Genomic DNA, 57,671 nt, shown 5'->3' on the forward strand with positions numbered 1-57,671 from the left:
CCTGGTATACAATTTCTCCAGGAGTTAGGCGATAATTGCCAAAAGTGGTAGGCAAACCTATCATCTGGGTTGCTAACATAATTTCTATAAATTGATAGGTATTTGACATATAAGTTACTACTGCATCAGGTTTTTTGTAACCGCGGTCCAGTAATGCGTTAGCTAACCTCACAGAGCGCTGCCACATTTCGGCATAGGTTTCGCTGAAACCCTCCATACGCAGAGCTATTTTCTCTGGTCTTTTCAGTACATTGCATCTGATAGAACTTATTCCATTATTGATAAGCGTTGTTTTACCTGGGTTCTTGCCAATAAAGTCCATAATAATACCCCCTAACTTTATCTATATGTTTAAAATACTGCATGATTAAATATTATAAAAATGTATAATTAAATATATAAACATAACCAATAAGATATAAATAAATAGAGGTAGGTCCATGGAGTTAAAGCATATTAAATACTTTTGCCTTGTTGCGGAAACTGAGAATGTGACCGCTGCGGCTGAAATTATAGATGTGTCGCAGCCGTACTTGACGAAAAAGATTAAACAGCTTGAAGGGGAACTTGGCGTTGATCTTTTTGATCATGTTGGCAGAAATATCAAGCTTAATCAGTACGGGAAGAGTTACTATAAGCATGCAAAAGCTGTATTAGAGACGCTTGCCAACGCACATGATGAGTTGAATGAATTAAAGGGGACTATGCACACAACATTTTTTCTCTATACTAATGTAAGTCTTTATATGCCAGGTTTGCTGGGTGCTTTTCGCAAACAAAATCCTGATCTCATACTGCTTCAGTCATCTGCTCACAGGGAAAGAATTATTGAAGCGCTGCTTGAGGAAGAGGCAGACTTTGCTATATGTACACCACCAATCGAGCATGAGAACATAGAGACACAGATCCTTTTTAAGGATACCGCTTTTGTGCTACTGCCTTCGGATCATCCTCTCCAGATGAAAGAATCCCTTTTGGTAAGTGATCTTAATAACGAAAACTTCATAATAACACCTGTCGGTTATGGTATGCGCGACAATATGGATCTCGTTTTCGCTAGTAAAGGTGTATACCCGCGCATCGTCATCGAGACCGCTGATTCTTCACTGGCACCATCCTATGTCAATGAAGGTGTAGGTATGGCTATGATACCTGGAAGGGTAGTTTACAATAACCAGCATCTAATCACAGAATGTAAGAAATTGGCCGATACTGATTATTTGGCTGATGTTTGTTTAAATTGGAAGAAAAGCCGCTTTAAAACCAACAACCACCAACGACTCATGGATTTTATGGTTAATTACTATTCCCCTAATGCAAAAGAGACTTAAATCAAAACTCTGTTGTTTAAAACCAGACTAATATGACAATCAACGCAGCAAATGAGACGACTATTATGCAATAGTCCGGAAGGGTTAATTCCATTTCATACAGGTAGGTTCTGCTCCCCCGCTGGTAGCCTCGGGCTTCCATAGCATCCACTAGGTCGTCGCAACGGCGTAAGACATTTATTAACAAAGGCGCTGCCAGGGATTTAATACCCCTTATCCTTTTCCTAATCCGGTAAGGGTTGAAATCATCGCCTCGTGCTTTCCGTGCTTCATTTATATTGTTCATTTCATCGAGCAGCGTCGGGATAAACCTCAAAGCCAGTGAAACCATCATGGCTATATCATGAGAAGAAGAACCAATAATTGGACGCAGCAACCGTTCCACTGCTATGGTAAGTTCGGATGGCTGGGTAGTCATAGTAAGAATCGATGCGGCTGCAACCAGCAATAGGAAACGCCATACCTGCAGAAGGCCAAGATTTAAACCTTGATAAGTGATCTGCAGCGAGCCAATCCCAAACCCTGGTAAAGGATATCCCGGGGTAAATAAGATATACATTATGAACAAGAAGAAAAATACCGGCATGGCTGGTTTAAGCGTTCGCATTAAGATCCCCAGGGGAATATGTGCCAATTGGGAGATGATTACGGTCAAACCTGTAATCAATAACAATCCAGAAATATTTATGCGTAATACAATGATGCTTAATATAATTACCGCAATGATTTTTACTCTTGGATCTCTGCGGTGAACCGGCGATTTCCGGGGAACATATTGCCCCAGGTTATTCATACCCTATCCCCTTCTAAGGCATATTACAATTGATAGAATCCTTCACTGACGCTGATAATGCGGCTATTTTTTCAGCAGCCTCTTTAATTGAAAAGATATTTGTCTCTAACTTTATGCCAGCCTGGTTCAGTTCCCATATCAATTCCGTGATTTTCGGCGGAGCCAGGTTCAAAGATTTCAGCCAATCTACACGGCTTAATATATTACGGGGGCTTCCGTCCGCAACGATTTCACCCTGGTTCATTACGATTACGCGGTCGGCAATAGCTGCTTCTTCCATATTGTGCGTGACATGTATTATACCGATGCCTTGATTCTTCAGTTGCAGCAATAGAGCCAGCACACTCTCTTTCCCTGCCGGGTCCAGAGATGAGGTGGGCTCGTCAACTACAATATAACTTGGATTCATGGACAGAAGCCCTGCCAGGGCCAAAAGCTGTTTTTCGCCACCCGAAAGGCTGTGAGGCGCACGGGTTTCAAAACCGGTTAAACCGACTTTTTCCAGTGCCAGGTCAACCCTTTTCCTGACCTCTGCGGCTGGTAAGCCCAGGTTGCCTGGACCAAAAGCCACATCTTCTTCTACACTCATCCCGATAATCTGGTTATCTGGATTCTGAAAAATCATTCCCACCTGGCGTCTGATTTCCAGCAGGCTTTTCTTACTGCGGGTATTAAGTCCGTTTACCTCCACATCACCCTCCAAAGGCGGCAGCAAGGCATTAAAATGCTTGACAAGTGTGGTTTTGCCGCATCCGTTAGGGCCAATAATTGCTGTATACTCTCCCTCGTTTAAGGTGGTATTGATAGCTTTTAGTACCGGTTCTTGATTCTTTTCATATAAGAATGTCAGGTTTTTAACCCTGATCATCTTGATTCAGCTCCTTGCAGGGTAAAGTATTTTCGTAATATGACAGCAAGCGGAACCGCAGCCAGTAGTTTGAGCAGGTCACCTAATAAGAAAGGAACCACACCCGCCAACAGCGCTTTAGCCAGTGAAAAATGTGCTATTATACAAAGCTGAAGTATTCCCAGCGTGTAAATCACCATATCTCCAACTATCAGAGCCAGGGCTATCCAAACCAGCCCGCCTTTACGCCTGGCTTCAACTATTTTTCCTATCACAAAGGCAGCGGCTATAAAGCCGATCAAATAACCCCCGGTAGGACCAAACAGGGTTCCCAGACCAGCCTGCCCCCCTGCAAAAACGGGCAAACCGATTATTCCCAGCAGTACATAAACGATCTGACTCAGCGCACCAGCATATCCACCCAGTAATACGCCGGCCAGACCGGTAAAAAAGGTTTGCAGCGTAATTGGAACCGGCTGCAGAGGGATCACAATGAAGGCCCCAACAGCCGTCAGGGCACCGAACATAGATGCATAAACCATTTGCCGCAAAGGACTGTACCTTTTAACCATTATTACACCTCTTTCATTTTGGTGAATTATACCAGGGGTTATGGAGACTTAGGCATTTGCAGCCTGACATGACTGATTGTCCCGGATTGCCATACAGCAAACCAGGTGTCCTGCGCAGGAATGACTAAAATCATTATGATAATTGATTAAACTATTGTCAACAAAATTACGTTATAATAGTTGACAATAGTATTTTAGGGGGCTGTCGATGGGGGCAAGACCGTTATCTCGCCTGATATTACGGTATGAATAATGCCGGAGTGGTCGCGGACCATAAGAAATCCGTTTTCGTCAATGCCGATGGCTTGTCCGCTAAGAAAACCGTTTATCGTATCTAACCTCACTTGCTGGCCGAGGACCAACGATAAATTTCTGCACTTTTGCAGAGTGGGCGCAAAATTACCCTCTGTTAATTGGAAATAGTAACCCTCAAATCTTGCCAACAAAGCCTGAAGCGTTTTGACTCTGGAAGCAGGTTGACCGTTTTCAGCCAGGGCTGAAGTGGCATTCATTTTAAAATCACTCGGAAAGTCTCCGGCCTGATTGTTTATATTCAGACCGATTCCGACTACAATAAATTCGATGCTATCCATGTCGGTAACAGCCTCTGCCAGTATTCCGGCCATTTTTTTATTGTTTACCAATATATCGTTGGGCCATTTAATTTTAGGTTGCAACTGCAAGTCTTTTTCCAGCGTTTCCGCTACAGCTGCTGCAGAAACCAGTGTAATCCGTGAAATATCCATTAATGGAAGCTTCGGACGCAAAACTATTGAGACATATATTCCTTGCCTGCCAGGCGAATACCAGTTCCGACCCCTGCGTCCCCGGCCTGCCGTTTGAGTTTCGGCCACCACCACGGTTCCTTCCGGATACCCTTCCGAGGCCAGTTCCCGAGCCAGGTTATTGGTAGAATCAATCTCCTGATAGTAAATGTAGTGTTGACGGCCAAATACCCTGGTTTCCAGACCTGGAAAGACTTCATCGGGCGATAGGAGATCCGGGGATGCGCTTAATCGATATCCCTTTTTGGAGGAAGACTCTATGCCATAACCCTCGGTTTGCAACCGTTTGACCTGTTTCCAAATAGTGGTCCGAGACACGTTAAGGATGTCACTTAAGGCTTCTCCTGATACCCAGGCACCCTCCTTCTCTTTCAGGGCATCTAAAATCTTCGGGCGAAAATCCATCCACAGCACCGTCCCAATTGTTAATCCAATAATTATATTATAGCTGACACTACCGTTAGGTATTTAGGTTCTCTAGTTTTAATCAGATTTAAACCTTCCCAGCGGGTTGAGCTGCGGCAGGGCTGCCACATTAAACCGTAGTAAACGTTAGTTCCGCTTTGAACAAGTCACCGTCGATCTTAACAGCAAATCTGCCGCCGCATATCTGGGTAAAGCTCTGGGCGATGGAGAGTCCTAATCCCGAGCCTTCGGTGGTTCTGGAACTATCCCCTCTCACGAAGCGCTGCAGGATTTCCTCTTCATCGAAATTCATTTCATTTCTGGCCACATTTTTAATACTGGCACAGGCTTGATTGCCTTCCACAGATAAATCTACAAATACCCGAGACCCTGGCAGGGAATATTTCAGAGCATTGGTGATAAGGTTTTCCCAAACCCGGTATAGTTTTTTCCCGTCACTATGGATATAAACCGGTTCGTCAGGGATGCTGAGCCGGAAAGTTAGTCCGGATTCGCATATGCGTTCGTCCATATCAGCCAGGGTTTGTTTTATCAAGCGCGCCAGGTCAAGCTGTTCCATGTCGACGGCGACATTGCCGCTGCTGGCTTTGGATAAGTCAAACAGGTCTTGAATCAGGTTTTTCAGACGTTCTGATTTTTGGTTAAGTATCTTTATATAATCCTGAACGGTTTCAGGCAGGTTGTCTTCTTTCCCCAGCAAATCCACATAACTGATTATGGATGTTAGAGGTGTTTTGAGATCGTGTGATACATTGGTGATGAGTTCGACTTTCATGCGTTCCGATTTCGTTCTCTCGGCAACGGCAGTATTTATGCCTTCCTGCAGCGCGTTGAGGTTCTGAGCAGCGGTATACATATCCGAAACAGCTGATAACTCCAGCCTGTTCTGCATATCACCTGATCTTATAAGTTCAATATGATCGATAAGTTTGCCCAGATCGTTAATGGTGCGGTTATATTGACGCAGGTATCGATAAATCAGGTATATCCCGGTTACTGTAATAAGCACAGCCAGAAGGAGTGCCTCCTTAATACCGTAATGATCGGCGAAAAAGGCCAGATAAACCGCCAGCAAAGCCAGCACAGCTTCTATCGCTGCCAGGGAATAGGCCCGTATCATCATCGACCGCTGCCAGGGATAATTCTTCTCGTATTTTCCATACCATTTAAGCGCAGAGTTCACCATGTTGTGTTTGAAAAAGGCACTGCGGTTAATCATTAAATCAATAATTATAACATAAAACCCCCACAAACATAAGAGGACAAAGGCAATTGTAGCGCCTTTGTCCAGGATTACGTTCAATAAATTGTAATTGATATTATCAGCCAGTATATTGGCTATATCATAATAACCAGCCCTTTGGACTGATATTGAGGTGTTAAACATTAAGAACAGCAATCCAAAAGATATCAATATTTTAAACTCCAGCCACACGTTTCCTGACCAGGAGGCTATTTTGCGGTCAAATTCTTTTTTACTCCGGCGCAGGATAAAAGCTATACCCAGAAATAATAACGCCGATGCAGCTACCGCCATAAAACTCCAACGGATATATTTAATCTGCCGCTGCTCCCAGTAATACATGGAACGCGAATAGGGATTCTTTACAAGCTGATCCTTAACAGCCAGCACTATCATATTTTCTTTATCCTCTGGATTATTGAATGTACTTAATTGGGGCAGAAGAGATTGATATCCGCTGTCGAGACGGTCAATATCGACTACTTTGCCATTATCTATTATCCACAGCCTGCCCTCATAATAGAACCAGCAGTATGTATACCCTTTCGGCAGATTAGGTAGTTTATCAGGTTGGGGATACGGCCCTTTTTCCTGGTTTGCTCTGCTGGTAAAAGAAAAATTGCCGAAAGTCATGGCAGGATTATGGGCAAAAATCCTCACGTTAAGTCCTTCGTCCCCTAATCTGTCTTCCGGTGTATTACTGTAGGTTTCTTCTCGGTTAAAGTCCTGGTTTGAATAGGTAGATATTTGATAAAAAAGTGCGTCAAAATAATGAAAGGTCCTTTCTTTAAAAAAGAAGCTGTTTCTATAATCGCCGTTACAAATGGTTTTTAGTGTCTCTATATTGTAATACCTGGTAATCTCTCGGCAGGAAAACAGAATGATGCCTATAAGATTCAAACCTATAAAAAACACACCCAGGCCGTAAGAGGTCTATATTTTTTCGATTTTGTATCCAATACCCCATACCACCTTCAAGTATTTTGGTTCACGAGGGTTTATTTCAATCTTTTCACGAATACGGCGAATGTGTACCATAACCGTATTTTCCGCTCCATAAGCTGGGGATTCCCACACCCGCTCATAAATCTCTTCGGCCGGGAAAATGCGTCCCAGGTTTCGCATTAAGAGTTCAACGATCCTGGTTTCCGTAGCGGTGAGCTTAACCGGTTCGCCATCCACGGTCAAAATATGACTATCCAAGCTGTAACATAACCCGCCGGACTGGAGAACATTTGCGTTTACCTGTCCATGTACATCCCCTAAATCCAAGTAACGCCGCAGCTGAGATTTTACCCTGGCCAATAACTCCAGGTTGTTAAATGGTTTGGTTACATAATCATCTGCACCAATGGATAGTCCCAGGATTTTGTCCGTATCTTCCGACTTGGCAGATATAATAATAATAGGTATGTTCTTCTCTTCCCGTATCTTAAAGGTGTAGATAAACCATCCAGTTTTGGCATCATTACATCCAAGATGATAAGATGGATACGCTGGCTTTGAATCATATCCAGGGCCTGCAGCCCATCGTAGGCCTGCAAAACCTCATAGCCTTCATTCTGCAGGTTGATGGCAATTGCCTTCACTATTTCCCGGTCGTCATCGACCACCAGTATTCGCTGTTTTTCCATCAATAACACTCCGTTTATATATAAACTACTGCTATTGAATTTACATTAGGTTTAACAACTTAAGAAAAACCGGCTGGAATTCTTAAATATTCCTTACATTTTAACAGTATCAGGATAAGCCCTGCTCTATTTCTTCAATTATATAATTTTGGCAACTAGGGCGGGGAACTTTTTAATGTCTGCGCAGCTTTTCTATTTCATTCAACCAAATTTTATAACTGGCGTCACTGACCATGCGCCAATCGCCTCGGGGGGAAAGGCTGACCGAACCTACCTTGACTCCGTCTGGCATACAAGAACGCTTAAATTGCTGGGTAAAAAAGCGTTTATAAAACACCTCCAGGCTGTCAATAAGCACCTGCCTGTCAATATCCTGAAAGGCGATCTCGGCCAGACAGATAATTTTGGCCGGACTAAATCCATGGCGAAGAAAATAATAGAGAAAGAAATCATGCAGATCATATGAACCTAAAATCTCTTCAGTTATTTGTTTGATGTTTCCCTTCTCATCGAGCGGAAGCAGTTCCGGACTAATCGGAGTATTAAGAATGTCCTCCAGCACTTTTTTAATATGGGGTTCAGCTGATTCGGCAACCCAGGCTACCAGGTATTTAACCAGGGTTTTAGGAACACCTGCATTAACAGCGTACATACTCATATGATCACCATTGTAGGTGCACCATCCCAGGGCTGATTCTGATAAATCTCCGGTTCCTACTACCAGTCCCCCTTCCTGGTTGGCTATGTTCATTAAAATCTGGGTTCTCTCTCTGGACTGAATGTTTTCATAGGTTGAATCGTGTTCAAGGGGGTTATGATTGATGTCCTGCATATGCTGCAGGCAGGCGTTTTGAATAGATATTTCTTTAACTGTTATTCCCATCTCCCGCATGAGGCTATAGAATTGTTATAGGTACGAATAGATGTTCCAAACCCGGGCATAGATACGCCGATAATATTTTCTAAAGGTCGTTTCAGCTGATTATAGGCCTGACAGGATACCAGCAGGGCTAAGGTCGAGTCAAGCCCTCCGGAAATTCCCAATACTGCTTTATTAATGCCCGTTTTTTCCAAGCGCTGGGCCAATCCGGCGGCTTGAATATTAAATATGTCTGAGCATCGTTTACTTCTATTTCGCTTATTAAAAGGTACAAATGGCTGCGGGTCGACTCGGCGGCGAAGACCGTTTACTGTGTTATTTAATTGAAAATACACAACATTATATTTGTGTTCATCTACCCTGCCCATAAATGAATTAAATTTTCTGCGGTCATTCATTAACTTCTCAATGTCAATATCTTCAATCAGCAGGGTACCATCAAAATTCATCCAGTCTTCCTGAAGCAAAATGCCATTTTCAGCGATCATAGCATGTCCGCCAAAAACAACATCAGTGGTAGATTCACCGGGTCCGGCCGAGGCATACAGGTAAGCTGCCATACACCTGGCTGACTGTCCCTTAACCAGGTTCCTGCGGTATTCTGTCTTACCGACACTTTCATTGCTGGCGGACAGGTTCAAAATCATGTTGGCACCGTATTGGGCGTGATAAGAACTGGGAGGGATAGGCGCCCACAGATCTTCACAGATTTCTATTCCTATTACCAGCTCAGAGCCTGCATCTTTAAACAACAGCCATTCGTTAAAGGGTACCGACTGTCCGCAAAGGCTTATTCCCTCAGATATGCGGTTTATTGATGAAGCAAACCATCGTTTTTCGTAAAATTCGTTATAGTTGGGAATAAAGGTTTTGGGAACGACTCCTAAAATCCGGCCATGTGAAAATACGACAGCACAATTGAATAATTGATTGTCTGCCGGTATCGGCATTCCTACTATGATTACCATATCAAGCTCTTTGGTTTCCTGCAGCAAATATGATAGTTCCTTTTCCCCTGCCTGCAGCAGCAATGGCTGATTAAAAAGGTCTCCATTACTGTAACCGGTCATACTCAGTTCAGGGAATAATAGGACTTGAACCTGTTCGGAACTGGCTTTGACGATGAAATTTATTATTTGTTGGCGATTAAACGTCGGATTTGCTATTTCCAGCTTTGGTACGGCTGCTCCTGCCCGGATAAAACCAAGTTCTTTTAAGGACGGCACAAAATATTCTCTCCCTCTCCATTGAAGATATTTATTTTAAACGATGGTGATTCGGTATTCTTTCAACCAGAAATCAATTTGCACCAGGTACGCTAATAATTGAGGCGCATTCATAAGCTGGCCAAACCAGGGTATATCGGTATCCCTCCTAACTGAAAGGGCCAGGTCACGTACTGTTTCTGAATTAATTAAAGGCAATATAGGCGAAGTGGGATCATCAAGTATAGATAAAATCAGCCCCCTGACCGCTGCAATAAAAGAAGGGTTATGTGTTTTAGGGTAAGGGCTTTTTTCCCTCCACAGTACATCTTCAGGAAGTATGCCCTTTAAGGCCAGCCTTAACAGCCCCTTTTCCCGGTTATTATAATTTTTCATCGTCCAGGGCACGTTCCATACATATTCCACCAGCCTGTGATCACAAAAAGGCACACGCAGTTCTAACCCTGCTGCCATACTCATCCGGTCTTTCCGGTCTAACAGAGTAGGCATCCATCGCGTTAAATTCAAATAAAACAATTCCCGCATTTGCGCATCTATGGGTTCATCCTCTGCCAGGCGAGGCGTCTCTTCAATAGCTTCTCGATATCTTTGGGTTACATACTCCTCTGCTTTAATCAAGCGGATCAGATCTTTTGAATATAATTTCGTGCGTATATCCAGGCGTTGAGACCAGGGAAACAAATTCTTTGCAGATGTATTATAAAACCACGGATATCCTCCAAAAACCTCATCCGCACATTCCCCTGAGATACCGACAGTTGCTTGATTTTTAATCCAACGGCTGAATAACCACAGGGATGAATCTATATCTGTCATACCCGGCAAATCGCGGGCAATTACAGCGGGAAAGAGAGATTCGACCAGTTCGGGTGTATCAATTAAATAGGAAGCGTGCCTGGTTCCCAGATATTCTGATACCTTGTTAACCCAGGGGGCGTCAGCATGAGGCTGAAATCTGCCGGCTTTGAAATACTGGTCGTTACCAACATAATCAACGGAAAAGGTTTTTATAGCTTCCTGATTTTCATTTCTATATACCTCTGATGCCACCGCGGTAATAGCGCTGGAATCCAGCCCTCCAGACAACAGTGCACATAACGGTACATCTGATATTAACTGGCGTTTTATTGCATCAAAAACTAATTCTTTAACTGTATCTACGGTCTGTTCAAAACTGTCTTCATGAGTATGACTGTTCAGAGACCAATATTGCCGGGATCTTATTCCTTTTTGGTCAACATGCATATAGTTACCGGGTTTTAATTCATGTATTCCTGAAAAAACTCCATGTCCAGGTGTGCGGGCGGGTCCTAAAGCAAATATTTCCGCCAAGCCTTCCTGGTTGACCCTGGCAGATACCAGCGGATGTGAAAGGATTGCCTTTATCTCGGAAGCAAAGAGGAATGAACCGCCTTTTTGCCAGTAAAATAAAGGCTTAACCCCTAAACGGTCTCTGGCCAAAAACAGCCGTTTTCTATCATCATCCCAGATAGCAAAGGCAAAAATACCGTTCAGCTTATAAACGCATTTTTCCCCCCATTCGATATAGGCTTTGAGAAGCACCTCGGTGTCAGACCAGCCCTCGAAATTATAGCCTTTGCCGGTCAATACCTGCCGGATATCTTCGGTATTATATAATTCGCCGTTATAAACCAGGGTATATTTATAATTACCATTTGCAGAAACCATGGGTTGTTTGCCGCCCTCTGGATCAACCACTACCAGGCGGCGGTGTCCCAGAGCAGCCTGTTCACTGAACCAAAAGCCTTCAGCATCCGGGCCTCGGTGAACAAGCTGATCTGCCATGTTTTTAATTATTTCCATAACATCTTCAGATCGATCCTTAAAACCAACCCAGCCAACAATTCCGCACATTTATTATTGCCCTCCCAATAAAAGGCGCTCTGATAAAGCCTTGCGGCCATTATCAGAGCGCCTTTGCTCAAATCATCACCAGTGTTATTATATGGCGGGAGGGCTTATTTGTTTACAAGTATATTTTTGTTTGGCTTGGGCAGAATTATATCTGCAGTGAACTCATTTCCCCATAGTAATATGCGTCTTCCCCATGCTGGGTAATGTCTAAACCAGTTTCTTCCTCTTCTTCCGATACCCGCAGGGGTGCAAACCAGCTTAAAACTTTAAGTATAATAAATGTAGCCAGGGATGCGAAAGCAATGGTAGCCGCGACCGCGATCAGCTGCACTAATAGCTGGTGGGGATTGCCGTATAATAATCCATCATATCCTGCGGGGTTAATTCCGGCAGATGAGAATACCCCGGTAGCTAGAGCTCCGAATATTCCGCCCACCCCGTGAATGCCAAATGCATCGAGAGAATCGTCATATCCCAGCTTGAATTTCATTTTACTTACCGCAAAATAACATAACGGTCCTACAATAAGTCCCATTAAAAGTGAGCTAACTGGGCTTACAAACCCTGCCGCCGGTGTTATGGCCACCAGACCTGCGACTACACCACTGGCAACCCCCAGAGAAGTTGGTTTGCATGATGTATCCACTCCGCTGCTGCCCAACTTATAGCCCCCGCTGCAGCACAGGTATTGGTTACCAGGAAAGCGTGGCCAGCCAATCCATTAGCTCCCAGAGCGCTGCCGGCATTAAAACCGAACCATCCAAACCATAGAAGACCTGCTCCCAGCATAGTGAAAGGCAGATTATGCGGCGTCATAGGCTCAGTCTTGGCTGCATGCCGTTTACCAAGGATTAAACAGGCGACTAACCCGGAAATACCAGAGCTGATATGAACTACCGTGCCACCGGCAAAATCTAACGCTCCCAGATTGCGCAGCCAGCCGTCTGCACCCCAAACCCAGTGAGCCAGCGGGTCATATACCAGAGTAGTCCATAAAAGCACAAAGGCTACAAAAATCGGAAAACGCAGTCTTTCCGCAAAGGCTCCCGAAATTAAAGCAACCGTTATAATTGCAAACATTAACTGAAACAGAACAAATACGTGATGAGGAATAGTCGCTGCATAAGCAGGGTTAGGATCTCCGGTTATTCCTCTCATCCCCAGCCACTGCAGACCTCCGATAAAGTGATGGATATCAGGTCCAAATCCCAGGGTATAACCAATTATCACCCATTGCGCTGATACCAGGGCCATGGCGGTGAAACACTGCATAATTATGCTCAGTACATTCTTTTTTCGAACCATTCCCCCATAAAAAAGCGCTAATCCGGGTGTCATAATCATCACCAGGGCTGTACAGATAATAATAAAGGCTGTATCCCCGGTATCAATAGCGGGCGCATCCGCTGCTGCGGCTGTAACAGGAAGCCCCAATATTGATACCGTCAACAATATTAGCAACACCATCCATTTGCATTTTATTGTCATTTTATCCCCTCATTTCTATATGGATTTTTGTAAGGAATTCAAGTTATCGCAACATCTAAATGTGTAAAAATCAAAAGAATAAAAAAACGCTTACGTTTAGGGATGTATCCCTTTTAATAAGCGCCATTGCTTATATAGAGTTATTGTTTTTTCTATAATGCTGCTCCGCCTTCTTCGCGGGTACTGATACGAATAATCCTTTCCACTGGATAGACAAAAATTTTGCCGTCCCCTTTTTTACCGGTTTTACAAATGTTGAGAATTTGCGATATTACATTCTCAACCGATTCATCCTGGCAAACAATTTCCAGTTTAACTTTGGGAAACAAATCAACCGAATGTTCCTGCCCTCGATAATAATGTTTTTCGGCTGTTTGCAATCCTCGTCCTTTGACATCATAAATAGTCATTCCTCGGATACCGATCTTATCCAGAGCTGATTTAACCTCTTCTAGTTTAGTAGGCCTGATAATTGCCTCAATTTTTTTCACTCCAACTACCTCCTTCTTTTTCGAATAAGGAAGATGATTAAAAGTTATTGGCAAAAAACAAAAAAGGAGTTTACCGCTTTCCTGGCCACAGAAAGCAATAAACTCCTTCGTTTATTTTCTGCCCATATATAACTTTACAATGCAAGTATAACAAGACACATATTATTCGTAAATAGATTGAGCCAGATTATATTGTATACCTCATCAAGCGGTTGTTAATGAACTGGATTATTATATTCCCACTGTTCCTGTAAAAACCATCTCTGGTTTTCCGGTCATAAAAACTGTATCCTCAGTATATTTAACTATCAGGCTGCCGCCTTTGAGTTTAACCACTATATGTTGATTTTTATTGCAATAGCCGTTAAGAACCGCGGCAACCACAGCAGCACAGGCGCTGGTTCCGGCTGATAAAGTTTCACCGTTTCCGCGTTCCCAAACCCGCATTTTTATAGTATTCGGATCAATAACCGTTACGAATTCCAAATTCACTCTTTCTGGAAACAGATCTGCATATTCAAAAGCCGAGCCAATTTCATTCAAATCTATGTTTTCCAGACTCTCGGTGAAGAGAACACAATGCGGGTTTCCCATGGACACGCAGGTTATACGATAATCCCGCCCGGCGATTGTGACGGGTTTATTAATAATTACCTCACCTGGCAGCCGTACAGGAATCTCTTCGGGCTTAAGCCGGGCCGGACCCATATCCACACAGACTGAATTTACCCTGTCATTCTGCACATAAAGTTTCAGTTTTTTTATCCCGCTGAGGGTTTCTATGCAAATCTCGTCTTTGACAGCGATTTTATGGTCGTACAGGTAAGCTCCGATGCAAACAAGGGCATTGCCGCTGATTTTGCTTTCGCTGCCATCCACATTGAACATCTCCATTCTGGCATCTGCCTTATCTGAAGGGCAGATCAACACCATTCCATCACAACCGATTCCATAATGCCTATCAGATAAATATACACTCAAGGATTCCGGGCTGATTACATTCTGATGAAAACAGTTGAAATAAATGTAATCATTGCCGCAGGACTGCATTTTGCTAAAGTTAAGCTGCAGCCGTTCACTGCGCAGGTTATTGATATCTACCAACTCTGTATTGCTCTGGGAATAACGGCTTTTTAGGCTGTTGGCCAGGGCATTTGCCGTATCCAACGAGGTTAGACAAGGAATGGCACGTTCCACTGCCAAACGCCGGATTTTTACGCTGTCCCGGCTGGGCAGCCGCCCCTTGGAGGATGTGGAAATAATATAATTGAATGTGCCGCTCTCCAAAAGTGTCTGGATATTATCGTTATCCGCTTCATGTATCTTCTTGACCGTGATTACCTGCAAACCAGCTTGTTCTAATAACTTGGCTGTTCCGCGAGTAGCATACAAGGTGAAACCTAACTCAGCATATTTTTTAGCGATATCAACAATTTCGGCTTTATCACTATCCCTTACAGTAATAAGGACTCCGCCTTGTTTCACCATCTTGTAACCGGCCGCGGCCAGTCCCTTATACAGAGCTTCAGCTAAAGTCTTGCCAATACCCAGAACTTCACCGGTGGATTTCATCTCTGGCCCCAGATGCACATCCACATCTATCAATTTTTCGAACGAAAATACCGGTACTTTGACGGCGATATATGGAGCGTCTTATACAGCCCCGTACCATAGCCCATGTCTTTTAATTTTTCGCCCAGCATGCTCTGGAGGCCAGTTCAACCATCGGCACTCCGGTAACCTTGCTGATATAGGGTATTGTTCGCGAGGAACGAGGATTTACTTCGATTACATATATTTCTCCTGCATGAATGAGATACTGAATATTTATCAGTCCCTGGGTATTCAGAGCCAGAGCTATTTTTTTAGAATAGGATATCACCTGTTCAATTATTTCCCCGCTCAGGTTGAAGGCAGGATATACGGCGATAGAATCGCCGGAGTGGATACCGGCCCGCTCAATATGTTCCATGATGCCAGGGATGAGGATATCTTCGCCATCACAGATGGCATCTACTTCAACTTCTATGCCCATCAAATATTTATCAATCAGGACCGGATTTTCAATATTATAAGATAAAATAATGTCCATATATTCTTTTATGTCATCATCATTGAAGGCAATTATCATATTTTGCCCGCCCAGAACATAAGAAGGCCGCATCAGCACCGGATATTCAAGCTTGTTGGCAGCATGCAGAGCTTCAGGGGTGTTCATTACCGTATATCCCTGGGGACGTTTGAGGGACAAGCTTTCCAGCAAACCATCAAAACGCTCTCTATCCTCGGCAGCGTCTATGCTATCTGCTGGTGTGCCCAGTATTTTAACCCCCTGGGCTTCCAGAAATCTGGTTAACTTGATTGCCGTCTGTCCTCCGAATGAAACCACTACGCCGTAAGGCTGTTCGGTATGAATAACATTCATAACATCTTCATTAGTAAGAGGTTCAAAATACAGGCGATCAGCGGTATCAAAATCTGTAGATACAGTTTCCGGGTTGTTGTTGATGATAACAACGTCATAACCTGCTTTTTGCAGCGCCCATACACAATGCACAGACGCGTAATCAAACTCTATGCCCTGACCGATACGTATAGGTCCGGACCCCAAAACTATAATAGTTTTATTGCCGGTATTTCTTGATCGAATGAATTGTTCAGCTTCATTGACCTCATCATAGGTAGAATAAAAATATGGTGTCTCAGCCTCAAATTCAGCCGCGCAGGTATCCACCATTTTATAAACGGCATGCAGGGGCCGCTTAATACTGTCACCGGAAATCTGTGCGATGACTATATCTGGATAGCCGAGTTTTTTGGCATTATGATACAATTCTTGTGTCAGGGGGCCAACAGCCAGATTTCGTTCCAGTGACGCCAGGTTAGCCAGTTTATGCAGAAACCAAGGATCAACCGCGGTCAATTTGTGAATATCATCAACTGCAATACCTCTGTGCAGGGCTTCAAAAATTACGAAAAGCCTTTCATCATCACAATTAGCCAGCAATGCTTTAATCTGTTCATTATTGAGTTCCTTAAGTTTGGGCAGGTTAAGACTATTAAGAGAAATCTCCGCTCCCCTTACAGCTTTCATAATAGCCTGTTCAAAGCTCGTTCCGATGGCCATTACCTCACCGGTGGCCTTCATTTGCGTACCAAGGGTGCGCTTGGCGTAAACAAATTTATCAAAAGGCCACTTGGGCAGTTTGACAACTACATAATCCAGGGCCGGTTCAAAACAGGCATAGGTCTTTCCGGTTACAGCGTTTTTAATCTCATCCAGCGTGTATCCCACCGCTATTTTGGCTGCTACCTTGGCAATCGGATATCCGGTAGCTTTGGAAGCCAGAGCCGAGGAACGAGAGACTCTGGGGTTAACTTCAATTACAGCATATGCAAAACTATCTGGATGTAAAGCAAACTGACAGTTGCAGCCGCCTTCCACTTCCAGTGCGTTAATAATATTTAAGGCTGCCGAACGCAGCATCTGATATTCTTTATCCGCAAGGGTTACTGCGGGGGCGATAACGATGCTATCGCCGGTATGCACGCCTACAGGATCAAAGTTTTCCATGCTGCAGACGGTTATGGCATTGCCCAAACGGTCCCGCATCACTTCAAATTCTATCTCTTTCCATCCTGCAATACATTGTTCTACAAGGATCTGGTTAATGGGTGAAATCCTCAGTCCCTGGGCGGCGGTTTCCCGCAGTTCCTTTTCGTTATGGGCAATACCCCCGCCTGTTCCTCCCAGGGTAAAGGCGGGGCGAACAATTACGGGATATGAAATCTCTTCGGCAAATGCCAGGGCTGAGGGGATATCGTTCACTACCAGAGACGGAACAACCGGTTCGCCAATAGACATCATGGTATCCTTGAACATCTGCCTGTCTTCGGCTTTGTCAATGGTAGAAGGATTTGCGCCCAGTAACCTTACCCCATGCTGTTCCAGAAAACCTTCTTTGGCTAACTGCATGGATAAGGTCAGGCCGGTTTGTCCGCCAAGGGTAGACAGAATGCTGTCCGGGCGTTCCTTAATAATTATCCTTTTAATGGTGTCCAATGTTAAAGGTTCGATGTAGATATGGTCGGCCATAACCTTGTCGGTCATAATCGTAGCGGGATTAGAATTCACTAAAACTACTTCGAGGCCTTCTTCTTTTAAGGCCCGGCAGGCTTGAGTCCCGGCATAGTCAAATTCAGCCGCCTGGCCTATTACAATAGGCCCTGAGCCAATTACCAGCACTTTTTTGATTTCTTGATTTAGCGTCATTTTGAGCACTCCTTCATAAGATCAATAAATTGATCGAACAAAAAGCTGGTATCTTTAGGACCTGCTGAGGCCTCGGGGTGAAACTGGGTTGAAAAAGCGGGCATATTGAGATATTCGATACCTTCACAGGTACCGTCATTAACATTGGCAAAACTTATAGTGGCTATATCAGGAAGGGTATCTGACACAACCGCATAGCCATGATTCTGGCTGGTTATATATATACTGCCGGTTTTAATGTATTTAACAGGCTGGTTGGCGCCACGATGTCCGTATTTAAGTTTAGCGGTTTGTGCTCCCTGTGATAAAGCCAACAGCTGATGACCCAGCAAATGCCAAAAATAGGTATTCCTGATGTACACAATCTGGCCATCTGTTCGATTATTTCTACATTATCCGCTGGATCGCCAGGCCCGTTAGAAAGCATAATTCCATCCGGTTTTAATTTTATAATATCATCGGCACTGGTGCGCGCAGGGATAACAATTACTTCACATCCCCGTTTCGCCAGCTCGCGGCGGATATTTTCCTTGGCGCCAAAATCCCACAGCACTACTCTGAATCCGCCGGGATCGCCTTTGTAAACTGAAATTTCGTTAGTACTCATAGCCTCAACAGCATTAATTATCCGGTAGTTTTTTATTTCAATCATTATTTCATCAAGTTTATCAAGGCTGTTAGTAATTTTAGCATTCATAACCCCAACCTCCCGGATAACCTTGGTTAGCTCCCGGGTGTCAATTCCATAAACGCCAACGATATTATGAAGCTTTAGGAAGGTGTCAAGTTCACCATCACTGCGAAAATTAGAGGGGACTTGACACCACTCCCGCACAATATAGGCTTTAATTTTGGGTGAAGGGCTTTCAAAATCTGAGGGAATGATGCCGTAGTTTCCAATCAGAGGAAAGGTTTGCACTACAATCTGTCCATAATAGCTGGGGTCAGTCAATGTTTCCAAATACCCGGTCATTCCGGTTGTAAAGACAATCTCTCCCAGTGCCTCCCCTTCTGCTCCAAATGGCTTACCTGTAAATATCTGACCGTTTTCCAGAACTATAAAACTGTTTTGGCTCATCCCTGACGACTCCTTCTCGTTTAACGATCCGAACAGCTATTATTCTTCCATAAATAATAATCTTGATTGATTTATTTAATAAAACTGCAACCGGTTAAGTATTTATCCACCGCGCGGGCGCAAGTTTGCCTTCCTGAATCGCCCAAACGACCAGGCTTTGCCCCATGCGCATGTCACCGGCCACAAATACTTTTTCGGTGCTGGTCTCAAATTTGCCAAATTCGGCCAGTACGTTGGTTTTTCCATCCCGTCTCAGATTCAATTCATCCGGGAGAGTGTCTTCCGGTCCGATAAAACCTAAAGCTATAAGTACCAGTTCTGCGGGCCAGACCTTTTCACTGCCGGGTACCTTAACAGGCTCCAAAATACCATTAGTATTTTTAAACCAGTTATATCAACCGTATGCACCGCTTGCACCTCTCCCTGGCTATTACCAGAGATTTTTTGCGTTGAGATCAGATAATGCCGCGGGTCGCTGCCACTGACGCTGATGGCTTCAGCCTGGCCATAGTCAATTTTTTGCCTTTTGGGCCACTCCGGCCAGGGATTGGATGATTTAATGCGTCGGTCCGGCGGTTCAGGCATGATTTCAAACTGATGAACACTCCTGCAGTTTTGGCGGATAGCTGCAGCCACACAATCGGTTCCAGTATCACCGCCGCCAATGATTATAACATTTTTTATCTGCCGCGTTGATATAATGATTGTCTGAATCATCAGCATTCAGCAGACTCCGTGTGCTTCCTATAAGATAGTCCAGAGCCAAATGCACTCCCTTAAGTTCGCTTCCTTCCACATTCAGCTGCCTGGCCTTTCGTGCTCCGGCGCAGAGAACCACGCATCATATTTAGCCACCAGTTCTTGGGCGGGCAGGTCTTTGCCAATATCAGTGCTGAGAATAAACTTAATCCCTGATTCCCGCATGTAACCTATACGCCTGTCGATAATGATTTTATCCAGTTTCATGTTGGGAATTCCGTACATCATTAATCCGCCTGGCCGGTCATCCCTTTCATAAACGGTTACATCATGACCGACCGCATTGAGGTAATAAGCCGCAGACAAACCGGCCGGACCTGATCCTACTACCGCAACCCTATAACCTGTCGGGGCAGCTTTGCTTGTTTTTACCCAACCCTCAGCAAAAGCTTTCTCGATAATCTCAAATTCAATGTTTTTAATTGTGACCGGGTCCCATTTATATCCTGCAGTACAAGCTCCTTCGCAGGGAGCGGGACATACACGCGCTGTGAATTCCGGGAAGGGATTAGTTCGCACCAGTCTTTGGTAGGCTTCTTCCCATTGGCCCTGGTACACCAGATCATTCCATTCCGGGATGAGATTATGCAGGGGACATCCTGATGTCATACCATTTAATATTACCCCGCTGTGGCAAAAAGGCACCCCGCAATTCATGCACCTGGCCGCTTGAGTGCTGACCACCGCTAAATCCTGGTGTGTTTTTATTTCATTCCAGTCCATAATTCGCTCTTGGGCGGGACGTTGGTCCGGATCGATTCTGGGGTAATCCATAAATCCAGTAGCTTTTCCCATATTACTCCCCCACCTCAGTCTCTTTCTCTCCGGTTTTTTATCCATTGGAATAGTAAATAGATTAATGGCTGTTGCCTATATTCCAGGTTGTATCCTCCAGAATACGTTTGTATACGGTTGGTATTACTTTTGTAAATCTGGGCAGATACCTATTCCATTCGTTTAATACCTTGAGTCCCTGAGGACTTCCAGTATAGTCAACGTGTCTGGAGATCAAATCCAACACTTCCTCTATTTCCTGAGAAGATGTCAATTTATCAAGGATCACCATGGATTTATTGCAGCAGGTTTCATCAAAATCGAGAATATAGGCAATTCCGCCTGACATACCGGCTGCAAAGTTTCGTCCAGTTTTACCCAGAATGACGACTTTGCCTCCAGTCATATATTCACAGCCATGATCGCCTACTCCCTCAACCACTGCCCTGATGCCGCTGTTTCTGACGCAGAATCTTTCCCCGGCTATGCCATTAATGTATGCTTCTCCGGATGTGGCCCCATAGAATGCAACATTGCCAATGAGAATATTATTCTGGGGATCGAGATCCGTTCCCCGGGGAGGATACACAATTATCTTGCTGCCTGACAAGCCTTTGCCGATATAGTCATTAGCGTCTCCTTCTAATTCCAGAGTCATCCCATGAGGTGTAAAGGCGCCAAAACTTTGTCCTGCCGAACCCACAAAAATTAGCTTAATAGTATCCTCAGGAAGTCCGTTTTCACCATATCTTCTGGTAATTTCACTGCCTGTCATAGTGCCTACTACCCGGTCAACATTTGTGATTTTCAATTTCGCCCGAATAGGTTTCTGATGTTCCAGGGCAGGCTGGCACATTCTGAGTAGTTTACGGGCATCCAGTGATTTTTCCAGCATATGATTTTGGGGGCGCGTTTTGCTGCGGCCGACATGTGACCCGGCATAAGGCTGATATAATATGGGTGAAAGGTCAAGATGCGATGCTTTCCAATGCTTTATTGCATCTCTATTTTTTAGTTTATCCGTACGGCCTACCATCTCCTGTACAGTTCTGAAACCCAGCCGGGCCATGATTTCCCGCATTTCCTGGGCAACAAAGCGCATATAGTTTTCGACATGCTCCGGTTGACCTATAAAATTCCGGCGTAAATTCTCATCCTGGGTGGCAATTCCTGCCGGACAGGTATTGAGATGGCATACCCGCATCATTACGCAGCCAAGAGCAATCAAGGGAGTAGTGGCAAAACCATACTCCTCAGCTCCCAGCAGGCGGCTATGACAACATCACGTCCCGACATGAGCTTGCCGTCGGTTTCCAGAGTCACCCTGTCTCTAAGCCGATTAAGAACCAGGGTCTGGTGGGTTTCAGCCAGACCGAGTTCCCAGGGCAGTCCGGCATTTCGAATGCTGGTGCGAGGTGCGGCGCCGGTTCCTCCGTCATAGCCGCTAATTAATATGACATCGGCTTTGCCTTTGGCCACCCCGGCGGCAATTGTACCGACACCGACTTCTGAAACCAGCTTAACACTTATATTAGCGTTCGAATTTGCATTTTTTAAATCGTGAATAAGTTCTCCCAAATCTTCAATCGAATATATATCATGATGAGGCGGCGGAGAAATAAGGTCTACCCCGGGAGTAGAATGCCTTACCTGAGCTATGGCCGGAAATACTTTTCCTCCCGGAAGCTGGCCTCCTTCACCGGGCTTAGCGCCTTGCGCCATTTTAATTTGAATTTCTGAGGCATGTACCAAATAATTGCTGGTAACCCCGAACCGTCCAGATGCAACTTGCTTAATAGCGCTGTTTTTTATGTCGCCGTTTTTCTCCGGTTCATAGCGGGCCGGGTCTTCTCCGCCTTCGCCGCTGTTGCTCTTGCCGCCCAGACGGTTCATGGCAATAGCCAGACATTCATGGGCCTCTTTACTGATTGAACCATAAGACATGGCCCCAGTCTTAAACCGCCTGACAATCGATTCTACAGGTTCAACTTCTTCAATGGGAATGGTATCACCGGGATTAATATTAAAATCCAGCAGGCTTCTTAAGGTATATACTTGTTCCTTGTTTATTTTCCGGGTGAATTCCTTAAAAAGCTGATAGCTGTTTTCACGGCAGGCTCGCTGCAGAAGGTAAATAGTTTCCGGGTTGTAAAGATGTAATTCTCCGTTTTCCTTGCATTGAAAATATCCGCCCACTTCAAGTGTACCACGGCAGGGATTTTTGTCATTGTAAGCGCTGTCATGGCGCATCCTGCTTTCCAGAGCAATTTCTTCTATACCTATACCATCCAGCCTTGAGGGCGTCATGCTAAAATATTTGTCAACCAGGTCTTTATTTAACCCCACAGCTTCAAATACCTGGGCGCCGTGGTAGCTTCGCATGGTGGAGATGCCCATTTTGTTTATAACTTTCAGCATTCCTTTAACAGATGCTTTGATAAAATTCTGCCGGGCTTCCTCAAAGGTTAGTCCTGATAATCTTTCCTGTTCACACAGTTGGCGGACGGTTTCAAAGACCAGGTAAGGATTAACAGCGGTAACGCCATATCCAATAAGGGTGCAAAAATGATGGACTTCACGTGGCTCTCCTGATTCTAAAACGATACCTACATTGGTTCTGATCTCTCTTCTGATTAAATGATGGTGCAGCGCAGATGAAGCCAGCAGCGCCGGGATAGGAGCCCATACTTCATTTACTCCCCGGTCGGAAAGGATAATGATATTAATTCCTTCATTTATAGCCTGATCCGCTTCGCGAAAAATGCGCTCTAATGATTTATTCATGCCGGCAGCGTCATCGCAGACTTTATAAAGAATAGAAATAGTTGCAGACTTAAAACGGTCACAGCTTAAATTTTTTAGACTTTGTAATTGTTCGTTAGTTAAAATAGGGTGTTCAAGTAAGATGCAGGCTGAATCATTCCGGTGAGGATTCAGCAGATTACCGGTACTGCCTAATGGCAGACTGCTTGATGTTACAATTTCTTCCCTTATGCCATCAATAGGAGGATTGGTAACTTGAGCAAAAAGCTGCTTAAAATATAAATATAGCATCTGCGGCTGCTCAGATAACACTGCCAAGGGGGAATCCATCCCCATCGCGCCTACCGGATCAGAACCTTGTGCCGCCATGGGTTGAATAGTAAGATAAATATCTTCAAACGTATAACCGAAAGCTTTCTGCTGCGCCAGCAAAGTGTCATTATTTATTATTTCCGCCGGAGCACCGGCCTCAATTTCAGCCAAATTTACAATATGCTGCTGGTTCCATTCCTTATAGGGATGCAATCTGGCAGTGCTTTCTTTTATTTCATCGTCAGTGACAATTCTTTGTGCTTCCGTATCAATAAGGAGCATTTTTCCAGGTTCCAGACGACCTTTATATTTTACGTTTTCTGGTTTGATGTCAATCACCCCGACCTCTGAGGCAAGAATAACACGGTCGTCTTTGGTTACGTAATAGCGGGCCGGCTCAATCCGTTTCTGTCAAGGATGCCACCGATAACGGTTCCGTCACAAAATGCGATAGCAGAGGGACCGTCCCAGGGTTCCATAATAAAGTTGTTGAATTTGAAAAACTCATATCGATCGGCTGATATATGATGATTTTTTTCCCATGGTTCAGGGATCATCATCATTATGGCATGAGCCAGCGAACGGCCGGTAAGGTGCAGGAATTCCAGGCAGTTATCAAACATGGCTGAATCGCTGCCTGAATCATCGATTATCGGATATACCTTTGTAATGTCCTCAAAAAGCGGGGAATCAATCACCTTTTGCCGGGCTTTCATCCAGTTTACATTGCCGCGAATGGTATTGATTTCGCCGTTATGGACAATATAGCGGTTGGGATGGGCTCTCTCCCAGCTGGGGAAGGTATTGGTACTGAATCGGGAATGCACCATGGCCAGAGATGACGCGAAATCAAGATCAGACAGATCAAGGTAAAAGTTACGCAGCTGCTCGGCCGTAAGCATTCCTTTATATACGATTGTTTTCGATGAAAGACTGGCAATATAAAAGGTGCCGCCCTTAACCTCACACAGGGGAATTATAATTTTTTCTGCTCTTTTGCGAATGATATAGAGCTTTCTTTCAAAATCTAAAGGATCACAAATCGCTTTATCCCTGGCAATAAAAACCTGAATAAAACGAGGCATTACTGATTTGGCGTTTTCACCAATAGCGGTCTTGTCAATAGGGACTTCTCTCCATCCCAAAATCGTTTGACCTTCCTCATTTACAATCTGCTCAAATGTCTGCATTTGGGTATGACGAAAATCATCATAACGATGGGCGAAAAGCATGCCTACTCCATATTGACCTTGTTCAGGCAAATCAAACCCTAGCACGCCGCATTCCCTCTTAAAGAAGTCGTGCGGTATCTGGAGCATTATGCCTGCTCCATCGCCGGTATTTTCATCAGCGCCACTGGCGCCTCGATGGCTGAGGTTTTCTAATACGGTTAAAGCGTCCTCAATAATTTGATGAGACTTACAACCTTTAATATGGGCTACAAATCCCATACCACATGCATCATGCTCAAATAATGGATCATACAAACCTTGTTTTGGCGGCAGCCCATCGATATTCATCATAATCACCCTCATCGGTAGATTAATAACTAACTCAACTTACGCAGCTGACCAATTATGCGATACAACTGGATTGTTATTGGGCATCGCTTCTGCCCTGTCATTCAGAGCGTTAGCGAAGCAATATAAAAATGACTTGGCGACGGATAAATTGCTTCGCTGCGCTCGCAATGTAATATAAGATAGCTCGCAGGGTGTGATTTAAACAAGGCGACCTAAGATTAAGACCTGGGGGCAGACACCAGCGTCACTTAAAACTTGGTTAAATATTTGGTTACTTCCCATGCGGTTACTTGCATGTTATAGTCGTTCCATTCCTCAAGTCTGCCAACCCGGAAATTTTCATATATATGCGATCCCAGGGCTGATTTAATAATTTCACTTTCATCCAACTCATGGAGTGCTTCCAGCAGGTTTCCGGGAAGACTGCCTATGCCCAGAGCGGCTCTTTCCTCCTCCTCCATTTTGTAAATATTACGGTCAACGGCTGCCGGGGGCTCAATTTTATTCTTAATACCGTCCAGGCCAGCCATCAGCATTACTGCCATGGCCAGATAGGGATTACAGGAAGGATCGGGGTTTCTTACTTCTATGCGGGTGCTTAAACCGCGTTTGGCCGGAACTCTGACCAGGCAGCTGCGGTTGGCTCCGGACCAGGCAATATTAACCGGAGCTTCAAAACCCGGTACCAGCCTTTTATACGAATTCACAGTCGGGTTGGTTATCGCCGTAAAAGCCCGGGCATGTTTGAGGATGCCGCCCATGTAATACCGGGCTGTATCACTCAGCTGATCTGGACCATTGGGATCATAAAATGCGTTCTGACCATCCTTAAACAATGATTGGTGGGTATGCATACCGGAACCGTTGATACCGAATATAGGTTTGGGCATGAAAGATGCGTGCAGGCCATGACGCTGCGCGATAGAACGCACTACCAGCTTAAAGGTCATGATAGCATCTGCCACATGCAGGGCATTGCCGTACTTAAAATCAATTTCATGCTGTCCGGGAGCTACCTCATGATGAGAGGCCTCTATTTCATATCCCATTTCTTCCAAGGTGGAATCCATATCCCGGCGGGCATTTTCCCCAAGATCTATGGGCGCTAAATCGAAATAACCCGCTTCATCCTGGGTCTGTGTAGTAGCATGGCCTTTTTCATCGGAAAGAAACAGGAAAAATTCAGCTTCTGGTCCTACATTCATGTTATAACCAAGGTCATGCGCTTCTTTTAATACCCGTTTCAGATTGTTGCGCGGGCATCCAAGAAACGGGGTGCCGTCCGGCAGATAAATGTCACAAATCAGACGGGCTACTTTGCCGTTAGCCGATCTCCAGGGGAAAATAACGAAGGTGTCCAGGTCGGGAACCATATACATATCTGATTCCGATATATCAGCGAAACCGTTAATGGAAGAACCATCAAACATGATCTCTCCATTTAGAGCTTTTTCCAATTGGCTTATGGGTACGGCCAGGTTTTTCATGATGCCGGTGATATCAGTAAATTGCAGCCTAATAAATCTGACATCGTTTTCTTTAACTTTTTTAATAATTTCCAGTTTCTTGTCATTCATTTTAATCTCTCCTCCATTTTATTAGTGTTTGTCAGCAGCCAGGATTGTCTGAGCAATTTCCTTCATTGGTATGCTCCGTTTCATGCTTTCTGTTTGCATCATCCGATAGGCTTCAGCCTCATCGATACCAAACTGTTTCATTAAAATCCCTTTGGCCTTTTCAATATCTTTACGAGCCTGGAGACGGTCTTTTAAAATATGAATTTCCTGTTTGGCATCGGAAAGCCGGTTTTTATATAGAAACAGGACTTCAATAACTGTCAGCAAAGTCTCATCGGAATAAGGTTTTTGAATCTGAGCAATGCTGTCGGGAAACCTGTATCTTGGTTCTTGTACCAGCAATAATACACTGCTTATTTCGTCTGCTTCTATAATTCCCGCTATTTCTGGAACGCTTCCCCCTTTCAGACTTGAATCGATAATTATTAGATCAGGGTATATGGTGCGTGCTTTTCGCAGGAGGTCCGCACCGTTGGCGGCTTCAGCTTCAACCAAATAGCCGGAATGTTTGAGCAATTCCTTAAGCCTCCTTCGGCTGTTGTCATTGCTATCAGCGATTAGTATGGTTAATTCGCTCACATCCGTATCACCTGCCTTCAAAACAATAGGTGCCCACAGTGTAGCTGGCAGTTACAGCTAACCATGGACACCATCGCCCTGCTTTTTATTATGTTACACGGCTATTATATTAATACTTTAAGAAATCTGCAATGCTTCTGAGTGATTTATACTGTATACCTGTTTCTTTAGGCATAATGCATTATATTTGCATGACTATTATTTATAACATAAACGAAAATCGATATCCCTTAACCTGTTCTAATACACAGAATTTTGCCAATATACAGGCAGCGCCTGGTGTAATAAAATGTTAATATTAATAAAGAAATCACAACGGTTGAACTGTAGGGTAAGAAAAAACTTAAAAGGTTTGAACCTTATCTCCTTCCTGTACAACTATTTTTATATATATTTGTGGTTGCGTTGATGTGGTTGAATAGATATATGTTTGGAGGTTATTATGGAGCAGAAAATCATAATTGAAAGATATACCAGACAAAAAAGAAAACGCACCTATATAATTATTCCTGTAGTTATTGTTTTATTGGCCGGAGCAGGTGTTTTCAGCACAGCCGCTTATACCGGCTGGAACCTCACTCATCCAGATAGGCTGGCTCTTTGTGCGAACCCGCAAAGTGTTGGCCTTGATTATGAAAATGTGGAGTTTAACAGCAGAGATGATGCGATTCAGCTCAAAGGCTGGCTTATCCCAGCAACAAACAGTAATAAAACCATCATATTCGCTCACGGATACCGCCGCAACCGGGCTGACGATTCCGTTCCCATGCTGGATCTGGCCCGTGATATGGTGCAAAGAGGCTATAATGTGCTGCTGTTTGATTTCAGGAATTCCGGTGAATCGGGAGGACATCTTACCACTGTCGGTCAATATGAAGTGCGTGACTTATTGGGTGCAATAGACTACGTGAAAACCCGGCCCCAAATTAGCCGGGATATCGTTTTATTAGGTTTTTCCATGGGAGCGTCCACTTCCCTGCTGGCAGGGGCTCGTGATACGGAAGTGGATGCGGTTATTGCTGACGCGCCTTTCGCTGATATGCAAAGCTACCTCAATGACAACCTTAGTATTTGGACTGATTTGCCATCGTTTCCATTCAACCAGGCCTTTTTTATTATTGTTCCGCTTTTCACCGGACTAGATCCTGATCAAGTCAGTCCCATTAATGAAATAAAAAACTTCAAAGGACGCCCGGTTCTGTTGATACATGGCACCGCTGACAGCAAGATACCTATAAGCAATAGTGAAGCACTAAAAGAGGCCTACCCCAAGGCCCAACTGCTAAAAGTGCCGGGTTCAGACCATTGTGACAGTTATCATGACCATCCAGATTTATACCTGAAGACCCTGGAGCAGTTCCTGTCCAAGGTGTGATATTAAGTTAGTTGACATAGATCACATAGAAAAGTATTACTCTTCGTTATCTATCTCGCAGGTTGAGACGCCCAATATGGCACTGAGAGGACAGTAGCGAATCAGTCCGGTGGTTATTGGCAAAAGCCCGATTAATCCCCACCAGCTTTTAAAATATAAACCCAGCAAAATTATTGCTATGCCCAGTATAATCCTAATTACCTGTTCTGTTTTGCCGACATTGCATTTCACATTAATCACCTCTGAACTATTGTGTGCAGTTGATAATAATTTCATAAATTTTTATTTGTCCTGTACAATGTTAATAAATAATGGAAATGATTTGGAGGCGTATGCTAATGAAAGAAACTATCCTTATTGATAACGGCCAGGACAGATCTCAAGAAGTGAAGGCAACTATTTTCTATCTGACCGGGACTGGAAATTCTTTATGGACGGCACGCTGTCTGGCGCAGGAACTAGGTGATACAGAAATAATTTCGATGACAAGTTGGAATGAGAATCGCCGGCCCATTGTTTCTAAGGCAATCGGATTAGTATTCCCCGTGCATATGTGGGGAGTACCTCAACGGGTTTTAGAATTCCTGGATGAATTACCAGCGATGTCTCCAGATTATATATTTGCTGTAGCCACTAATGCCGGACAGGTATCCAATACCCTGGTTCAGCTGAAAAATGTTATGAACTCAAAAGGCTTAACCTTATCGAGTGCCTGGTCGGTAATTCTGCCTTCAAATTATATACCCTGGGGAGGCCCGGGTCCCTTGCATGAACAAAACGAGCGTTTTCAAAAGGCTCGCATAAAGTTGACTTCAATTGCACAAAAAATCCATGAACGATCAAAAATGCCGGTGGAAAAAGGACCACTATGGCAGAGAATAATTTTTACTTTTTTATATAAAATTACGTTTCCTATCGTACATAAAATGGATGATAATTTCTGGGTTGATGACCGCTGTAATCAATGCGGCTTATGTGTTAAGTTATGCCCGGCGCATAATATTAAGTTTGATAATGAAAAGTTGGTTTGGCAAAATCGTTGTGAACAATGTTTTACCTGTTTGCAGTGGTGCCCCCAGGAGGCTTTGCAGTATGGCAAGAAAACCCCGGCATATGAGAGATATCATCATCCTGAAGTAAAGATGAAAGACCTTCTTAATAAATAATATATATTATGTATCCTAACTGAACGTTAATAAAAAGCAGCCCTAAAGCTGCTTAAGTTTATAATGTTTAACAGATTTTTATGCGAGGAATTTGGGCCTCGCAGTATTATAATGATAATAAAAATACATCAGCAGTGCATAAATCCTTTCACAGGCGCTATCTCCAGGCGCAGATGTAGTTTTCAGCTAAATCTATGGCAACGAATAAAACGAAACCCATTAAGCTGAGAACAACGATTCCGGCGTACATATCCAGGTAATTGACCCGCATCCATGAATCCATTATGAAGTAACCCATGCCGTATTCAGTACCGAAGGTTTCAGTGAAAAATAGTATAGAAACGGCTGTCCCCAAAGCCAAACGGGTTGAGGTTAATATTTCTGCAATTGAGGCAGGCAGAACTATTTCACTGAAGGTCTGCCAGCGGCTGGCCCCCAGCGATTGCAGGGAACGGAAGGTTTCCTGCGGAATATCCTTTACGGCATCCCGCGCGGTAATAATGATCTGAAAAATTATGATTAGTACAATCATAATAAGTTTTGAAGATTCGCCCAGGCCGAACAAGAGCATGACGACCGGCAGCAGAGCGATTTTGGGAACTGGATAGGTGAAATAAACCAGAGGTGACAGAACTTTGTCCACTCGTTCAAAATAGCCCATCAAAAAGCCCAAGGGAACTCCGATTATGATTGAAATGGCTATGCCCTCCACAATCCGGCCCAAGCTGAAAAGTAAGTGGATTTCCATTTTGGATGCAAATATCACGGCAATATTTGCAAAAACGGCAATTGGCGAAGGGATAATGGGAAGTTTAGTTATCACTGCTGCCAAATACCATAATACGATTACGACTATAAAGCCATATACAGATCCCAGCCATTTTTCTTTTGACATGAACTGCTCATCCTTTATGAAGTATATTCCGTAGTCTTACTGACATATCATGGTATTCATCTCTGGTTCTCAAGTTCTCCATTTGGAAACATGGATTGTCCAGTACCTGCAGTATTCTTCCCGGCGAAGGTGTAAAGACTGCGATTTTGCTGCCCAAATAAAGAGCCTCATCAACACTGTGGGTAATGAAAATCGTGGTTACAGTATGTTGTTTCCAGATCTGCAAAAAGAGTTCCTGTATTTCTTCACGGGTAATCGCGTCCAGAGCAGAAAATGGTTCGTCCATTAGCAACAGATCAGGTTTTAAGATGAAGGCCCTGGCTATAGCCACACGCTGCTGCTGTCCCCCGCTCAGTTCTTTAGGATACCGGTCTAAAAGTTTATCAATGCCCAGCTGAGTCAGAATATACTGGCTGTATTCATCCGGCTTTTGTTGATTATCTTTAATTTTTGTGCCCAGCATACTGTTTTGGCAAACGGTCTTCCAGGGCAAAAGTCCGTAGTTTTGCAGTATCAGCCCAATGCGCTGTTCTTTCGGATCTATGGGCTGTCCGTCTATAGTGACAGTCCCCTTATAATGTTTTAATATCCCGGCTAACACATATAAAAATGTTGACTTGCCACATCCGGACGGGCCGATAAAAGTATATATTTCTCCGGAGTTTATTTTTATGTTTATTTTGTCCAGTGCCAGGGTCAGAGCGTTCTTTCCCTGGTATTTTACACTTAGGTCTTTGATTTCAATCACCAGGATGTTACCTCAATACACTGCCGTCTACCAGATCTTCATAAGTATAACTGCCTTTAATGAGATGCTTGGCCGTTAACCACTTTACCACATCGTCAACGATTTCTTTCTCGGGCAGTTCCGCATGGCTATACTGGGGAAGTTTTATTGAATCTCTTACTTCCATCGGGAAACCTTGTTTCTCTATCAAAAAATCGATGTATTTATCAGGAGATTCCTTATACAAATAATCAACGGCATCGTTATAGGCACGGTAAATAGCCTTGATTTCAGCTCGTTTTTCCTGCAGGCTTTTGACGGTAAAGGCAATAGCTCCAGCTTTATTGCCCATCTGATCGGTGCTGCTTAAAACTGTGGCTCCATTTTTTACAGCCAAACCTGCCAGGGGTTCAGGTAGAATGGCTGCATCAATCTTGCCTCCCTGCAGCATTTCATAACGGGTAGGCAGCGGCGGGATGGCAATTTTATTTACTTGTGCCGGTTCAATCTTAACTGCTTCCAGCATTTTATCTGCTGTATATTCCATGATTGTATTTGTTGACATGCCTACGTTTTTGCCTTTAAGACTATAAATTGAATTTATGCCTGAATTTTTACCGGCCATCAATTCTAGATTACCTTCATTTTTTGAGGTGATTTTTATTTTAAATCCTCCGTCATTAGCAAAGGCCACGGCCAGAACATCGGAAATTACTCCGTCCAGTTCTCCGCTTTGCAGGGCTGAATCCCTGTCCTTGGCGCTTTTAAAGGGCACCAGTTTAACCTTAACCCCTTCTTTATCAAAGTAACCGTTTTTTTCGGCAATTATAAAGGGTATTGACTCAACATCTGGCATGACGCCAATTGTAATAGTCTTCTGAACCACGGTCTTTTTCGGCTCCGGTGTACTTTTCTCCTGGTTTTTGCTGCAGCCCGCCATGGTCAGACTGCATAACAGAACTAACATACAAATTACATATTTTTTCATTATGCATCATTCCCGCCCCTCATCTTTATCTGCAAACAAGTTTAATACATCATTCTGCATAAAACCAGACCTAATAAACCTGTATGACGCCAGCAAAATACTCCCCAGCGCTGCAGTCCGGGGAGCAATCAGGAAATATAGTCAAAAATGTTTCACGTGAAACAAGACTGGATTCAATCAATAATGAGAATATAGCGCTAAACTTACGCACCAGCACAGGTTAGGGGTTATAATTTCAAAATACGGTACAGCTTCTTAATGCCCCGTCTCTTTTCAGGTTTTTCGGCATACATCTGATTGTCAGCCTGGCGGAAAATTTCACCCATGCTTGAATCTTCTGAAGCTTTAAAGGCATAACCGATAGACAGACTTAAAGGATAGAGGGCTTTCTCACGATTGTAATCAATGACCGCCTGACGCAACCGTTCCACAGCCGCATTCAGTTCTCTTTCAGCACAATTTTTAATTATAACTGTGAATTCATCTCCGCCAATACGTGACACGATCTCGTTATTATGACTAAAAGTTCCTGTTAGAACCTCGGCGCATTGCTTTAATAACTGATCTCCCGCGTCATGGCCCAGATTATCGTTAATATATTTTAATCCATCGACATCACAAACTAAAAGGCCCAGGTCTTTAAGGCTTCCGCTGTCAATGGCATGCATATGTTTTTCAAAATAAAAACGATTAAAGAGACCGGTTAAGGCATCATGTGTACTGATATAACGAAGCGTTTCTTCAGCTTCCTTGCGGCGGGTAATATCCTGGTCAGTACCATCAATGCGAGCCACGAAGCCATGGGTATCTTTAGCGAAATGCGCCCTGCGATTCAACCAGCGTGTTTCACCGTTAGGAAGGGAAATCGAGTATTCAGCTTCGAACCAGCCCTGCTGCAAAAGGGTATTAAAATTCTCCAATAATATTTCATGTCCGGCATGCATTAGTTCATAACCATTTGCAGCATCTTCATATATCTTTTCCAGAGGATATCCATAGATTTTTTCTGCTGAGGGACTAATATAGATCAGATCAAACGTATCCGGGGTTACAGACCATATCACATCCTGGACCGAACTTAAAATACTATCCATCTGCGCCTGCCTGTCCAGCAGCATTTCTTCCGTCTGTTTCCTGGAAGTAATGTCAATAACCAATCCCTCTATTCTAAGCGGTTTACCTGTATTGTCCTGAATGGGGACTGCCATGTCTGTGACCCATCTTATCTGCCCTTGCCCCGAAATAATTCGGTATTCACAAATCTGAGCTTCCTGACCATGGAATAGATTAAACATGACATCATTGTAGAGTTTTAAATCTCCGGGATGAATCAAATCTTTCCATTTTAAATGATTATTTATAAATTCACATTCTTCATATCCTGTAATGTTTTGAATAGCCCCGATATAATATAGAGCCGATAAATTATGGTCAATCGCATAAGCAATAATATTAAGGGCTTTGAGCTGCGTATTTTTCAATTCCCGCGCAGCCTTATCCATAGCTTCCAACCTGGCTTGCTGCTGCTCGGAATATGTATCAATAAGCTCTTTGAATCCCAATTTAATGGTTTTATTTTCCTTCGAGTTCGCCATTTGATATCACCGATCCCTTGCTCCATCGTTAACTGGTCAGCAGTTTATGCAGTTCCTGTTCGTTTACAACTTCAACCGGGAATATGGTTGACATCTGTGATAAATCTATTTCATGAGGTTGTTTTACCCTGCGCATCAGGTTGTCTATAATTATGCGGATAACAGGTCTATGCGGATTATCCGCATTTATGTGTGATACTACCCCTATTTCTCCGGTGTTTAGTTTTATAAAACTCCCCAGCGGATAAGTGGCAATGTTGGCAATCATAGCGGTGACTACGTTAGGATCAAAATATTTGCCAGACATATGTTTAATTAGATTAATAGCCTGATTAACCTGATAGGGCGGCCGGTTTGGCCTATCAGTCATAAGATTGTCATAAGTATTTGCTACAGCTACTATACGGGCATATTCATGGATATTCTTTTCCGCGAGCTGACGGGGATAACCTTTGCCATCCCAACGCTCGTGATGCTGATAGGCGACATGAGCAGATAATAACGACAGGTCAGGATACTGCCTGATGATCGCATATCCTTGTTCAGGATGTTTGGACAACTCGATATACTCTTCTTCACTTAAATTTCCCACCCGTTTAACGATGTCAGGTCAATCAGGGATTTGCCGATATCATGTAATAACGCGCCAATTCCCAATTCTTTTAATTTGTACTCGTCATATCTCATGGTGATTCCGGTCATAAGAGAAAGGGTGCAAACGCTGACCGAATGATAAAATATAACATTATCAAGTGTAGATATATCTGAAATGCTCAGTAATACATGGGAATTATCCAAAATTTCATCCAACATATTGTTGACAATTCTGCGCAGGGCCATGGTATTAATCTTGCGGTCCTGCTGCAGCTGGCTAAAGGTTTTTTTAACCAGCTTAACGGTATTAATCCTGGTTTCTTCTGAGATTACATCTTCTTCTTCGATATCATCCAATTCAGGATCGCGAATATATATGTAGTTAATGCCAAGTTCAAATAAACGGTTAATATAATACTCATCAAGTTCCACTCCGGTCCTGAGCAGAATATTGCCATCACTGTCAATTATACTTCGTCCCAACAGCATGCCAACGCTGGCATAATTCAGGGAAATCTTCCGCAAATAGTTCACCCGCCCTGTTTTGTATATAGTGGTAGAATTAGAACAGCTTCTTTTAATGATAAATTAATCATCGTAAAAACTCTATGTATTCTTAAACAATATATCGTAAACTGTCGAATATTTCATAAATCATCGAATTAGTAACTGCTAATAAAATGTTGCAAAAACTTAGTGTTATGATTAGTATTAGTTAGAATCCCATATCTGTTTCTAACATTTATTAACATTTTGAAAATGAGATGATATTTATTGGGTATAAAAATCGTTAGTGATAATAGCTGTGATCTTCCCCAAACGCTGCTAGAGGCTTATGATATTGCTGTCGTTCCATTACGGGTACGGTTTGGGGACGAGGAAATACCACCGGATAATTTTGATAATGCATCGTTTTATTCCCGCATGCAGGTTTCCCCCTTTTTACCCAGCACCAATCAGCCTTCACCCGGTGATTTTATAGCTGCTTATGAAAAGGCGCGCAATGATAATAATGAGGTTATCAGCATCCATCTTTCATCAGGTATTTCCGGAACGGTGCAATCAGCTAGCCTGGCTGTACAGATGATGGGAGACAGCCATATTCATGTTATTGATTCTCTTAAAGCTTCGGTTGGGGAAGGCCTTATGGTCCTGGAGGCGGCGCGTTTGGCGCAAAAAGGTGCGGATGTACAGTTTATTAAACAACGCATGGAAGAAATGCAGCATCACCTGCGCTGCATCTTTGTAGTGGGAAATCTTGAAGCGTTAATAAAAGGCGGACGTCTTTCAAAAACTAAAGCCTTGATTGCGGGAACCCTGGGAATTAAACCGGTTTTACACATTGAGGGAAAGGGAAGGATCGTTCCTTTTGACCGAGCACGCGGTCACGCAGGGGCTATTAACAAACTCCTGGAGGTTATGGGGAAAATGGGCCACAAACTGGATACACAGACTTTGGGTATATGCCACAGCTCTTGTCTGGATGACGCTTTATATCTTCAGGCCAAAATGCGTGAATTATTTGCCGCCAGCGAGGTGATAATAGGTGAAATCGGACCGGTTATCGGATCTCATGTTGGACCTGGGACATTTTCAGTATTCTTTGAATCTAGAGAACCTTTGTTCTAAGAAAGGTTCTCTATCATTGAGTGCTTCGCTGCGCCTGATAATCTTCAAGGGTATTAATCCGCCGCGATGATCTTTTTAATCTATGCTGCATTAGTTTTAGAACGTTTTTGTTGATCAAACATTTCTTTAACCGACCAAAGGTTTACAAAAGCATTATAACCCCACAACATGGACCAGCCGATACTATTACTTATAATGCTTATATAAAGGCACAGGATGCCTAATATCAGAAATCCGATCCACGGCCATGTGCCAAACTTCGCTTCCAGCTTTACTATTAGGATGTGGTACATACCAATCGTAAACAGCACATATAAACCAAATAAAACTCCATAGTATTTCAATTTTATCTCCCCTTTGAATGGTTCCAAGTAATTTGTTATCAGGTGAAAATTTATGAAAATTATTGTTGATGGTGATGCCTGTCCCCGGTCTGTTCTGAAAATCTGCATGGAAATGGGAAAGAAATATAATATACCCGTGTGGACTGTGGCCAGCTTCAATCATCACATCGAATCCGATCACCATGTAGTGGTTGGCAATAGCGCCCAGGAAGCTGATCTGAAAGTTGTGAACCTTACCGGAAGCAAAGACATAGTTGTTACCCAGGATTGGGGACTGGCAGCTATAATACTGGGTAAGGGAGCTTTAGCCGTAAGCCCCGCTGGCCGTGTGTACCTTTCCCAAACCATTGACTTTTTACTGGAGGAAAGAGAAATTAAAAGTAAAGTACGCCGAGCCGGAGGGCGCACCAAAGGCCCGCGTAAAAGAACTGCTGCTGATGATAAGCGCTTTGCCGATAAGCTCGAACAAATAATAACCGCTAATTTATGATTCTGTGTAATAGACAAACCCTACGGTTCCCAATCCTGTATGCAATCCTATAACCGGTCCGATAGAACAGATATCAACCGGAAGACCATAACGATCCAACAGAACTTTACGTAAATGTTCGGCTTTTTCCGGAGCATTGATATGATGAATCAGGATTTCCTTTAAACCGTATTTTTTGCGGTCGTCTTCCATGAATTCCAGCATACGTTTGATAGCGGCATTAGTCCCTCTAACCTTTTCAGTTAAATGCGTCATCCCTTTCTTCATATCCACAGTAAGTATTGGTCTTATCTGCAGTATTGATCCAAGCAGCGCTGAAGCGGTGCCAATACGTCCGCCCTTTTTTAGATATTCCAAGGTTTCGGGCACAAAGTAAAAACGCACATGTTCGCGCACAAAATGAGCTGCTTGCAGTGCAGTTGTCATGTTTTTGCCCATTTTAGCTTCGCGAGCCGCCGCGACCACCTGCATACCCAAAGCCATACAGTTGGTATAAGAATCCATAATTTCAATAACAGCATGAGGAAATTCCTGCAGAACCTTTTCTTTAGCCTTGAGAGCGGTAGCATAGGTCCCGCTCATGGCTGAAGAAATGAAAATCGCTAAAACCTCGTCACCCCTGGAGACAATTTCGCGGAATTTGTCCATAATTAAACCCAGGGAGGGCTGGGACGATGTGGGAATAATACCGGTCTGTTCTACCTTTTTATAAAAATAGTCGTAGTCTACTTCAGTTTCCAGAAATGATTCATCGGGGAATTGAACACTGAGCGGAATTAAATCAATATCCAATTCTCTTTGTGTTTTAACATTTATATATGATGTACTGTCACTAATAACCTTTATGCCCATGAAAGACCTCCCATATATTAATAGGGATAATAATTCTAGAAAGTCTTATTAATTCCTTTACATTAGCAGAGGAATTCAAACCAAAAAGAAAATAACCTCCAGCTTAGCCGGAGGTTTATTATAATACCGGTAAATAATTGGCTTTCCTTGAGTCAGCTATTCCTTCCAAAAACGTTTGGCCTGGAACGTCAGTTCATCTCTGAAATCGGGATGAGCAATTTTTATCATTGATTTGACCCGATCCGCTACCTTTTTAAATTTCAAGTAGGCTACCCCATATTCAGTAACTACATACTCAACCTCGGACCGCGGGGTCGTTACAATAGTACCTGGCGGCATAAAAGGTACAATGCTTGATCGCAGCCTTCCTTCTTTATCTTTCCAGGTGGAATTCAGGGAAATTATACTCTTTCCGCCCTGAGACAGCCCTGCCCCCTGGATAAAATTCATCTGGCCTCCGGTTCCGCTGTATTGACGGTGGCGAATGGATTCTGCTCCGACCTGCCCAACTAAATCCATACACAGGGCATTGTTGACTGAAACAAGGTTATCATTCTTGCCAATTATATAAGGATTATTATTATACTCAACTTCAGTGAATAAGAAACTGTCATTATGGTCTACATATTTCCACAATTCACTGTCCCCCACGCAAAAAGTAGCCAAAACCTTGCCCGGATAAAAGTTTTTCTTGGAGCCATTTACCACTCCGGCTTTCATTAAATCCATAAATGATTTCTGAACAACCTCGGTATGAACCCCCAGGTCTTTCTTATCACGCAAAAAATATCCGATGGCATTGGCCAGTCCTCCAAGGCCTAACTGAATTGTAGATCCATCCGGTATCATATCAGCTATATAGGCGGCTATCTGGCGTTCGATATCAGTTATCGGTATGTCTGGAATTTCAACCAGATCGGCATTGCTTTCGCAAATGTAATCCACATTGGAAATGTGGATCTTTAGTTCCTCCCCTTCCAACCAGGGTGTTTTGGGATTTACTTCGACCAGAACCAAATCCGCGTTAGCAATGGCCTTGTTGGGAACCAGCCCTCCAAAGCAGGATCGGTTGAAATAGCCATCCTCATCCATAGGGGTTACTACCATAGAAACAACATTAGGTTTTCTTGCTTCCTGCCATGGTCCCAACTGATTCAAATGCTGCGGAATATATGAAGCCGTTCCCCATTCAATCAGCATCCTTTCCACAGGTCCAACAAATGGTGTTTCAATATGAATATTTTCTTTGTATTCCGGTTTCATAAAATCATACAATTTCAGAGCCAGCCCCAAACAGATGGTTACATTACGAATCTCTTTCGCCCTGGTACTGAGGGCTACATGGAAATCATGCGGAATGTTTATTCCGCCGGGTTCTAAAATAACATCATTGCTTTTAATCATTGACGCCATTTCATCAGGACTGCGCAGCTTGCTCCGGTATTCTTCCTTTACTGAAGCATACTTCATTTCTCTTAATTTTCTCTCTAGCATTACCATAAATAAAACCTCCCCCTTAAAAATTTGGCTGCCCATCCTTAAATGATGCAAATTTAGTGCCATTTGCAGGAAGAGGTTATATCCGTATTAACCCAAGCTATATATTTATTCAAAAGTCAAAATTTTTGCACAGTTAAAATTTTTCCAAGGTTTTGGGCCTTTACTCACTGTACAAGAAAATGGACTAATCGTCTTAATATTTTGACATTATAGGGCTTTAGATAATTTCCATGTTTAGTTGCTCCATCTTATTATAAAGCGATGATCTGCTGATCCCAAGGAGTTGAGCCGCCCTGGTTCTATTGCCATTACTGGCTTTCAATGCCCTAATGATAGTGGCTTTTTCCGCTTCCCTTTTGGCTTCCTTTATGTCAAACCCGCTGTATTCTTCGGTCTTCCTTCGTGTGGATTCATTGGAAAAACGCAGCAGGTTATCGACTGTAATTATACCCTTGCGAGCATCGGTACAAGCCCTCTCAATAACAATATTTAGTTCTCTGATATTTCCGGGCCAATGATAATCAGCAAGCAGTTTCAGAGCCTCATCATTCAAGTGCTCTACCTTGCCTCCGTTCTCGCGGTTATAATTGTCGATAAAATGCTGACACAACAAAGGTATATCTTCAATACGCTCGGACAAGGGAGGTATTTTCAGATTAAAAGCGTTTAAGCGGAAGAAAAGATCCTTGCGGAATTTGCCCTGGGTAACCAGTTCGTTGAGGGGAACATTGGTAGCTGAAATGACTCTGACATTTACCGGTATTATTTCGGTAGACCCTACCCTTTCAATTTCATTTTCCTGCAGAGCCCGCAACAATTTGGCTTGAGCCATCCATGACAGTTCACTAACTTCATCCAATAATATGCTGCCGTTATTAGCCAACTCAAACTTGCCTGGTTTGCCGCCTTTACGCGCGCCCGTAAAAGCACCCTCTTCATAACCAAACAGCTCTGATTCTAGCAAATTGTCAGGTATGCCAGCACAATTAACTCGAATAAATGGGCCTTCCCTTCTTGAACTTTCCTGGTGAATGGCATGGGCGAATAGCTCTTTGCCGGTTCCAGTTTCACCATAGATTAAAACCGGATTATTTAAAGGAGCTACTATTTTAACCATCTCTTTGACTTCACTTATGGCCTGGCTTTCTCCAATAATTGCGCTCAGTGAATACTTGGCGCCAAAAATTTTGCGCATCTCTTCCTTGTAATATTTCAATTCGGAAAACATTTGGTCAACCCGCCTGGCAAAACTCTGGCTTCATCCTTATACCTGAAAATACTGATTCCCAGGGCGCCAATTATCCGGCCATCGCTCAAAATCGGTACTCGGGAAACGATTTGATATTTGCCGTTCAGTTCCCACAAATCTGCTATAATCGGTTTGCCGGTGTTTAGTACCTCTAACATTCTGGTATGGGGAAATACTTCATCAACCCGTTTGCCTAAAACCTCTTCCTTTTTCAAACCCGATTCCCGCATGTAATAATCGGTAAAAACCCTGACTATACCCTCTTTATCAATTATTAACGCTCCTTCTATGCCGGTAAAAATCCCCTCGACAATCTCTAAATCCCTAGGGGTCAACTCATTTAAATTCATTAACTATCCCCCACTTTCAATGGCTATCTCTACTTTATATATTAAATACTGTATATCGAAAAAGCGATAAGACTGTACTAAACGAAATTTTCCAAGAAGGAAATATCCTTATAGGGGCGAATTTAATCAAAAAGAAAACCAGGAAGGGGTTAGACCAGGTGCTGGACTTAAACACTGTTGACAACATCATGATTGCGGCCTTAAATCATGAAAAAACCAATTCTATCTCCATGCAGATCTTGCAGCAGCTCGAAAATGCAATTGACCGATTAAATAGTGAGGAATCAATTAAAGGTTTGGTATTGACAGGCAGCGGCAGATTCTTTTCCAGCGGTTTTTACCTGCCTGCCTTCTATAATTTTCAAACTGAAGATGAGGTCACTAATTGGTTTAAATATGAAGAAGAAGTTCTGCTTAAGCTTTTTACCTGTTCCAAGCCGGTAGTGGCAGCCTTGAATGGACATACGGTAGCGGGCGGACTTATCTATGCCCTGGCTTGTGATTACATTTTAGCGCTTAATAATCCAAAGATTAAAATCGGTATGAGCGAAATAAACATAGGTCTGTCACTTCCGCCGGTGCAAACAGAAGTTATGCGCTATGGGCTGGGAACAGTCAAAAACTATAAAGATATCATTTTTTCCGCCCGGATGATTAACCCTGCTCATGCTGTAGATATCGGTATAATTGATGAATTGCTTGAAGATAACGAATCATTAATTGCAAAGGCTAAAGACAAAGTCTGTGCTTTAATCGATACTCCAGGCAGGCCTTTCATAATGTTGAAATACCGGCACAGGATGCCGCATGCCCGTCTAATGAGACAGGCTCTTGACGATTGCGCTTGGCATCCGTTCAGCGGCGCCTTTGTTGATGAAAATGTTAAGCATACCCTGCGTAAAATCCAAAAGTCTATGGAATAAAACAAAACTATTGCTCTTCAACTATTATAATGCTGATTGCGGCTAAAAGAACCTGCATCCCGCCACTGGCTTTACTTATTATTTTTACTAAACTAGAATAATGATAATTAGATATTCATAATTCCTAAAAGGAGGTTGTCGTAGTGAAAAGAAATCTAGTACTTATCCTCGTATTGTGTTTGGCATTGGGCCTGGTGATCGGCGGCTGTGGCTCCAAAGCTGAGGATGGCGGAAAGAATGCTTCCCCCGTTAAGACAGACAGTTCATGGACAGACATTAAGGAAAAGGGTTATTTTATTATTGGGTTGGATGATGCCTTCCCCCCAATGGGTTTCAGAGATGAGAAAAACAATATTGTGGGGTTTGATATTGATCTGGCCAAAGAGGCTGCCAACGTTTGGGAGTGGAAGTTAAGTTTCAGCCTATTGTATGGGAAACCAAAGTTGAAGAATTGAACGGCGGGAATATAGATGTTATCTGGAACGGACTCAGCATTACGGAAGAGCGGAAAAAACAGATGCTGTTTACCAGTCCCTACATTCAGGATCGCCAAATAATTGTTGTTACACCCGAATCTACGATTAATGGAAAAGCTGATCTGGCTGGCAAAAAAATAGGCATTCAGGCTCAGAGCAGCGCAGTGGATGCGGTTAAGGCTGATAAGGCTACGTACGAGGTCATAAAAAATAATCTCCTGGAATTTGAAAGCAATGATCTGGCTCTGCGCGATCTTAAAGGCGGTGGACTGCAAGCGGTTGTCGTAGATGAAGTAGTGGGTCGTTACTATATCGCAAAACACCCCGGCGAATACAGGATCCTGGAGGACAACTTCGGCATAGAGGATTTTGCGGTTGGCCTAAGAAAGACCGACAAGGCTTTTTTGGCTGAGCTGAACAGAGTGCTTGATGCCATGAAAGCCGACGGGACAGCCGGTAAAGTATCACAACGCTGGTTTGGCGAAGATATCATAAAGAAATAATGATTGAGTTTTAAATATAACCTGGTTTGCACGGACAGGCTATCAGTAAGGTGCTGTTAGCCTGTCATATTCTTATTTTCTCTAAGGGGACATATATGGACTATATTATGATGCTGCTGCCGCCCATGATTAACGGCTGGGCAGTTACCATGCAGTTATTTTTTCTCACCCTGGTACTGGCGCTGCCTGTAGGTGTGCTGATGGGCATAGCGCGTCTTTCACACTGGAAGCCGCTGCGCTGGTTTATGGAATTTTACGTCTGGTTGTTTCGCGGAACTCCATTATTATTACAGCTGCTTTTTTTCTATTTTGGACTTATGACGGTGGGCCTGCGTTTGGAACGTTTCCCGGCTGCGCTCCTGGCTTTTGTGTTAAATTATTCGGCTTACTTTGCGGAAATTTTTCGTTCCGGCATCCAGTCCATAGACCAGGGCCAATATGAGGCTGCAGATGTATTGGGTCTGAATCGCAAACAGACTATGAGTAAAATTGTACTGCCCCAGGTATTTAAACGAGTGTTGCCTCCGATTGGCAATGAAGTTATCAATCTTGTAAAAGACTCCGCCTTGATATATATACTGGCTATCAGCGAAGTCTTAAGGGTAGCCAAAACAGCGGTCTTGCGTGATGATTCCTTCATTCCTTTTTTAATCGCGGCAGTATTTTATCTGCTTATGACAGCATTGGTTCAGCAGTTTTTTAAATGGATGGAAGTTAAATTTGATTACTATCGTTAGGAGTTAATTCTATGTACATGCTGCAAGCCCTGGATATTTATAAGAGCTTTGGCCATTTAGAGGTCTTAAAAGGCGTAACGCTGCAGGTGAAAAAAGGAGAGGTAATCTCCATAATCGGACCTTCAGGATCGGGTAAAAGCACATTATTGCGATGTTTAAACCGCCTGGAGACTATTGACCGCGGCTTGATTGAAATTGAAGGTGAAATCATGGTATCCACCGGGGCTGATAAACGGGCACATTACGGCAATGAAAATGACATCGCGCGTTTGCGCCGCAAGATGGGTATGGTATTTCAGAACTTCAACCTTTTTCCTCATAAATCAGTCCTGCAAAATCTGACTCTAGCTCCCATTCTCGTGCAGAATTGTGACGCCAAAGCAGCAGAACAAACCGCCCTGGCATTATTGGAGAAGGTGGGGCTTGCCCATAAGGCCCGGCGATATCCCTTTGAACTGTCCGGTGGTCAGCAGCAAAGGGTAGCGATAGCCCGCGCCCTGGCTATGAACCTGATATACTGTGTTTTGATGAACCTACCTCAGCCCTGGACCCAGAACTGACCGGTGAAGTCTTAAGGGTAATAAGAGACCTGGCCCTGGAACATCGCACTATGATAGTTGTAACCCATGAGATTGGCTTCGCGCGTGAGGTAAGTGACAGGATTATTTTCATGGATGACGGTCTGATAGTTGAGGAAGGCAATCCGGAAGACGTTATCGCAAATCCGCATCATGAACGCACCAGGAGTTTCCTCGGTACGGTACTTACCGCCTGGTAGTATAAAATATTCACCTCTTTTGACCATTATTGTATCGGCCCATCTTTTAGACGCTAATCACTTTCAGAACTTCTCATCCATTTTTACTGCAAATATTTATCAGCATGAATAGGATTTGTTGCAGGAATTTGCTATTAAAAACTTGAAATGTTTTTTACTGCCATTATTAAAACCATATCTTGATAATAAAAGGACTGTTGCATTATGAATTGGCTTGCCAGATTTATCGGCAGCGAACTGGAGTTTCCCCTGCGGCACCGGGTTTTTAACCTGCTGGCTTTAGTAGGTATATTTATTGGAGTTAGCACCAGTATCAGTAATCTATTGTTGGGTTTATACAGCGAGATGTTTATTACTTTTACTTTTACCGTATTTTTAGTCTGCATGTATTATCTGTCCATGACAATTAAAATCTTTCCTGCGTTTGTAACTTTATTATTTATGGCTTTTGTTTTTTACCCGGCAATGTGGTTCATTCTGGGCGGAACTTCGGGAACGGTTGGTATGCAGATGGTAGTCCTGTCAGCGATGATTGCTCTTTTACTTCCACCGCGGCGCAGGTTTTATTTCTTGATTGTCTTTTTTATAATGGCCAGCGCTCTGGTTTACATAGAATTTCGCTATCCGGATACGGTTCTCGAATATCATCGACAATCAACCCAATATATTAATATGTGGTCGGGTCTGATCATATCGTGCCTGGCCAATTTGCTTCTGGTTCTGCTGGTAATAAACGAATACAATCAGGAGAGCGCCAGGGTTAAGTTATACCTGTCCCAGGTTGAAGCGCAAAAGCATGAGATAAATCAACAAGCCCGCTTGCTGCGGGTTAAGAATCAGGAACTGAGCGAAGCCTATGATAAGGCTGAACAGCTCAATCATATGCTGTTGGATGAAAAGGCTATGCTGGAATTGGTATCAATAACAGATGGTTTAACCCGTATCTTTAACCGCAGACATATTCTACACTGCCTGGAAATGGAAATCGCCCGTTCGCGGGAACAGGATGGTCCCCTCTCAATTCTACTTTTAGACCTGGATCATTTTAAATCTGTTAATGATACTTATGGGCATCTGGCTGGAGATGAAGTCCTGCAGCAGGTAGCCCAAACAATTAAGAATACCGTACGGAACACCGATATGGTGGGAAGATACGGAGGCGAAGAATTCCTGGTGCTGCTTCCTGAATCAAACCTCCAGGGGGCCATAGCTATCGCCGAAAGACTGCGTTTGAACATAGCTGCTTTAACCTGGAACTATGAAGGTTTACACGTTACTATAAGCGGCGGGGTCAGCGAATTCAAACATGAAAGTATGTGGATATTTTTGAACCGGGTTGATAATCTTCTCTATAAGGCTAAAGCCAACGGCCGCAATCGCATCGAAAACGATAGTGCCTTAAGTTAAACAGTTCTTAACACTCTTAACTAACTGGTACATAGAACCCAGCATCATATCTTCCGGATAATAAGCCAGAGCACCTGTAATATATTTTGCAAACAGTTCCGTTGTTACTGCTTCCTCGCTAATACCTTTTTCAAGCTTGGATTTTATTTCTGCAAAAGCTTCTTGGGCAGCCAAAAGGCCGTCCTTATAATACTCCTGTACTTCTTTGCCGGTACAGACTTTACCATGCCCGACCCCTAATATCTCAGTGGGAATATCCATAATCCTTTTTATGCTGTTTATATATAATTCATAATCCTGAAAGAAAACGGGAGACATCAGCCTGAATCATCACGATATCCTGCCGCATCGGACAAGAACATCGCTTTGTCCTGCTCAAAGTATGCGGATATGGAACAGGGACTATGTCCAGGAGTTTCAAAAATATCTATTTTTAAATCATTACCCAGGTTCAAAGAATCACCATCCCCTACGCACAAATCAATCCCCAATAATTCTATATTTAGATCAGCGGGTTTTTCTTTTAATAATCCATTTTTGATATAGGCTGCGGTTACGATATCATCAGCCCTTTTCAGAGCCTGCTTTACTTTGTCCGAGGTCAATATTTTCTGCGTGCGCGCACTTCCAACTGCCAGAGCAGACGGGAACAGGGTTTTAAGCATGGCTATACCGCAAACATGATCGAAATGCGAATGCATGGCCAGAATGTATTTAACCTCAGGTTTTTGGGGCAAACTTGCCCATTGTTCAGCCAGTAGCGATACCCCCGCGGTCATACCACATTCTATTATTACCGCTTCTTTTTGGCCTGCCAGATAATAATTAAAATTTGTATTTCCAAGCAATAATATATTATCGCTTAACCGCTTCATTGCATTTCCTCTCCTTTTCCAATCATTAAAATTACACAGGTTTCACAGCTTACACAAATTAATATCTTACTCGCATTAAATTAATCATAGCAAATTTGCATGTAATTATACCAAAGAGCGTTATAGGAAAAATATGGTACGTTAAAATGAACTTTCACATATGCTAAATTGGATGTCAATAATAAGCGAGGTGAATGTTATGGGTTATAACAGTCACAGTTTATCATTTGGGTTAGTATTATCTCAAGTTGATCCGCAATTGCCCAGCGTAGTATTAGCTGTTCTTTTACTTATATTCCTGGCAATAACTGCAATACTGTTGTGCAGTAAAACCCGCTTTTATCGATCACTGCTTAAGGATTATAAAGAAGGCTGTTATGAGGCTTTAATGAAAACTGTTGAAGCCAGGAATCATGTAACCGAGGGTCATGCCAACCGTATGCAGGAAATGGTATCAATACTTGCTGCAGCATCAGGATGCACTGATAAGGAAATTCACGACTTACGATTGCTGGCTCAGTTCCACGATATAGGCAAAATAGGCATACCAGACCATATACTGTCAAAACCTGGTCCTCTAAATGAAGAGGAATACTGTATTATGCAAAGACACTGCGCTATCGGATATCGTATTGCCCTCTCAGCTCCTGACCTGACCCACATTGCAGATTGGATATTAAAACACCATGAACGATGGAATGGTAAGGGATACCCTTTAGGGTTAAAAGAAAGTGAAATTCCTCTCGCCTGCCGCATCCTGGCTGTTGCTGATGCCTATGACGCCATGACCAGTGACCGTCCCTACCGTAAAGCCATGGATCCGGAAAAAGCTGTGAATGAATTAATAATCAATGCAGGGACTCAATTTGATCCTGATCTGGTTATTTTGTTTATTAGCTGCCGGGAGAAACTGAATAATATAGTATTTTAGTAAGAAAATTGCCACCGATTAACACAGATTCAACTGCATGATAATATAATCTGCATAAGGTTAAAACCGGATTTCCCGCATTAATTAAGACTCAACCAACATTTCCAAAGGACTGCAAAGATGGGTGGTCAATATAATAAACAAGGCGGATGAAGCTCGTCATCCGCCTGACTGTGGACAGTTATTAATTTAACTGCGGTTTTCAAAAGTCGAACAACAGGTTCCATCTGCGGTTTCGGCTAAACCGTCACCCATGGCATCCACTTGTAAAGTATCGGCATGGCACATCCTGCTTTGGTTGTAAATGCAATTGGTTACACTGCATTTAACTTTTATCTCGGAAGTTTTCAATTTATATATCACCACCTTATTTCTTTCTGTCATTTTTCCCATTTTCGGTACGATTATGAATAATGGTGGTAAGTTTTACCCATCCCTTTTAATGAAGCAATTCTGATAAATCTGGCCGGCACGGTTCCTTTCCAGATTTACAAAATCACCGGTTTTTAGAGTAATAATATTAGTTTTAATGGCTGTAACCAGCCAAACATGAACGGTAATAACCGATTCCTGTATATCTTTTACAGTTAGACATATGCCATTGACAGAAATATGATCATCGATTCTGATGTTTTCTGCCAGGTTTCCAATATCAATCTTAATAATTTGATACTTATTTTCTGCAGCTTTTATCGATACAACCCGACCAGCAGCTTCAACTAAGCCTCTAAAGACTATTTCCTGTTCAGACGTTTCAATTCAACTCCCTGTTATTAATAATAGGAATTTAGATCAAAAAGAAGCTTACAGCCATGATATATGTAACACCAAACATAAAAGCCGCAGCAAATGCAGCCTGGGCTAAGTCCTTTTTACCCATTCCAGCCAACATAAATTACACCCCCCAGAACAACTGTTCTGGCTTAAATATAACCACGAACACATGTTCTGTCAAGGTGTTTTTTAATTTTTAGTCTTCATAGACCTTCCAAAACGGAGCTTCGTCTTGCCAATTCCAAGCTTCGAGGTATTTCTGCGGTGCTCTCATGACAATCGCTTTGCAGGAGGCTGTTACTGTTCCATCAGCCAGTCTGATTTCGCCGGCTACACGCGCACGGTTCTTATCCTGCCTTAGTACCCATCCTACTGCTGTTAATGGCTGTCCGGTAGGAGTTGGACGACGGTACTTCACTTCAAGGTGAGTGGTAACAAACAGACTGTTAATATCTCCATCGAGCATTACCGCTCTCCCTGAGGTTTCATCCAAAATTGTAGCCACAATTCCTCCATGAACAAAACCGGGATAGCCGTTATATTGATCGGGAACAACTACTTCGCCTTTAATCTGTTGAGCTTCGTGGTCGTTATACCAATTCATTTTTAAACTAAAATCATTTTGACGGCCACATACAAAACAGCTTCTGGAACTAGGTTGCTTGTCCATTTAATATCCTCCTCATTAATCCGCTGCCATTTTTGTTTGATATTCCTTCAAGAATTTTTCTAAACGATCCATACCCTCTTTTATATTATCAAGTGAATTGGCATAAGATAAACGAATATATCCTTCGCAACTAGAGCCGAAATCAATGCCTGGTGTAACAGCTACCCTGGCTTTTTCTAAGATTTCGAAGGCGAATGAATATGAATCCCTGGTGTATTCTTTTACATTTGCCAGGGCATAAAAGGCACCTGTAGGTTCTACCCTGGTTGCCAGGCCCATATCCCGCAAACGCGCCAGCAGATAACGCCGCCGCTGGTCGTATGTTGCCCGCATTTTCTGCACGTGATCCTCGCAATCCCTGAGAGCTACTATCCCTGCTTCCTGAGCAAATGATGATGCACATATGAACAGGTTTTGCTGCATCTTCTGCAATGAACGCATATATTCACGCGGAGCTATAAGATAACCCAAGCGCCACCCGGTCATGGCAAATAGTTTGGAAAAGCCATTGATAACAAAAGCGTCCTGGCTGTATTCGAGTATGCTGTGCTCTTCCCCTTCATAGACCAGACCTTGATATATCTCATCAGAAATAATACTGGTATCCAGAGCAGCCAGTGATTTTAAATCTTCTGCTGACATAACCACCCCGGTGGGATTGGCGGGAGAATTTATCATAACCGCCCTGGTGGAAGGATTTATTAGTTTTTGAACTTCAGTAGGGCGCATTTTGAAACCATTATCTTCATTAGTCGGTAAGAACACCGGTTCAACATTAAGAAAACGAATAAAATTAGGATAACACGCATAATACGGGTTAGGCAAAATTGCCTCCCGGCCCTGCTCCAATAAAACAGAGAATACCAGAAGCATGGCCGGTGAAGTCCCCGAGCTAACCAGTATCTGTTCAGGAGATATATCAACCCTAAATTTTCTCCAATAATAAGCTGCTATTTCCTCGCGCAATTCAAGTTTACCCAAACTATGAGTATAATGCGTATCCTGTTTTCGTAGTGCCTTTATAGCTGCTTCCGTAACTGGTTCGGGCGTCGGAAAATCTGGTTCTCCAACTTCCAGGTGAATGATTTCATTTCCCTGAGCTTCCATTAACTTGGCTTTTTCCAATACATCCATAACAATAAACGAACTTATGTTATCAGTCCTGCTGGCTTGCACATTTAACCCTCCCATATTTTATATATCAAAACAAAAAAGCTGTGACTTTCCCTTTTTTTAAACAGGGATCCACAACCAGTAGATAATAAAAGTTAAAATATTAATATTTAATGTATTAGCTATGGAGCCCTTAGTTTTACATCTTTCATTTAATACCTGGTTATAATTTAGGAATTCTGATAGTGCTTATCATTAAAAACGATACAATCAGCAGGGATATTATGGTAAAAATAAATCCCAGGGTCTGCGCTCCTATAGATACAAAGGCCATTAAAGCTCCGGCTAGAGTAATGGGTATGCCAACGAAATAATCATCTATCTTAAGTACATTAAACCTGGCCAAACGATAAGCTCCGCAGCCAATATAAAACACTGCCGCCAACAAACCCAACCATCCTGTATGGTAATCCAAAACCTGAGCATACAGCAATACTGCCGGTGCTACCCCAAACGATACCAGGTCACACAGGGAATCTAATTCTCTGCCAAATTCCGAAGTGGAATTAAAGCGCCGCGCTATTCTGCCATCCATACCGTCCATAATAACGCTGCCAGAATTAAAATGGCTGCCATACGAAAATTATGATTAATGGTACAAATTAGCGAGATAGACCCAAGGATCAAATTGCTGAGAGTAACTATATTAGCACCTCTGCTAGTGAGTAATGATACCAATGACCGTCTCCCCTCCCCTTACCTTTTGGCCAGGTACCACTTTAATGTCAGTCTCGAGAGGCAAATATAACTCGGTACATGAGCCAAATTTTATGAGACCAAATCTTTCTCCGCCCTGCAGTTTATCACCGGGATTCACCCAGCAGACCAATCTTCTGGCTATAATCCCGGTTATTTGAACGACCAATATCTTACCAGCCGGACTGCTTATTCCTAGATAATTCCGTACATTATGCAGGCTGGCCTCCTTTTTGAAAGCAGGTAAAAATGAATTGCCGTCTTTCTTAATCCACTCTACCTGCCCGGTAGTAGGCATCCGATTAATATGTACATTAAAGATATTCAAGAAAATACTGACCTTAATAGCCTGACCCTGTATATATTTTTCCTCCTCCACCTGCCGTATTTCCATAACTTTTCCGTCCGCAGGAGCAAGCACCATGTTCGGATCCGATGGAGACTGACGTTTAGGATTACGAAAAAAGAAGATGGAAAAGGATGCTAAGAGCACCAGTATTACAGGTAACCATTTAAAACCAAAGCAATAAAGAAAGGCAGCCAAAGCCAGACTAATAAATATATATGGCCAACCTTCCCGAGCTATAAATTCATCATGAGACATTTAATGATCTCCAATCAAATTTATGATTATATTCACAGCTTTTTCAACCTGACCTATAGACCATAATATTATTAAATCAGACATAAATCCAGCTAAATCTAAGCGTATACTCAGAGTCTTTTTTACACTATCCGATCTTTACTCTGAAATTATTCTTAAATAAATGATTATTCAACTCAATATATTGTGTGCGAAATGCATTATATCGAGCATATACGATATAAGCACAAGTTTACTAAATGGAGATATTAATTACCCGACTTGAAAAACGTTCATTAGAATTATAGTAAAAAAGAAAGGGATTGGGTTCAGTGAATTTTTGCCCTGATACCGGGTCAACAATGAAGTATTCCAGATGAAGCATTCTTTTTAATTCAGTCTTCTCCGCTGTGAATTTATATCTGGCTAACAATTCCTGATTGCGTACTATATGTCTGAACTGAACTTTGATGTCAGGCGGATTGTATGATTTCAAGGCCGCAGGCAACATCTGCATATGGTAATTGCTAAGATAATCGTATTTCAATTTTTCGTTTACAACAGTTGAATAACCAGCATGGTTTTCTTCAACAAACCTCATTAAGAAATTATATTCGGCATCTTTACGATGCCCCCTGGTAAATAATTCCTCTTTGTGCCAGAAGTCTGCGAAATCAGTATAGAAACTGAATGCCTCCCCTTTATATATCTCATTTACAATGTAGTTGAGGGATAATTTGAAGTCTCTGCTGTTGTAGTATAGCTCTAATAATTTTTCTATTTGTGTCAGGCGGGTAATTTCTGAATATGAAATGTATTTACTGTTCAAAATCTGATAGGGAGGATGATTTTGAAACTCGTAACTGTAATATTCGGCAATTTCACGCAAAGGTGATCCTTTCAGGAGTTTCAGGAATCCTAATTGTATGTGGTCAGGCTGCAGATTATAGACCTGGTTAAATGAATATGAAAAATTACTATAGGTTTCAAAAGGAAGACCGGCTATCAAGTCCAGATGCAAATGAATGTTGCCCTGTGCCTGTAGTTTTTGCACATTGCTGTAAAAACGCTGCCAATCACATTTTCGGTTAACCGCTCGCAGGGTTTCAGGTTTAGTTGACTGCACCCCTATTTCAAACGCGAATATGCCAGCAGGTATCTGCAGCAGGAAATTCATGAAATCATCCGATATAAGGTCGGCGCATATTTCCAGGTGAACACGGCAGGACGGCTTTTGATTGATAATATATTCCATAATGGAAGTGGCCCTTTTTTCATTACAGTTAAAGGTGCGGTCGACGAATTTGATCTCTCGGCATCCTGACTCAAAAAGCGCTGCCAAATCCTTTTTCACTCTTTCCAGTGAAAAATAACGTACTCCGGGTTGGGCTGCGGAAAGACAATATGCGCACCTAAATGGACAACCCCTGGATGTTTCATAATAAGTAATTTTGCCTTTATAACGGGCCATATCTCCAGCATATGGGCTGGGAATATGGTCCAATATTTTTATTAATTGCTGGTCAGGATTTGACCTTAACTCAGTATCCTGACGGAATGCTATACCACGAACCTCTCTCAGAGGCAAGTTGTATTTCAGGGCGGTAAGCAATTCCTTTAGGATGATTTCCCCTTCCCCGCGGATTATTATGTCTATGTCCGGATTTTCTCGCAGCAAATCCTCAGCATCAAAGCTTACTTCAGGTCCTCCTAAAACTGTAGTGATTGGCGGCAAAATTTTCTTGATATCACTAACCAGACGTAAAATATATTCAATGTTCCAAATATAACAGGAAAAACAGATTACTTTGGGTTGGAGAGCAAAAAGGCGGGATAAAATGGAATCTAAATGATCGTTAATGGTAAACTCAGCTGATTCTATTTGCCATTCATCACTTTTACAATAGCTTTCCAGATAAGCCAATGCCAGTGACGAGTGAACATATTTGGCATTCAAGGCACATAAAACTATTTTCATCTGGTGCTCCATAGGTTCAGGCGGTTATTCTTCGCCTATTATCTTAAGTTCAGGCCGCAATTCCACTCCAAATTCCTTATGGACTGGCCTGGATTTCAGCGATTAACTGCAGGACATTATCAGCCGTGGCATTGCCCGTATTTACTATAAAGCCGGCATGTTTGGTTGACACTTGAGCGCCGCCCACCCGGTATCCTTTTAAACCAAGTTTCTCTATCATAGGACCAACATAATGGCCCTCAGGACGCCGGAAGGTACTGCCCGCACTGGGCATTTCCATGGGTTGTTTATCAAAACGTCGATAATGGAAATCATTAATCCTGGTCATTATTTCATCTATATTATCTTCTTTTAATTGCAGCGTCGCACCCAGCACTATATATTGGTTTTCTTGAAATATGCTGTAACGGTAACTGAGGTTAAGTTCTACAGCCTTAAAATGCTTAATTTGCCCAGCGGGACTTAATGCTTTAACCTCCAGGAGTACATCCTGCATTTCTCCCTCATAGGCGCCGGCATTCATAACCACTGCACCGCCAAGAGTACCCGGTATACCTTCGGCAAATTCTATCCCGCTTAAACCATGCCGAGCGGCGATTCTGACCAATTCAGACAAAGCAATACCGGCTTCAGCGGTTATCTTATCCCCTGTTATGTTAACAGAATTAAGTTTTTCTCCGAGCTTAATAACTACTCCCCTTATACCTTTGTCCCTGACCAGCACATTTGTTCCGGCGCCAATTATGGTAAATTGAAGTCTGTTTTCCATACAGCGTTTAATAATATTTTCAACTTGCCCTACTGTGTTGGGCTCCAAGAGAATATCCGCCGGTCCGCCGATTTTAAAGCTGGTATGCAAGCTCATGGGTTCTTTTATTCTTATTTGTTCTGGTGATAATAAGTCGGCAAATATAGAATACATGGCTGCTCCTTTATGAACAAATGAATGCTGCGCCATATTTTACAACCTGAGATATGGTTAATCGCAACACTACCATATTATTATCTAAAATCATTCTACGGAAACACCTTATTATTTATTACGTGTAATTAAATCTATCCTGGATTTACAATTGCCGTCTAAATTATACCGTATTCACAGTAGTTTTATAATCCCCAGCGCAACCTTTGTGATATAATAGGCAGGGACTTTGATTAGTCTAAATCTGACAATTTCCTGCGATTAACTATTATTTATCGTATTTTACCTACAATTTTCCGGGAGGAGGATTAGATTGGATAAAGCGGAATTAAAAAAAGAGCTGATTAAGATTTTAGGGCCGGAAAAAGTATTGAGCGATGATCTGGACCTGATGTATTACTCCTACGACAGCTCTTTTTGACCAAGCTTAAACCTTTAAATCCCAGCGCGGTGGTTATGCCCCGTTCTACTGAGGAAGTTCAGGCAGTTATGCGTCTGGCTTATGAAAATGGTATACCGGTAGTACCGCGCGGAGCAGGGACTGGTGAAACCGGAGGCTGTATCGCCATGCAGGGCGGCATTGTCATGGACCTTTCTACCTGGGATGAGATTGTAGAAATTGACGCAAAAAATATGCAGGTTCTGGTCCGTCCCGGTGTTATCCACGCTAAATTAAATGATGAATTGGCAAAATTTAATCTCTTTTTCCCGCCCGACCCGGGCAGCAGTCAAATGTGTACGGTGGGCGGCATGGTAGCCAATAATGCCAGTGGCCTGAGAGCGGTCAAGTACGGCACCACCGAACAGTATATACTGGGGCTTGAAGTAGTCCTTGCTAATGGAGATGTTATCACAACAGGCGGAATAAAAGCCCGTTGTATCAAAAATGTATCGGGGTTAAATCTAACCAAATTAATGGTGGGCTCTGAGGGAGTTCTGGGGGTGGTCACCCGCATCAGGCTGCGCTGCTGGCCCAAACCCAAAGCTCGTGGTATTGCTATGGCGGTCTTTGATAATTTGGATGACGCGCCAGCCACTGTATTGGAAACATACCAGGCCGGCATTCTGCCATCTGGTATTGAGATTTTGGACAGTTCGGCTATAAACGCAGTAAATCAGTTTAAACCGGAAATAAACCTTCCCCAGGCTGAAGCTATACTCTTGTTTGAAGTGGATGGCAATCCGCCAAGTGTTGAGTATGAAGGCAGTATTATTAAAGAAGTAGCAGGACGCAGAGCTCGTCAGGTTGAATGGTCGACCGAACCCAAACGGATGGCCCAGTTATGGGAAGGCCGCAGCGTTACAGCCACTGCCGCCGCTCGAGTCAGACCAGACGGCAGCCGTATATTTGCCGGTGAAGACATCTCGGTGCCATTATCTAAGGTGGCTGACACCCTGCGTACTATCAGAGCGCTCGGGGACAAGTACGGAATTAAGGTTGTTAATTATGGCCACATCGGTGATGGTAATGTGCATACCGCCCCGGTCATTAATCCTGAAAATCCCGAGGAGGTCGAAAAAGTATTGCAATTGGTGGATGAAATTCACCGTATGGCGGTGGAACTTGAAGGCACCACTACCGGCGAACACGGTGTAGGCGCGGTGAGAAGACAATACGCTGAACTGGAGCATGGACTGGCTGTTAAATATATGAATGAAGTAAAAAAGGCTTTCGACGATAAAGGCATAATGAACCCCGGAAAGCTGTTTTAAGAATTGATTAACCACAGACAGATACAGATTGGTCAAATGGGGTGACAAGGGGACGGTGACAAGGGGACGGTTCTCTTGTCACAGATTACTTTTGGAACTTTAGGATAAGACAAACCGCTGTATAATTAGTTTTAATCTGTGTTGAAGTGTAACCCTGTATGAGGGAGGAGGATATCATGGAATTTAAGAAATTGCCTCCGGTTAAAGAACAGATTATGAAATGTGTTCGCTGCGGCAAGTGCCGCAGTGTTTGCCCGGTTTTTTCAGAAATCCGCAATGAGACTGCTGCTCCGCGCGGTCATGTATTTATGGTGCAGATGCTGCGCGATGGCAAGGTGGAGCCTGAGAAAGCCGTATATGAAAAGCTCGGTAACTGCCTGTTGTGCGAAACCTGCAGTATCAACTGTCCTTCAGGTATAGATGTACATGAACTTAATGCTGCGGCTCGTTCATATATTTATGAGAATAAACCCAGCACCACAAAGGAACTGGTTTTTGATACCCTGTGGACCAAACCGGGTCTGTTGAAAACCTCGACCTGGATTATGAGCGGAGTACAAAAACTGGGTCTGCAAACCTTCGCGCGCAATACCGGATTAACCAAAATACTGCCCGGAGACCTGTCCCGAGCCGAAAAGATTATGAGCGGAGTGCCTTCCCGTTCGGCACGCAGTCAACTGAAACGGGTAAACCCAGCGCAGGGTGAAAAGAAATTTACCGTGGGCTACTTCCTGGGATGTGGCACCGACCTGCTTAATCCGGAAATAGCTAAAGCGACGGTTGATGTCCTGACTAGAAATGGCTGTGAAGTCATTATCCCCAAGGATGCGAAGTGCTGCGGAATGCCTCATGTAGCCAATGGCAAACTGGATACTGCCCGGCGGCTGGCGGTGCATAATATTAAAATATATAATTCTTTTAATTTGGATTATATCATTAGTGATTGCGCTTCTTGTTCTTCGGCTCTGTCAGCCAAGCATATGGAGTTTCTTCTGGGAGGCCTGAAGATTGAAGATGAGGCTCAACAGTTTGCGGGCAAGGTTATGGATCTGACTCAATTCCTCGTGGAAGTATTGGATATCAAGATACCAGAAAAAAATATCGATGAACTGACCCGAGTAACTTATCATGATCCCTGTCACCTGGCCAATGCCCAGGGTATAAAACAAGCCCCCCGAGAACTTCTAAAACGTATTCCTGAAGTGGAATTTGTGGAGATGCCTGAAGCCAACCGCTGCTGCGGCGGATCGGGTACCTACAGTCTTACCCATTATGACCTGTCTATGAAAATACTTGACAGAAAGATGGATAACGCAATGACTACCGGCGCTAAAAAGCTGGCCACCTGCTGTCCCAGCTGCTCCATGCAGCTTAAATACGGGGTTGAACGCTGCCACTGGCAATGCGAGGTTGTACATCCCGTGGTTTTAGTTAGCCGCAGTTACCGGCAGCTGCCGGTTCGGAGTTAAAACATAAGCCTGCTGATTTTGTATCAGCAGGCTTAATATTTTGGGGCTTATTCGATTATCAATAATAAATTAATAGAGCG

General features: G+C 43.2%; 43 protein-coding genes and 9 pseudogenes. 13 read left to right on the top strand and 39 right to left on the bottom strand.

What is annotated here, in order from left to right; translation table 11 throughout:
* Positions 1-322 (bottom strand): AMP-binding protein (locus tag JCM14374_RS09260; RefSeq protein WP_157049061.1); only part of this gene is annotated, 322 nt, incomplete at its 3' end.
* 118 nt (positions 323-440) lie between these two features.
* Between JCM14374_RS09260 and JCM14374_RS09265 the strand changes: the two genes are divergently transcribed.
* Positions 441-1,331, top strand: coding sequence for a LysR family transcriptional regulator (locus tag JCM14374_RS09265; protein ID WP_054696423.1), 891 nt, complete (start codon positions 441-443; stop codon positions 1,329-1,331).
* Between the two features lie 16 nt (positions 1,332-1,347).
* Here JCM14374_RS09265 and JCM14374_RS09270 read toward each other — a convergent pair whose 3' ends face one another.
* The 16 genes and pseudogenes from JCM14374_RS09270 to JCM14374_RS09350 all read right to left on the bottom strand — a co-directional run bounded on the left by JCM14374_RS09270 (position 1,348) and on the right by JCM14374_RS09350 (position 27,250).
* On the bottom strand, positions 1,348-2,124 hold the full coding sequence (locus tag JCM14374_RS09270) for an energy-coupling factor transporter transmembrane component T family protein (RefSeq protein WP_054696426.1): 777 nt from the start codon (positions 2,122-2,124) through the stop codon (positions 1,348-1,350).
* Between the two features lie 13 nt (positions 2,125-2,137).
* On the bottom strand, positions 2,138-2,992 hold the full coding sequence (locus JCM14374_RS09275) for an energy-coupling factor transporter ATPase (RefSeq protein WP_054696429.1): 855 nt from the start codon (positions 2,990-2,992) through the stop codon (positions 2,138-2,140).
* Positions 2,989-3,543: a biotin transporter BioY gene (locus JCM14374_RS09280; protein WP_054696433.1), complete on the bottom strand. Its 555-nt coding sequence runs from the start codon at positions 3,541-3,543 to the stop codon at positions 2,989-2,991. Before JCM14374_RS09280 ends, JCM14374_RS09275 begins: the two co-directional genes overlap by 4 nt.
* A gap of 194 nt (positions 3,544-3,737) precedes the next feature.
* Positions 3,738-4,733 (bottom strand): biotin--[acetyl-CoA-carboxylase] ligase, encoded by a 996-nt coding sequence (locus tag JCM14374_RS09285; RefSeq protein ID WP_054696437.1) that lies wholly within the window; start codon positions 4,731-4,733, stop codon positions 3,738-3,740.
* 130 nt (positions 4,734-4,863) lie between these two features.
* A complete protein-coding gene (locus JCM14374_RS09290) occupies positions 4,864-6,912 on the bottom strand; it encodes a sensor histidine kinase (RefSeq protein ID WP_157049062.1) in 2,049 nt (682 codons plus the stop codon).
* A gap of 18 nt (positions 6,913-6,930) precedes the next feature.
* Positions 6,931-7,631 (bottom strand): annotated as a pseudogene (locus JCM14374_RS09295) (response regulator transcription factor).
* A gap of 172 nt (positions 7,632-7,803) precedes the next feature.
* A pseudogene (locus JCM14374_RS09300) lies at positions 7,804-9,737 on the bottom strand (NAD(+) synthase).
* A 36-nt stretch (positions 9,738-9,773) separates the two neighbouring features.
* Complete coding sequence (gene asnB / locus JCM14374_RS09305; protein ID WP_054696444.1) at positions 9,774-11,612, bottom strand: asparagine synthase (glutamine-hydrolyzing); 1,839 nt, start codon at positions 11,610-11,612, stop codon at positions 9,774-9,776.
* Positions 11,613-11,757: 145 nt separating this feature from the next.
* Positions 11,758-13,094 (bottom strand): annotated as a pseudogene (locus JCM14374_RS09310) (ammonium transporter).
* Positions 13,095-13,252: 158 nt separating this feature from the next.
* Positions 13,253-13,591, bottom strand: a complete 339-nt coding sequence (locus JCM14374_RS09315) for a P-II family nitrogen regulator (RefSeq protein WP_054696447.1) — start codon at positions 13,589-13,591, stop codon at positions 13,253-13,255.
* A gap of 231 nt (positions 13,592-13,822) precedes the next feature.
* Positions 13,823-17,864 (bottom strand): annotated as a pseudogene (gene carB / locus JCM14374_RS09325) (carbamoyl-phosphate synthase large subunit).
* Positions 17,861-18,942 (bottom strand): annotated as a pseudogene (locus tag JCM14374_RS09330) (carbamoyl phosphate synthase small subunit). Before JCM14374_RS09330 ends, carB begins: the two co-directional pseudogenes overlap by 4 nt.
* A 71-nt stretch (positions 18,943-19,013) precedes the next feature.
* Positions 19,014-20,496, bottom strand: a pseudogene (locus tag JCM14374_RS09335) (glutamate synthase subunit beta).
* 61 nt (positions 20,497-20,557) lie between these two features.
* Positions 20,558-25,070 (bottom strand): annotated as a pseudogene (gltB, locus tag JCM14374_RS09340) (glutamate synthase large subunit).
* 251 nt (positions 25,071-25,321) lie between these two features.
* Complete coding sequence (gene glnA, locus JCM14374_RS09345) at positions 25,322-26,650, bottom strand: type I glutamate--ammonia ligase (protein WP_054696449.1); 1,329 nt, start codon at positions 26,648-26,650, stop codon at positions 25,322-25,324.
* Positions 26,651-26,671: 21 nt separating this feature from the next.
* Positions 26,672-27,250: an ANTAR domain-containing response regulator gene (locus tag JCM14374_RS09350; RefSeq protein WP_083454002.1), complete on the bottom strand. Its 579-nt coding sequence runs from the start codon at positions 27,248-27,250 to the stop codon at positions 26,672-26,674.
* A 421-nt stretch (positions 27,251-27,671) separates the two neighbouring features.
* On the opposite strand from JCM14374_RS09350, the gene JCM14374_RS09355 reads away from it, so the two are divergent.
* Complete coding sequence (locus JCM14374_RS09355; RefSeq protein ID WP_054696453.1) at positions 27,672-28,604, top strand: alpha/beta hydrolase; 933 nt, start codon at positions 27,672-27,674, stop codon at positions 28,602-28,604.
* Positions 28,605-28,640: 36 nt separating this feature from the next.
* Here JCM14374_RS09355 and JCM14374_RS09360 read toward each other — a convergent pair whose 3' ends face one another.
* Complete coding sequence (locus JCM14374_RS09360) at positions 28,641-28,835, bottom strand: YgaP family membrane protein (RefSeq protein WP_172674199.1); 195 nt, start codon at positions 28,833-28,835, stop codon at positions 28,641-28,643.
* Between the two features lie 107 nt (positions 28,836-28,942).
* Between JCM14374_RS09360 and JCM14374_RS09365 the strand changes: the two genes are divergently transcribed.
* A complete protein-coding gene (locus tag JCM14374_RS09365) occupies positions 28,943-29,770 on the top strand; it encodes an EFR1 family ferrodoxin (RefSeq protein WP_054696457.1) in 828 nt (275 codons plus the stop codon).
* A 157-nt stretch (positions 29,771-29,927) separates the two neighbouring features.
* Here the strand turns inward: JCM14374_RS09365 and JCM14374_RS09370 are convergent, their stop codons facing one another.
* The 6 genes from JCM14374_RS09370 to JCM14374_RS09395 form a co-directional block, all read right to left on the bottom strand.
* A complete protein-coding gene (locus JCM14374_RS09370; protein ID WP_054696460.1) occupies positions 29,928-30,665 on the bottom strand; it encodes an ABC transporter permease in 738 nt (245 codons plus the stop codon).
* Between the two features lie 7 nt (positions 30,666-30,672).
* Entirely contained in the window at positions 30,673-31,413 is a 741-nt protein-coding gene (locus JCM14374_RS09375; protein WP_054696462.1) for an ABC transporter ATP-binding protein, read from the bottom strand.
* 7 nt (positions 31,414-31,420) lie between these two features.
* Positions 31,421-32,359, bottom strand: a complete 939-nt coding sequence (locus JCM14374_RS09380; protein ID WP_207641617.1) for an ABC transporter substrate-binding protein — start codon at positions 32,357-32,359, stop codon at positions 31,421-31,423.
* Positions 32,360-32,607: 248 nt separating this feature from the next.
* Positions 32,608-33,975: a GGDEF domain-containing protein gene (locus tag JCM14374_RS09385; RefSeq protein ID WP_054696468.1), complete on the bottom strand. Its 1,368-nt coding sequence runs from the start codon at positions 33,973-33,975 to the stop codon at positions 32,608-32,610.
* 28 nt (positions 33,976-34,003) lie between these two features.
* A complete protein-coding gene (locus tag JCM14374_RS09390) occupies positions 34,004-34,567 on the bottom strand; it encodes an HD-GYP domain-containing protein (RefSeq protein ID WP_172674200.1) in 564 nt (187 codons plus the stop codon).
* Positions 34,555-35,094 (bottom strand): HD-GYP domain-containing protein, encoded by a 540-nt coding sequence (locus JCM14374_RS09395; RefSeq protein WP_054696475.1) that lies wholly within the window; start codon positions 35,092-35,094, stop codon positions 34,555-34,557. The genes JCM14374_RS09390 and JCM14374_RS09395 overlap by 13 nt, the downstream gene beginning before the upstream one ends.
* A gap of 249 nt (positions 35,095-35,343) precedes the next feature.
* On the opposite strand from JCM14374_RS09395, the gene JCM14374_RS09400 reads away from it, so the two are divergent.
* Positions 35,344-36,198, top strand: coding sequence for a DegV family protein (locus JCM14374_RS09400; RefSeq protein WP_054696478.1), 855 nt, complete (start codon positions 35,344-35,346; stop codon positions 36,196-36,198).
* 80 nt (positions 36,199-36,278) lie between these two features.
* Here the strand turns inward: JCM14374_RS09400 and JCM14374_RS09405 are convergent, their stop codons facing one another.
* Positions 36,279-36,542, bottom strand: a complete 264-nt coding sequence (locus JCM14374_RS09405; RefSeq protein WP_054696481.1) for a DUF4491 family protein — start codon at positions 36,540-36,542, stop codon at positions 36,279-36,281.
* 52 nt (positions 36,543-36,594) lie between these two features.
* Between JCM14374_RS09405 and JCM14374_RS09410 the strand changes: the two genes are divergently transcribed.
* A complete protein-coding gene (locus tag JCM14374_RS09410; RefSeq protein WP_054696484.1) occupies positions 36,595-37,032 on the top strand; it encodes a YaiI/YqxD family protein in 438 nt (145 codons plus the stop codon).
* On the opposite strand, the gene JCM14374_RS09415 is transcribed toward JCM14374_RS09410, so the two are convergent.
* From JCM14374_RS09415 to JCM14374_RS09430, 4 genes are all read right to left on the bottom strand, one after another.
* Positions 37,027-37,884, bottom strand: a complete 858-nt coding sequence (locus JCM14374_RS09415; protein WP_054696487.1) for a DegV family protein — start codon at positions 37,882-37,884, stop codon at positions 37,027-37,029. The genes JCM14374_RS09410 and JCM14374_RS09415 overlap by 6 nt on opposite strands.
* A 156-nt stretch (positions 37,885-38,040) precedes the next feature.
* Positions 38,041-39,384, bottom strand: a complete 1,344-nt coding sequence (locus JCM14374_RS09420) for an acetyl-CoA hydrolase/transferase family protein (protein WP_054696492.1) — start codon at positions 39,382-39,384, stop codon at positions 38,041-38,043.
* A 217-nt stretch (positions 39,385-39,601) separates the two neighbouring features.
* Positions 39,602-40,600, bottom strand: coding sequence for a sigma-54 interaction domain-containing protein (locus JCM14374_RS09425; RefSeq protein ID WP_172674201.1), 999 nt, complete (start codon positions 40,598-40,600; stop codon positions 39,602-39,604).
* Complete coding sequence (locus tag JCM14374_RS09430) at positions 40,597-40,983, bottom strand: transcriptional regulator (protein ID WP_054696499.1); 387 nt, start codon at positions 40,981-40,983, stop codon at positions 40,597-40,599. The genes JCM14374_RS09425 and JCM14374_RS09430 overlap by 4 nt, the downstream gene beginning before the upstream one ends.
* A gap of 158 nt (positions 40,984-41,141) precedes the next feature.
* Here JCM14374_RS09430 and JCM14374_RS09435 point away from each other — a divergent pair, with 158 nt between their 5' ends.
* The 5 genes and pseudogenes from JCM14374_RS09435 (at position 41,142) to JCM14374_RS09455 (ending at position 45,807) form a co-directional block, all read left to right on the top strand.
* Positions 41,142-41,906 (top strand): enoyl-CoA hydratase/isomerase family protein, encoded by a 765-nt coding sequence (locus JCM14374_RS09435; RefSeq protein WP_054696502.1) that lies wholly within the window; start codon positions 41,142-41,144, stop codon positions 41,904-41,906.
* Positions 41,907-42,232: 326 nt separating this feature from the next.
* Positions 42,233-42,885 (top strand): annotated as a pseudogene (locus JCM14374_RS09440) (amino acid ABC transporter substrate-binding protein).
* A 95-nt stretch (positions 42,886-42,980) separates the two neighbouring features.
* Entirely contained in the window at positions 42,981-43,622 is a 642-nt protein-coding gene (locus tag JCM14374_RS09445; protein WP_054696505.1) for an amino acid ABC transporter permease, read from the top strand.
* An 11-nt stretch (positions 43,623-43,633) separates the two neighbouring features.
* Positions 43,634-44,400: pseudogene (locus JCM14374_RS09450) on the top strand (amino acid ABC transporter ATP-binding protein).
* A 204-nt stretch (positions 44,401-44,604) separates the two neighbouring features.
* A complete protein-coding gene (locus tag JCM14374_RS09455) occupies positions 44,605-45,807 on the top strand; it encodes a GGDEF domain-containing protein (RefSeq protein ID WP_054696508.1) in 1,203 nt (400 codons plus the stop codon).
* Here the strand turns inward: JCM14374_RS09455 and JCM14374_RS09460 are convergent.
* Both JCM14374_RS09460 and JCM14374_RS09465 read right to left on the bottom strand, forming a co-directional pair.
* Positions 45,799-46,125: a hypothetical protein gene (locus JCM14374_RS09460; RefSeq protein WP_054696511.1), complete on the bottom strand. Its 327-nt coding sequence runs from the start codon at positions 46,123-46,125 to the stop codon at positions 45,799-45,801. The genes JCM14374_RS09455 and JCM14374_RS09460 overlap by 9 nt on opposite strands.
* Positions 46,125-46,682: an MBL fold metallo-hydrolase gene (locus tag JCM14374_RS09465; protein WP_054696514.1), complete on the bottom strand. Its 558-nt coding sequence runs from the start codon at positions 46,680-46,682 to the stop codon at positions 46,125-46,127. The genes JCM14374_RS09460 and JCM14374_RS09465 overlap by 1 nt, the downstream gene beginning before the upstream one ends.
* Positions 46,683-46,881: 199 nt before the next feature.
* Between JCM14374_RS09465 and JCM14374_RS09470 the strand changes: the two genes are divergently transcribed.
* Positions 46,882-47,613, top strand: a complete 732-nt coding sequence (locus JCM14374_RS09470; RefSeq protein ID WP_054696517.1) for an HD-GYP domain-containing protein — start codon at positions 46,882-46,884, stop codon at positions 47,611-47,613.
* Positions 47,614-47,802: 189 nt separating this feature from the next.
* On the opposite strand, the gene JCM14374_RS09475 is transcribed toward JCM14374_RS09470, so the two are convergent.
* The 8 genes from JCM14374_RS09475 to murB all read right to left on the bottom strand — a co-directional run bounded on the left by JCM14374_RS09475 (position 47,803) and on the right by murB (position 54,445).
* Complete coding sequence (locus JCM14374_RS09475; RefSeq protein ID WP_207641618.1) at positions 47,803-47,964, bottom strand: DUF1540 domain-containing protein; 162 nt, start codon at positions 47,962-47,964, stop codon at positions 47,803-47,805.
* A gap of 75 nt (positions 47,965-48,039) precedes the next feature.
* Positions 48,040-48,372, bottom strand: a complete 333-nt coding sequence (locus tag JCM14374_RS15785) for a hypothetical protein (RefSeq protein ID WP_083454010.1) — start codon at positions 48,370-48,372, stop codon at positions 48,040-48,042.
* 211 nt (positions 48,373-48,583) lie between these two features.
* Positions 48,584-49,057 (bottom strand): PaaI family thioesterase, encoded by a 474-nt coding sequence (locus JCM14374_RS09480; protein WP_054696522.1) that lies wholly within the window; start codon positions 49,055-49,057, stop codon positions 48,584-48,586.
* A gap of 15 nt (positions 49,058-49,072) precedes the next feature.
* Positions 49,073-50,233 (bottom strand): pyridoxal phosphate-dependent aminotransferase, encoded by a 1,161-nt coding sequence (locus tag JCM14374_RS09485; protein ID WP_242848942.1) that lies wholly within the window; start codon positions 50,231-50,233, stop codon positions 49,073-49,075.
* Positions 50,234-50,393: 160 nt separating this feature from the next.
* Positions 50,394-50,774: a CDP-diacylglycerol--serine O-phosphatidyltransferase gene (gene pssA, locus JCM14374_RS09490; RefSeq protein ID WP_242848943.1), complete on the bottom strand. Its 381-nt coding sequence runs from the start codon at positions 50,772-50,774 to the stop codon at positions 50,394-50,396.
* Between the two features lie 114 nt (positions 50,775-50,888).
* Positions 50,889-51,530 carry a phosphatidylserine decarboxylase family protein gene (locus JCM14374_RS09495; RefSeq protein WP_054696528.1) on the bottom strand — a complete coding sequence of 214 codons (642 nt, stop codon included), beginning with the start codon at positions 51,528-51,530 and terminating at the stop codon, positions 50,889-50,891.
* Positions 51,531-51,765: 235 nt separating this feature from the next.
* A complete protein-coding gene (locus JCM14374_RS09500) occupies positions 51,766-53,487 on the bottom strand; it encodes a B12-binding domain-containing radical SAM protein (protein WP_054696531.1) in 1,722 nt (573 codons plus the stop codon).
* Between the two features lie 76 nt (positions 53,488-53,563).
* Entirely contained in the window at positions 53,564-54,445 is an 882-nt protein-coding gene (murB, locus tag JCM14374_RS09505; protein ID WP_369397339.1) for a UDP-N-acetylmuramate dehydrogenase, read from the bottom strand.
* A gap of 381 nt (positions 54,446-54,826) precedes the next feature.
* On the opposite strand from murB, the gene JCM14374_RS09510 reads away from it, so the two are divergent.
* Together JCM14374_RS09510 and JCM14374_RS09515 are read left to right on the top strand one after the other, a co-directional pair.
* Entirely contained in the window at positions 54,827-56,122 is a 1,296-nt protein-coding gene (locus JCM14374_RS09510; RefSeq protein ID WP_369397340.1) for an FAD-binding oxidoreductase, read from the top strand.
* 176 nt (positions 56,123-56,298) lie between these two features.
* A complete protein-coding gene (locus JCM14374_RS09515; RefSeq protein WP_054696533.1) occupies positions 56,299-57,591 on the top strand; it encodes a (Fe-S)-binding protein in 1,293 nt (430 codons plus the stop codon).
* The last annotated feature ends 80 nt before the right edge of the window (positions 57,592-57,671 follow it).

Origin of the sequence: Syntrophomonas palmitatica JCM 14374 (assembly GCF_001311885.1) — a bacterium.
GTDB classification, from domain to species: Bacteria; Bacillota; Syntrophomonadia; order Syntrophomonadales; family Syntrophomonadaceae; genus Syntrophomonas_A; species Syntrophomonas_A palmitatica.

What these genes read in the sequence shown, in the direction of transcription:
- JCM14374_RS09355 (WP_054696453.1), top strand. Translation starts at nt 27,672, where the DNA reads ATGGAGCAGAAAATCATAATTGAAAGATATACCAGACAAAAAAGAAAA.
- JCM14374_RS09420 (WP_054696492.1), bottom strand. Translation starts at nt 39,384, where the DNA reads ATGGTAATGCTAGAGAGAAAATTAAGAGAAATGAAGTATGCTTCAGTA.
- JCM14374_RS09285 (WP_054696437.1), bottom strand. Translation starts at nt 4,733, where the DNA reads ATGGATTTTCGCCCGAAGATTTTAGATGCCCTGAAAGAGAAGGAGGGT.
- JCM14374_RS09415 (WP_054696487.1), bottom strand. Translation starts at nt 37,884, where the DNA reads ATGGGCATAAAGGTTATTAGTGACAGTACATCATATATAAATGTTAAA.
- JCM14374_RS09495 (WP_054696528.1), bottom strand. Translation starts at nt 51,530, where the DNA reads ATGTCTCATGATGAATTTATAGCTCGGGAAGGTTGGCCATATATATTT.
- JCM14374_RS09465 (WP_054696514.1), bottom strand. Translation starts at nt 46,682, where the DNA reads ATGAAGCGGTTAAGCGATAATATATTATTGCTTGGAAATACAAATTTT.
- JCM14374_RS09370 (WP_054696460.1), bottom strand. Translation starts at nt 30,665, where the DNA reads ATGTCAAAAGAAAAATGGCTGGGATCTGTATATGGCTTTATAGTCGTA.
- JCM14374_RS09380 (WP_207641617.1), bottom strand. Translation starts at nt 32,359, where the DNA reads ATGTTAGTTCTGTTATGCAGTCTGACCATGGCGGGCTGCAGCAAAAAC.
- JCM14374_RS09280 (WP_054696433.1), bottom strand. Translation starts at nt 3,543, where the DNA reads ATGGTTAAAAGGTACAGTCCTTTGCGGCAAATGGTTTATGCATCTATG.
- JCM14374_RS09480 (WP_054696522.1), bottom strand. Translation starts at nt 49,057, where the DNA reads ATGGACAAGCAACCTAGTTCCAGAAGCTGTTTTGTATGTGGCCGTCAA.
- JCM14374_RS09275 (WP_054696429.1), bottom strand. Translation starts at nt 2,992, where the DNA reads ATGATCAGGGTTAAAAACCTGACATTCTTATATGAAAAGAATCAAGAA.
- JCM14374_RS09430 (WP_054696499.1), bottom strand. Translation starts at nt 40,983, where the DNA reads ATGAATTTAAATGAGTTGACCCCTAGGGATTTAGAGATTGTCGAGGGG.
- JCM14374_RS09265 (WP_054696423.1), top strand. Translation starts at nt 441, where the DNA reads ATGGAGTTAAAGCATATTAAATACTTTTGCCTTGTTGCGGAAACTGAG.
- JCM14374_RS09515 (WP_054696533.1), top strand. Translation starts at nt 56,299, where the DNA reads ATGGAATTTAAGAAATTGCCTCCGGTTAAAGAACAGATTATGAAATGT.
- JCM14374_RS09270 (WP_054696426.1), bottom strand. Translation starts at nt 2,124, where the DNA reads ATGAATAACCTGGGGCAATATGTTCCCCGGAAATCGCCGGTTCACCGC.
- JCM14374_RS09365 (WP_054696457.1), top strand. Translation starts at nt 28,943, where the DNA reads ATGAAAGAAACTATCCTTATTGATAACGGCCAGGACAGATCTCAAGAA.
- pssA (WP_242848943.1), bottom strand. Translation starts at nt 50,774, where the DNA reads ATGGACGGTATGGATGGCAGAATAGCGCGGCGCTTTAATTCCACTTCG.
- JCM14374_RS09500 (WP_054696531.1), bottom strand. Translation starts at nt 53,487, where the DNA reads ATGAAAATAGTTTTATGTGCCTTGAATGCCAAATATGTTCACTCGTCA.
- asnB (WP_054696444.1), bottom strand. Translation starts at nt 11,612, where the DNA reads ATGTGCGGAATTGTTGGCTGGGTTGGTTTTAAGGATCGATCTGAAGAT.
- glnA (WP_054696449.1), bottom strand. Translation starts at nt 26,650, where the DNA reads ATGAATGACAAGAAACTGGAAATTATTAAAAAAGTTAAAGAAAACGAT.
- murB (WP_369397339.1), bottom strand. Translation starts at nt 54,445, where the DNA reads ATGGCGCAGCATTCATTTGTTCATAAAGGAGCAGCCATGTATTCTATA.
- JCM14374_RS09470 (WP_054696517.1), top strand. Translation starts at nt 46,882, where the DNA reads ATGGGTTATAACAGTCACAGTTTATCATTTGGGTTAGTATTATCTCAA.
- JCM14374_RS09460 (WP_054696511.1), bottom strand. Translation starts at nt 46,125, where the DNA reads ATGTCTCCCGTTTTCTTTCAGGATTATGAATTATATATAAACAGCATA.
- JCM14374_RS09445 (WP_054696505.1), top strand. Translation starts at nt 42,981, where the DNA reads ATGGACTATATTATGATGCTGCTGCCGCCCATGATTAACGGCTGGGCA.
- JCM14374_RS09455 (WP_054696508.1), top strand. Translation starts at nt 44,605, where the DNA reads ATGAATTGGCTTGCCAGATTTATCGGCAGCGAACTGGAGTTTCCCCTG.
- JCM14374_RS09385 (WP_054696468.1), bottom strand. Translation starts at nt 33,975, where the DNA reads ATGGCGAACTCGAAGGAAAATAAAACCATTAAATTGGGATTCAAAGAG.
- JCM14374_RS09410 (WP_054696484.1), top strand. Translation starts at nt 36,595, where the DNA reads ATGAAAATTATTGTTGATGGTGATGCCTGTCCCCGGTCTGTTCTGAAA.